This is a genomic window from Microvirga alba (assembly GCF_015694465.1).
Classification (GTDB): domain Bacteria; phylum Pseudomonadota; class Alphaproteobacteria; order Rhizobiales; family Beijerinckiaceae; genus Microvirga; species Microvirga alba.
This window is the reverse complement of sequence record NZ_JADQDO010000013.1, coordinates 1-57,671: the sequence shown is the minus strand read 5'-3', so window position 1 is coordinate 57,671 and position 57,671 is coordinate 1. Positions and strand designations below refer to the sequence as shown.

The 57,671-nt window shown below is 60.0% G+C and carries 44 protein-coding genes, 1 tRNA gene and 1 pseudogene; 35 read left to right on the top strand and 11 right to left on the bottom strand.

Features of this window, described 5'->3' with window-relative positions; genetic code table 11:
- Window positions 1–233: 233 nt before the first annotated feature.
- From I2H38_RS18935 to I2H38_RS18925, 3 genes are read right to left on the bottom strand one after another with little or no spacing between them, the layout of a single operon-like run.
- A complete protein-coding gene (locus tag I2H38_RS18935) occupies window positions 234–1,250 on the bottom strand; it encodes an ABC transporter substrate-binding protein (protein ID WP_196273436.1) in 1,017 nt (338 codons plus the stop codon).
- A gap of 49 nt (window positions 1,251–1,299) precedes the next feature.
- Window positions 1,300–2,166, bottom strand: coding sequence for an ABC transporter permease (locus I2H38_RS18930; RefSeq protein ID WP_196273435.1), 867 nt, complete (start codon window positions 2,164–2,166; stop codon window positions 1,300–1,302).
- Window positions 2,167–2,182: 16 nt separating this feature from the next.
- Window positions 2,183–2,962 (bottom strand): ABC transporter ATP-binding protein, encoded by a 780-nt coding sequence (locus I2H38_RS18925; protein WP_196273434.1) that lies wholly within the window; start codon window positions 2,960–2,962, stop codon window positions 2,183–2,185.
- A 94-nt stretch (window positions 2,963–3,056) separates the two neighbouring features.
- Between I2H38_RS18925 and I2H38_RS18920 the strand changes: the two genes are divergently transcribed.
- The 11 genes from I2H38_RS18920 to I2H38_RS18865 all read left to right on the top strand — a co-directional run bounded on the left by I2H38_RS18920 (window position 3,057) and on the right by I2H38_RS18865 (window position 15,563).
- A complete protein-coding gene (locus I2H38_RS18920) occupies window positions 3,057–3,722 on the top strand; it encodes a response regulator transcription factor (protein WP_196273433.1) in 666 nt (221 codons plus the stop codon).
- On the top strand, window positions 3,709–5,109 hold the full coding sequence (locus tag I2H38_RS18915) for a sensor histidine kinase (protein WP_229426807.1): 1,401 nt from the start codon (window positions 3,709–3,711) through the stop codon (window positions 5,107–5,109). The genes I2H38_RS18920 and I2H38_RS18915 overlap by 14 nt, the downstream gene beginning before the upstream one ends.
- Before the next feature lie 442 nt (window positions 5,110–5,551).
- Entirely contained in the window at window positions 5,552–6,604 is a 1,053-nt protein-coding gene (locus I2H38_RS18910) for a LacI family DNA-binding transcriptional regulator (protein WP_196273431.1), read from the top strand.
- A 55-nt stretch (window positions 6,605–6,659) separates the two neighbouring features.
- Window positions 6,660–7,949 carry an extracellular solute-binding protein gene (locus tag I2H38_RS18905; RefSeq protein ID WP_196273430.1) on the top strand — a complete coding sequence of 430 codons (1,290 nt, stop codon included), beginning with the start codon at window positions 6,660–6,662 and terminating at the stop codon, window positions 7,947–7,949.
- Between the two features lie 64 nt (window positions 7,950–8,013).
- Complete coding sequence (locus tag I2H38_RS18900) at window positions 8,014–8,868, top strand: carbohydrate ABC transporter permease (protein WP_196273429.1); 855 nt, start codon at window positions 8,014–8,016, stop codon at window positions 8,866–8,868.
- Complete coding sequence (locus tag I2H38_RS18895; protein WP_196273428.1) at window positions 8,865–9,698, top strand: carbohydrate ABC transporter permease; 834 nt, start codon at window positions 8,865–8,867, stop codon at window positions 9,696–9,698. Before I2H38_RS18900 ends, I2H38_RS18895 begins: the two co-directional genes overlap by 4 nt.
- A gap of 23 nt (window positions 9,699–9,721) precedes the next feature.
- Window positions 9,722–10,759 carry an ABC transporter ATP-binding protein gene (locus tag I2H38_RS18890; protein ID WP_196273427.1) on the top strand — a complete coding sequence of 346 codons (1,038 nt, stop codon included), beginning with the start codon at window positions 9,722–9,724 and terminating at the stop codon, window positions 10,757–10,759.
- 14 nt (window positions 10,760–10,773) lie between these two features.
- Window positions 10,774–12,063 (top strand): amylo-alpha-1,6-glucosidase, encoded by a 1,290-nt coding sequence (locus tag I2H38_RS18885; RefSeq protein ID WP_196273426.1) that lies wholly within the window; start codon window positions 10,774–10,776, stop codon window positions 12,061–12,063.
- A gap of 290 nt (window positions 12,064–12,353) precedes the next feature.
- Window positions 12,354–13,541 carry a tyrosine-type recombinase/integrase gene (locus I2H38_RS18880; RefSeq protein ID WP_196273425.1) on the top strand — a complete coding sequence of 396 codons (1,188 nt, stop codon included), beginning with the start codon at window positions 12,354–12,356 and terminating at the stop codon, window positions 13,539–13,541.
- A 47-nt stretch (window positions 13,542–13,588) separates the two neighbouring features.
- Entirely contained in the window at window positions 13,589–14,320 is a 732-nt protein-coding gene (locus I2H38_RS18875) for a hypothetical protein (protein WP_196273424.1), read from the top strand.
- Between the two features lie 442 nt (window positions 14,321–14,762).
- Window positions 14,763–15,563 carry a helix-turn-helix domain-containing protein gene (locus I2H38_RS18865; RefSeq protein ID WP_196273422.1) on the top strand — a complete coding sequence of 267 codons (801 nt, stop codon included), beginning with the start codon at window positions 14,763–14,765 and terminating at the stop codon, window positions 15,561–15,563.
- An 815-nt stretch (window positions 15,564–16,378) separates the two neighbouring features.
- On the opposite strand, the gene I2H38_RS18860 is transcribed toward I2H38_RS18865, so the two are convergent.
- On the bottom strand, window positions 16,379–17,122 hold the full coding sequence (locus I2H38_RS18860; RefSeq protein ID WP_196273421.1) for an IclR family transcriptional regulator: 744 nt from the start codon (window positions 17,120–17,122) through the stop codon (window positions 16,379–16,381).
- Window positions 17,123–17,384: 262 nt separating this feature from the next.
- Between I2H38_RS18860 and I2H38_RS18855 the strand changes: the two genes are divergently transcribed.
- The 7 genes from I2H38_RS18855 to I2H38_RS18825 all read left to right on the top strand — a co-directional run bounded on the left by I2H38_RS18855 (window position 17,385) and on the right by I2H38_RS18825 (window position 25,661).
- The gene (locus I2H38_RS18855; protein ID WP_196273420.1) at window positions 17,385–17,702 is read left to right on the top strand and encodes a RidA family protein; all 318 of its coding nucleotides are present in this window, start codon (window positions 17,385–17,387) and stop codon (window positions 17,700–17,702) included.
- A gap of 121 nt (window positions 17,703–17,823) precedes the next feature.
- Complete coding sequence (locus I2H38_RS18850) at window positions 17,824–18,621, top strand: ABC transporter permease (RefSeq protein ID WP_196273419.1); 798 nt, start codon at window positions 17,824–17,826, stop codon at window positions 18,619–18,621.
- 145 nt (window positions 18,622–18,766) lie between these two features.
- On the top strand, window positions 18,767–19,987 hold the full coding sequence (locus tag I2H38_RS18845) for a threonine synthase (RefSeq protein ID WP_196273418.1): 1,221 nt from the start codon (window positions 18,767–18,769) through the stop codon (window positions 19,985–19,987).
- 58 nt (window positions 19,988–20,045) lie between these two features.
- The gene (locus I2H38_RS18840) at window positions 20,046–21,617 is read left to right on the top strand and encodes an ABC transporter substrate-binding protein (protein ID WP_196273417.1); all 1,572 of its coding nucleotides are present in this window, start codon (window positions 20,046–20,048) and stop codon (window positions 21,615–21,617) included.
- Between the two features lie 13 nt (window positions 21,618–21,630).
- A complete protein-coding gene (locus I2H38_RS18835) occupies window positions 21,631–22,575 on the top strand; it encodes an ABC transporter permease (RefSeq protein WP_196273416.1) in 945 nt (314 codons plus the stop codon).
- 18 nt (window positions 22,576–22,593) lie between these two features.
- Entirely contained in the window at window positions 22,594–23,844 is a 1,251-nt protein-coding gene (locus I2H38_RS18830) for an amidohydrolase family protein (RefSeq protein ID WP_196273415.1), read from the top strand.
- A 23-nt stretch (window positions 23,845–23,867) separates the two neighbouring features.
- Window positions 23,868–25,661 (top strand): ABC transporter ATP-binding protein, encoded by a 1,794-nt coding sequence (locus I2H38_RS18825; protein ID WP_196273414.1) that lies wholly within the window; start codon window positions 23,868–23,870, stop codon window positions 25,659–25,661.
- A gap of 1,023 nt (window positions 25,662–26,684) precedes the next feature.
- On the opposite strand, the gene I2H38_RS18820 is transcribed toward I2H38_RS18825, so the two are convergent.
- Complete coding sequence (locus I2H38_RS18820; protein ID WP_196273413.1) at window positions 26,685–27,332, bottom strand: HNH endonuclease; 648 nt, start codon at window positions 27,330–27,332, stop codon at window positions 26,685–26,687.
- On the bottom strand, window positions 27,329–28,840 hold the full coding sequence (locus I2H38_RS18815; RefSeq protein ID WP_196273412.1) for an AAA family ATPase: 1,512 nt from the start codon (window positions 28,838–28,840) through the stop codon (window positions 27,329–27,331). Before I2H38_RS18815 ends, I2H38_RS18820 begins: the two co-directional genes overlap by 4 nt.
- A 403-nt stretch (window positions 28,841–29,243) precedes the next feature.
- Here I2H38_RS18815 and I2H38_RS18810 point away from each other — a divergent pair, with 403 nt between their 5' ends.
- Together I2H38_RS18810 and I2H38_RS18805 are read left to right on the top strand one after the other, a co-directional pair.
- The gene (locus I2H38_RS18810) at window positions 29,244–33,008 is read left to right on the top strand and encodes an ATP-binding protein (protein ID WP_229426805.1); all 3,765 of its coding nucleotides are present in this window, start codon (window positions 29,244–29,246) and stop codon (window positions 33,006–33,008) included.
- Between the two features lie 433 nt (window positions 33,009–33,441).
- The gene (locus I2H38_RS18805) at window positions 33,442–33,972 is read left to right on the top strand and encodes a dihydrofolate reductase family protein (RefSeq protein WP_196273411.1); all 531 of its coding nucleotides are present in this window, start codon (window positions 33,442–33,444) and stop codon (window positions 33,970–33,972) included.
- A gap of 243 nt (window positions 33,973–34,215) precedes the next feature.
- On the opposite strand, the gene I2H38_RS18800 is transcribed toward I2H38_RS18805, so the two are convergent.
- On the bottom strand, window positions 34,216–35,679 hold the full coding sequence (locus I2H38_RS18800; protein ID WP_196273410.1) for a M20 family metallopeptidase: 1,464 nt from the start codon (window positions 35,677–35,679) through the stop codon (window positions 34,216–34,218).
- A gap of 152 nt (window positions 35,680–35,831) precedes the next feature.
- Between I2H38_RS18800 and I2H38_RS18795 the strand changes: the two genes are divergently transcribed.
- Window positions 35,832–36,968 (top strand): succinylglutamate desuccinylase/aspartoacylase family protein, encoded by a 1,137-nt coding sequence (locus tag I2H38_RS18795; protein ID WP_196273409.1) that lies wholly within the window; start codon window positions 35,832–35,834, stop codon window positions 36,966–36,968.
- 39 nt (window positions 36,969–37,007) lie between these two features.
- Here I2H38_RS18795 and I2H38_RS18790 read toward each other — a convergent pair whose 3' ends face one another.
- Window positions 37,008–37,919, bottom strand: coding sequence for a polysaccharide deacetylase family protein (locus I2H38_RS18790; protein WP_196273408.1), 912 nt, complete (start codon window positions 37,917–37,919; stop codon window positions 37,008–37,010).
- Between the two features lie 233 nt (window positions 37,920–38,152).
- On the opposite strand from I2H38_RS18790, the gene I2H38_RS18785 reads away from it, so the two are divergent.
- Window positions 38,153–39,001, top strand: a complete 849-nt coding sequence (locus I2H38_RS18785; RefSeq protein WP_196273407.1) for a transporter substrate-binding domain-containing protein — start codon at window positions 38,153–38,155, stop codon at window positions 38,999–39,001.
- Between the two features lie 164 nt (window positions 39,002–39,165).
- Here the strand turns inward: I2H38_RS18785 and I2H38_RS18780 are convergent.
- Window positions 39,166–39,923 (bottom strand): IS5 family transposase gene (locus tag I2H38_RS18780; protein WP_196273406.1). Its coding sequence is split into 2 segments (ribosomal slippage): window positions 39,166–39,590 and window positions 39,590–39,923, totalling 759 coding nucleotides; the frame shifts between segments, so codons are not numbered across the junction.
- Between the two features lie 112 nt (window positions 39,924–40,035).
- Here I2H38_RS18780 and I2H38_RS18775 point away from each other — a divergent pair.
- From I2H38_RS18775 to cax, 3 genes and pseudogenes are all read left to right on the top strand, one after another.
- Window positions 40,036–40,359: pseudogene (locus tag I2H38_RS18775) on the top strand (efflux RND transporter permease subunit); the annotation flags it as partial.
- Between the two features lie 716 nt (window positions 40,360–41,075).
- Window positions 41,076–42,800, top strand: a complete 1,725-nt coding sequence (locus I2H38_RS18770; protein WP_210324871.1) for a SulP family inorganic anion transporter — start codon at window positions 41,076–41,078, stop codon at window positions 42,798–42,800.
- 46 nt (window positions 42,801–42,846) lie between these two features.
- Window positions 42,847–43,926: a calcium/proton exchanger gene (gene cax / locus I2H38_RS18765; protein WP_196273404.1), complete on the top strand. Its 1,080-nt coding sequence runs from the start codon at window positions 42,847–42,849 to the stop codon at window positions 43,924–43,926.
- A gap of 9 nt (window positions 43,927–43,935) precedes the next feature.
- Here cax and I2H38_RS18760 read toward each other — a convergent pair whose 3' ends face one another.
- Window positions 43,936–44,397, bottom strand: a complete 462-nt coding sequence (locus tag I2H38_RS18760) for a hypothetical protein (RefSeq protein WP_196273403.1) — start codon at window positions 44,395–44,397, stop codon at window positions 43,936–43,938.
- A gap of 186 nt (window positions 44,398–44,583) precedes the next feature.
- Between I2H38_RS18760 and I2H38_RS18755 the strand changes: the two genes are divergently transcribed.
- Together I2H38_RS18755 and I2H38_RS18750 are read left to right on the top strand one after the other, a co-directional pair.
- A complete protein-coding gene (locus I2H38_RS18755) occupies window positions 44,584–45,102 on the top strand; it encodes a transporter suffix domain-containing protein (RefSeq protein ID WP_196273402.1) in 519 nt (172 codons plus the stop codon).
- Between the two features lie 386 nt (window positions 45,103–45,488).
- Entirely contained in the window at window positions 45,489–47,426 is a 1,938-nt protein-coding gene (locus I2H38_RS18750; protein ID WP_196273401.1) for a hypothetical protein, read from the top strand.
- A 456-nt stretch (window positions 47,427–47,882) separates the two neighbouring features.
- Here the strand turns inward: I2H38_RS18750 and I2H38_RS18745 are convergent.
- A tRNA-Ser gene (locus I2H38_RS18745) sits at window positions 47,883–47,972 on the bottom strand.
- Between the two features lie 591 nt (window positions 47,973–48,563).
- Here I2H38_RS18745 and I2H38_RS21440 point away from each other — a divergent pair.
- The 8 genes from I2H38_RS21440 (at window position 48,564) to I2H38_RS18705 (ending at window position 57,424) form a co-directional block, all read left to right on the top strand.
- A complete protein-coding gene (locus tag I2H38_RS21440) occupies window positions 48,564–49,613 on the top strand; it encodes a septal ring lytic transglycosylase RlpA family protein (RefSeq protein WP_324617441.1) in 1,050 nt (349 codons plus the stop codon).
- Window positions 49,614–49,829: 216 nt separating this feature from the next.
- Window positions 49,830–51,038, top strand: a complete 1,209-nt coding sequence (locus I2H38_RS18735) for a D-alanyl-D-alanine carboxypeptidase family protein (RefSeq protein WP_196273400.1) — start codon at window positions 49,830–49,832, stop codon at window positions 51,036–51,038.
- Window positions 51,038–51,712: a dTMP kinase gene (gene tmk / locus I2H38_RS18730; RefSeq protein WP_196273399.1), complete on the top strand. Its 675-nt coding sequence runs from the start codon at window positions 51,038–51,040 to the stop codon at window positions 51,710–51,712. The genes I2H38_RS18735 and tmk overlap by 1 nt, the downstream gene beginning before the upstream one ends.
- Window positions 51,702–52,766 carry a DNA polymerase III subunit delta' gene (locus tag I2H38_RS18725; protein ID WP_196273398.1) on the top strand — a complete coding sequence of 355 codons (1,065 nt, stop codon included), beginning with the start codon at window positions 51,702–51,704 and terminating at the stop codon, window positions 52,764–52,766. Before tmk ends, I2H38_RS18725 begins: the two co-directional genes overlap by 11 nt.
- Before the next feature lie 40 nt (window positions 52,767–52,806).
- Window positions 52,807–54,357, top strand: a complete 1,551-nt coding sequence (gene metG, locus I2H38_RS18720) for a methionine--tRNA ligase (protein WP_196273397.1) — start codon at window positions 52,807–52,809, stop codon at window positions 54,355–54,357.
- 51 nt (window positions 54,358–54,408) lie between these two features.
- A complete protein-coding gene (locus I2H38_RS18715; protein WP_196273396.1) occupies window positions 54,409–55,719 on the top strand; it encodes a family 1 glycosylhydrolase in 1,311 nt (436 codons plus the stop codon).
- A 110-nt stretch (window positions 55,720–55,829) separates the two neighbouring features.
- Window positions 55,830–56,630: a TatD family hydrolase gene (locus I2H38_RS18710; protein ID WP_196273395.1), complete on the top strand. Its 801-nt coding sequence runs from the start codon at window positions 55,830–55,832 to the stop codon at window positions 56,628–56,630.
- Window positions 56,627–57,424 carry an MBL fold metallo-hydrolase gene (locus tag I2H38_RS18705; RefSeq protein WP_196273394.1) on the top strand — a complete coding sequence of 266 codons (798 nt, stop codon included), beginning with the start codon at window positions 56,627–56,629 and terminating at the stop codon, window positions 57,422–57,424. The genes I2H38_RS18710 and I2H38_RS18705 overlap by 4 nt, the downstream gene beginning before the upstream one ends.
- Window positions 57,425–57,671: the final 247 nt, after the last annotated feature.

Sequence of the window (57,671 nt, the reverse complement as noted above, 5' to 3'; positions counted from 1 at the left end):
CGGCGCGGACCAGAGACCGCACAATGAGATAGATTCGATGATGATCATCGCCTTCACTCTAGGTAGCGGACGCTTAGCCTGCGCGATGATCTCTGGCCGCAAAAGCTGGGGGATTAAGCTTTAGGCTCGGCCGCTATCAGCGACGCGCCAGGGTGGGCAGTTGCGCTGACAGAAAAGCCGCAACCCAGCGGGTCGCGGCTACAATGTGTGGAGGAGGTGTAGAGGAAAGGCGCTCAGCTACCTGGACGCCCGGCGAGTTGAGGAACGAACATCTCGCTCCACGTCGCCGGCTTGACCTTGATCGACCCGGCCTTATGCATGAATTCAGCAAACTTCATCACGCCTTCCGGTGTGGTCGTGAAGCGCGCATCTTTGTCCTCGATCATTCCCTGAACGTCCGCCGGATCAACCTTCACCGCGGAGGTCTTGGCGTAGATCTCGGCGGCGAGTTTCTTGTCACTGGCGATCAACGTATTCGCATCGTCCATCGCGTCGATGAAGGCCTGCGTCATCTTCGGATTGGTATCGGTGAATTTCTTCGGCGCAAAAGTGACGTCGAGCATCAGATTGCCGAGATAATCGACCGAGTTGAGCACGCGGTGAACGCCGGGGCTCTTGGCCTCGATATACTGGAAAGGCGGCGAGGTGAAATGCGCCTTGATCTCGGTTTTGCCGCTTGTGAGCGCCGCGAGCGCTTCCGGATGCGGCAGGCTGACCGTCATCGGATCAATCTTGGCATAGTTGGCGTCGCCAAACTCCCTAGCCGCGATCATTTGCAGCACGACCGCCGCGAGCGAGGTCTTGATGCCGGGCAGCGCAATCTTGTCGCTCGATGTGAAATCCTTGAGCGATTTCAGTTCGGGCTTGTTCGCCATAAGCCACAGCGAAGTCGAGCTCATGCCCGAAACGCCGACGACCTCAACCCCGGGGATACCCTTGGCTTTAGCCCAGAGCGTAACGAACCCTGGCGCGCCGGTCCCGGCAAAGTCGAGTGTGCCAGCCATCATCGCATCGTTGATGACGTTTCCGCCGTCGAGCATCAGCCAAGTGACCTTGACGTCGCCGAGCCCGGCCGCCTTGGCGCGCTTCTCGAGAAACTTCTGGTCCTGCATCACGATTAGCGGCAGATAGAGGATGCCGAAGCCCTTGGAGATGCGGACCTCGCTGACCTCGGCGCGAGCCGGGGCGCCGAGCGCGGTGCTGATGGCAGCCGCCGCCATGGCCGCCCGGATGAAGTTCTTGAATGCCATTTTGTTTCCTCTCTTTTTGTTACGGCGCTTCGGCCGCGTTGCATTAATTTCAGTGTTGCATGCCCCAACGGCGGATCGTCTTGCGTTCAATCGTGGCGAAGATCACGTTCTCGACGAACAGGCCAATCAGGATGACGGTGAACAGACCGGCGAAGACATTGGCGGTTTCGAGTTGATTGCGGTTCTCGTAGATGAACCATCCGAGGCCGCCCGACCCTGAGGAAACGCCGAAGACGAGTTCGGCTGCGATCAGCGTGCGCCAGGCGAATGCCCAACCGACCTTAAGCCCGGTCAGGATCGCTGGGAAAGCGGCCGGGATAAGGATCAGCCGCACCAGCTTCAGGCCGCGCAGCCCATAATTCTGGCCGACCATGCGCAAAGTGTTGGAAACTGAGCGGAAGCCGGCATGGGTGTTGAGCGCGATCGCCCAAAGCACCGAGTGGACGAGCACGAAGATCACGCTGCCCGCACCGAGGCCAAACCAGATCAGCGCCAACGGCAGCAATGCGATGGCTGGCAGCGGATTGAACATCGAGGTCAGGGTCTCGAGTAGGTCGGCGCCAAAGCGTGAACCGATTGCCAGCGTCGTCAGCAACGCGGCTAGCCCGATGCCGATGCCGTAGCCGATGACCAGCGTCTGGAGTGAAACGAGCATGCGCTGCGGGATGATGCCGCTCAAGATGTTGCTGACGAAGGCGTCGACCGTTTGGCCGAAGGTCGGAAAGAGCAGCGGATTGCCGAGCCAGCGGCCATAGAGCTCCCAGGCTACGGCGAGAGCGGCGAGGATCACCGTCTTGCGTACGAAGCCAAGGCGGTACGCTCGCTCTGCGAGACTCAGGGTCTTGGCGACGACTGGAGCGTCGCTCGAATGGACTTCCCGGATGATCTCAGGACGGAAGGTGACGAGGTCGGTCATATCGATCGCCTTCGGTTCAGTGGCTCGCGAAGAGCATGTTGTTGATGCGGGTCTCAAGTTCGGCCTGACGAGCCGTGCCCATCGCCTCGGATGGCAGGCTATTGAGCTCGGCCTTGACCTCGCCGGGGTGAGGCGAAAGAAGTAGGATGCGAGTGCCGACGCGTATCGCTTCTTCAATCGAATGCGTGACGAAGAGCACCGTGAACCGCGTATCGTCCCACAGCCGCAGCAATTCGTCCTGCATCTTGCGGCGGGTCAGGGCGTCGAGCGCGGCGAAAGGCTCGTCCATTAGAAGGACGTCTGGCTCCATCGCCATGCCGCGGGCAATGGCGACGCGCTGCTTCATGCCGCCGGACAGCATGTGAGGATGGCTGTCGGTGAACTTGGTAAGCCCTACCTTGTCGATATAGGAGCGCGCACGCTCCTCGGCCTCCACTTGGGTCGCGCGACCGGAGGCGGTCAACGCGAAGACAACATTCTCGCGCACCGTCTTCCAGGGTAAGAGTTGATCGAATTCCTGGAAAACCATCATCCGGTCCGGGCCAGGGCCGTTCACCGTGCGGCCCTTCAGACTGATCCGCCCCTCGACGGGGGTAAGGTAGCCGCCGATCGCTTTGAGCAGGGTCGACTTGCCGCAGCCTGAAGGGCCGAGCAGCACGAAACGATCTGATGGATACACGTCGAATGAGACGCGCCGGGTGGCGGTCACGACGACGTCGGGCGTTTTATATTGCAGTGTAACGCCTTCCACCGAAAGGAGTGGAGACGCCGATGCGGCATTGAACGGGGCTTGCATGCTCCCTCTCTTGTTACGTTTCCCTGCGCACTTTTGGGCGCTTACCCAATGAGGTATCTTGGAAAACTGACACCGACCTGACTCGGGGAGGGAAATGCGCGTTCTTGTCGTCGAAGACACCGCCGACATCGCCGAAGCAATCGTGATGCGGCTCGAAAAGATTGGTCATGCGGTCGATTGGGAGCGGGACGGCCTTATCGCGGCCGAGCTCTTGGCTGTGCAGGCCTATGACCTCGTCATCCTCGACCTGACCTTGCCCGGACGGGACGGCCTGACGATCCTGAAGGAAATGCGCGCCCGCCGCTTGCGGACCCCCGTGCTGGTTCTCACCGCTCGCTCGGCCGTCGGCGAGCGTATCGGTGCGCTCGATCTGGGCGCCGACGACTACCTCATCAAGCCCTTTGACTACGGTGAACTGGAGGCTCGCGCCCGCGCCCTGCTGAGGCGGAGCGCCGGGCAGCCGGACAACCTGCTGCGGTTCGGTCCGCTCTCAATCGACCGGGCTGGGCGCATCGCCACCATCGGCGACCGGCCGCTCAACCTGACGCGGCGGGAGCTGACGGTTCTTGAAATTCTCGCTGCGAGGCCTGACCGGATTGTTCCTAAGGAGGAACTCGTTGAGCAACTGTTCAATTTCGACCAGGAGGCGAGCCCGAACGCCGTAGAGCAGTTTGTCGCGCGCCTGCGGCGCAAACTCGCCGATGCTCCCGTCGAAATCCGTACCCTGCGCGGGTTGGGGTATCAGCTTGCGACGCTCTGATCTTCGCCTCTCCTTGCGGGTTCGCATCATTGCTGTGCTTTCGGTGGTGCTTGCAGCGGGCGCCGTCATCCTCGGCCTCGCGGCCTGGCACTCGGCCTCCGTAGCAGCGCAGCAAGCCTATGACCGGTTGCTGACCGGTGGAACGGTGCAGATCGCGGAGAACGTCTATGTCCAAGGCGGCGTCGTGGCGCTGGAGCCTCCGGCTTCGGCCATCGCGACCCTCTCGGCCTACGATCTCGTCTTCTACAAGGTTGTCGACCCGCGTGGGATTGTCGTGGCCGGCTACGAGGACCTCAGCTCCAAAGTATCGCTCGCTCAGGCCAGGACGGGCGTCGTGATTGAGGATGGGACCTATCAGGGACAATCCGTCCGCATCGCTACCGTCGCCAGGCGCATTGACGATCCAGCAGCGGGGGGCTGGGCGACGATTGTGGTTGCCCAGACCGTCGAGGCCCGGCGTGCCCTCGCGCGCGCCCTCACGCTCAAGGCGCTGGCCGTCATAGCGGTGATGAGCGCTCTCGCCCTTGTCGCCACCGGCCTCGCGGTCAAGGTAGCACTGAATCCTCTCACGCGTATCGAGCGCGAGATTATGAGCCGGCGCCCTGACGATCTCAGGCCGCTGGAGGCGGAACCCCCTGTCGAAATCCGCAATCTGGTCCAGGCCATAGACGATTTTATGCGTCGCCTTTCGGACCGGATGGCGGTGATGCAGCGCTTCATCGCCGATGCGGCCCACCAGATCAGGACGCCGCTTGCGGCGCTGGACGCCCAGGTGGAGATCCTCTCGAATGCGCCTCCCGCGAGGCGCGCGGGCGCTATCGAGCGCATTCGCGAGCGCGCAAGCGAACTTGCGCATCTGACAGGCCAACTTCTAGACCATGCGATGGTGATCCATAGAGCGGACTCCGTTCCCACTGTCCCGATCGACCTGAACGCGCTCGCCAAATCCGTTCTGGCCAAGTCGGTGCCACTTTCTCTGCCGCGCGAGGTCGACATAGCGTTCGCGCCGGCAGCCAACGCCCCAACGATCGAGGGCGATCCCGTCATCCTTCGCGAGGCCCTCGGCAATCTCATCGACAATGCGCTCTGTCATGGCGCGCGCAGTCGGATGATTGTCGCTGTCGGCACCGACACCGAGCACGCGTGGATCGAGGTTCGCGATGATGGCGATGGGTTCGCGGCCGCGCCACAAGAGTTCGTCGCTCCATTTCACAAAGGGGAGCGCTCGACGGGATCGGGGCTAGGTTTGGCGATCGCCGCCGACGTCGCCAGAGTCCATCATGGTTCATTGGTGTTCGGACGCGACGACCGAATGACCTCGGTCCGTCTGGTGCTTAGGCTTCAACGCCGAACATCAGGAATGGGCTTTGACCGCTCTGAAACGTAGAGCAGCCGACTCTAGAAAGAGGGGGAAATCCTCTGGGATCTGTCGCAACGCTGAGGATAGAATGCCGCCTGACCTCTCACGCGGCCTCAGGTGGCCAGCATTCTGAACTGATCGGCGGAGATGACTACGGATTGAAGGCAAGCCTCACCTGTTGTTTGCGCATTATGTGAACTATCTCAGCCGTCGAGAATAATGCGGGCACTGTCCATCGATTGACACATCCCACGGCATCCGAGCCCCGTCGCTGCCGGATTGCCATTATGAAATCGCAACCCCAAAATGTTTCGGATTCCCTTTTCAAGAGGAGAGGCGCGGATCACCTCTGATCCACGAGGTCCACCGATCCAGAAGGCCCCGCGCCCTGAAGGAGGGTTGCTGCCCCGTTGACAGCAGCGGCACACTCATTCTACTCATTATCCGAAACGTTTTGGACGAGGTGCCAGTGCGTGCTCCCGGGGAGAAGCAGACGCGCCTGAAAGAGCTCGCACAGGAGCTCGGCCTTTCTATTACGACCGTTTCACGCGCCCTTGCAGGCTACCCTGACGTCAGCGGCAAGACGCGCGAGCGCGTGATGCAAGCCGCTCAAGCCGCCCAGTATGTTCCCAGCCGCGCGGGTCGCATGCTCGTTTCCGGCCGGAGTGATTTCGTCGGAATGATGCTCCCGATCCGGGGAGACATCGTCGACGCCTTCCTCGGCGTATTCATGACGGGTCTTGCCGATGGACTCGCGGGACATCGCCGTGACCTCATTCTGGCGACCGTTTCTCCCGGACAGGATCAACTCGCCGTCCTGCGGCATCTGATCGACGGGCAGCGCGTCGATGCCCTCGTTATCAACCGCCTGACACGGGACGATGCGCGCATTCCATTCCTTCTTAAACGCGGCTTCCCGTTCGTGGCACACGGGCGAGTCCTGACGCCGACCGCGCCTTATCCGTGGGTTGATACCGATGGTGAGAAAGCGCTGTTTAATCTCGGCAACATGCTCATGGATCTGGGGCATCAACACATCGCCGTCATCGGGCCGACCGAACCCTATACTTATGCCTATTTCCGGAAGCGCGGACTCATGACGGCGGTGGAAGGGCGAGGTCTGACGATACGGCCCGAAGCGCTGCTCGAAGCGCAGCAGGGCGACAAGGCGGCGACCTTGCAGACGGCCGAACGCCTGCTCGATCTCGTTCCTCGACCGACCGCGATCATCGGGCTGACGGACATACTGGCTTGTGCGGTCCTGGAGGCAGCTCGTCGGCGCGGGATCTCCGTACCGGACCAGCTTTCCGTGGTCGGGTTCGACGACGTGCCCATCGCGGCTTATGCGGACCCCCCGCTTTCGACCTTCAACCAGCGCGGCGGCGAGGCGGCGCATATCGTCGCCGACATGATCGTCGCGTGTCTCGAACAAGGCATGGAGGCGGTTTCCCCGCGCCTGATCGAGGCGGAGTTCGTTTCTCGCCGGAGCCACGGACCTGCGCCGAGTCCACGCGCCCGATAGGGCGCGCTAATCGAACCCATCAGGCAAAAGCCTGAGGTAACAAAGGGAGGGAAGTATGTTTCGTATCAATAAGGGCCAACGCTTGGCCGTTCTGACTGCAAGCGTTCTCATGACGACCGCCGCCACCGGCGTTGCCAAAGCCGATCCGTTGCTGTTCTGGTCGACCGCGGCGACGCCGGTCGAAGAGACCAAGATGATGCGCGAGCAAGTGCTCGCCGGCTTCGGCAAACCTGTCCAGTATCTGGCGCAGGATCCGGGGCCCTTCGCGACCCGCATCGGGGCCGAGGCTCAGGCGGGCAAAGGCACGATCGGCATCATCGGCGGCCTGCACGGCGAACTCGCGTCCTTCTCCTCCGGCTTCGTCGACCTCTCCGACGTGGTCGGCAAGTCGGGCGCGAAGGTGAACGGCGCATATGCGGCACTGGGCAAGCTCGGAACTTCCGAGCAGAAATATGTGCCGTGGATGCAGGCCACCTACATAATGGCCGCCAACAAGAAGGCGCTCCAATATCTGCCGAAGGGCGCCGATCTCAACAACCTGACCTATGCCCAGCTGATCGAATGGGGCAAGACCATGCGCCAGGCCACGGGTTCGCCGAAGATCGGCCTTCCGGCTGGTCCGAAAGGCCTGATCCACCGCTTCTTCCAAGGCTATCTTTATCCGTCCTACACCGGCTCGAACGTCGTGAAGTTCCGTTCGCCGGAAGCCGAGAAGATGTGGGGCGATTTCAAGGCCCTGTGGGCGGAAACCGATCCGGGTTCCAACAATTACGGCTTCATGCAAGAGCCTCTGATGGCCGGTCAGGTCTGGGTCGCCTGGGAGCACACGGCGCGCCTGAAAGATGCTTTCGACAAGATGCCGGACGACTTCGTGGCCTTCCCGGTTCCGGCTGGCCCCGCGGGCCGCGGCTTCATGCCGGTCGTGGTCGGTATTTCCGTCCCGAAGACCTCGCCGGATGCCGCAGAGGCGAAAGCACTCGCGGCTTACATGCTCAAGCCCGAGACGCAGATCACGACGCTGCGCGTAACCGGCTTTTTCCCGGTGGTGGATGTGACGCTCCCCGCTGACATGCCGCCTTCCGTGCGGCTCTCCGGCGCTGCTGTCGCGGCGCAGTCTTCGGCGTCGAACGCGAAGCCGAGCCTGCTGCCCGTCGGGCTCGGCGATCTCAACGGCAAGTTCAACAAGGCGTTTTCCGATACCTTCCAGCGCATCGTGCTGCGCGGCGAGGATGTGAAGGCGGTGCTTGCGCAACAGGGCGACGTCGTGAAGTCGATCCTCGATGAAGCGAAAGCACCGTGCTGGGCGCCCGATCCGACGACCCAGAACGTCTGCACCGTCGAGTAATCCGAACCTCCTTGCCGGCGGCTTTGCCGCCGGCATCCATCTCTTTTGAGAGCGAGGACCGCTTATGCGGGAAACGCGCTGGCTTCCTTATGCCCTTCTCCTGCCCGCGACGGCCTTCCTGCTCGCGTTTTTCTTGCTGCCTTTCATTGAAGTGGCGCTGAATGCCTTCACGCCGAAAGGCGGCGGGCCGTTCTCGCTCAATCATTTCCGCACCATGATCGGTGATTGGAAGTTCGGGCCAGCCGTGCGCAACACCTTCGTGCTCACGCTTATCATCGTGCCCTTGCAGACGATCCTGGCTTTGGCCTTAGCGAACCTCGTCATGAAAGTGCAGCGGCGTGCGGATGTGCTGCTCTATATCCTGACCATCCCGCTCGGCATTTCCGATCTCGCCGCCGGCTTGATCTGGCTCGCGATCTTCGAACAGACGGGCTATCTTAATTCCATCCTCTCCGGCCTCGGCGTGATCCCCGGTCCGCAGACCATTCTCAGCTATCAGAACATGTGGGTTCTCTTCGCGGCGGTCATCCTGGCGGAAGTCTGGCGCGCCACGGCGATCATGCTCGTTATCCTCGTTGCAGGAATGGGCCTGATTCCACGCGAATATTACGAGGCCGCAGAGGTATTCGGCGCAAGCGCATGGAAGCGTTTCCTGCGCATTACCCTGCCGCTCCTGAAGCCGAGCCTTCAGACCGCGCTCATCCTGCGGACCATTCTCGCCTTCGAGGTCTTCGCCATCGTCGCGGCGCTTGCGGGCACGAACCTCCAGGTGCTCATGGGCGAAACCTATGCCTGGCAATTCGACTTCCAGGACAACGGTGTCGCCTCGGCTTACGCGCTTCTGATCCTTGCCATTTCGGTCGGCTTCACCGTGCTGTTGCTGTGGGCGCTTCGCGACCGCACGGGAGTGCGCGCATGAAAGCGATGTCCCTTCGCAACCCCGTCATCCGGCGCAATGGCAACTTTCTCATCGGCACGGCTGTGGTTACCGCCTGCCTCTGGGTGCTGGTGCCGCTCTATTTCCTAGCCGTGAACGCCCTGAGCTCGCCGAAAGCCGTCATCGGCTTTCCCAAGCCGGCCGTTCCGCAATTCAATCTCGAGAGCGTGCATTTCTTCGCAACCTATGAAGGCGTCGCCACGGCGCTTCTCAACTCGGTCCTCGTCGCCGGGTTGACGATGGTTCTCGCCATCGGCCTTGGTGCTCCGGCCGGCTATGCGCTGGCGCGGTTCGACTTTCCCGGCAAGTCGGCTTTCCGCCTGGTAGTGTTGATGACCCGGGCCTTTCCGTTGCCGCTTCTGGCACTCCCGCTCACCGTTCTTTATATTCGCACCGGCCTCGACGATACGGCTCTGGGGCTCGCATTCGTCCACACGACGCTTGCGCTCCCATTCTCGATCCTCATTACGGCATCGCTCTTCCTGTCGATCCCGGTGGAGTTGGAAGAGGCGGCCTGGACGCTCGGCTGTACGCGGATAGGCGCGTTCCGTCATATCGTGCTGCCGCTCGCGGTGCCGGGCATCGCCGCATCCGCCGTCTTCGCCTTTGTGACCTCGTGGAACGAGGTTTTCGCGGCGGCGGTGCTGACGGTGCAGCATCGAACGCTGACCGCCTTCCTTTTGCAAAGCCTCGATGTCTCGCCGTTGCCGCTGAAATTCGCGGGCGCTGCGGCACTCGTCCTGCCGACCCTCATCTTCCTCTTCGCCGTTCGCAAATATCTGTTCTCCCTCTGGGGAATCGCCAACCGCTGAGCCGGTTGGGAAGGGTTTTCATCATGGCCGATATCGACATCATTGGAGTTGCCAAGACCTTCGGGAGCTATCAGGCCCTCAAGACGGTCGACATGCATATTGCCGACCAGGAATTCATGGTGCTCCTCGGCGCTTCAGGCTCCGGCAAGACGACGCTGCTGCGCATCATCGCAGGTCTTGAATACGCCAATGCGGGCGAGGTTCGCATCGGCGGACATCGCGTGGATCATCTGCCTCCGCGCTCCCGCGGCATCGCCATGGTGTTCCAGAACTACGCGGTGTTCCCGCACATGACGGTATTCGAGAACATCGCGTTCGGCCTGCGCATGCAGAAGATACTGAATACGGAAGTCGAGCGCCGGGTGAAGCGCGCCGCGGGTCTGTTGCGGATCGATCAGCTTCTGTCCCGCTATTCCAACCAGATCTCCGGTGGTCAACGTCAACGCGTCGCCGTCGCGCGGGCGCTTGCGGTCGAGCCTGCGGTTCTGCTCATGGACGAGCCGCTGTCGAATCTGGATGCGTTGCTCCGCTTGGAAATGCGCGCTGAGTTGAAGGGCGTTCTGCAGGAAAGCCGCACGACGACGGTCTATGTGACGCACGATCAGGTTGAGGCGATGAGCCTCGCCGACCGAATCGCGGTGATGCACGAGGGCGGCATCGTTCAGGCCGCTTCCGCAACGGAGGTCTATCGCGATCCGGCGACGCGCTTCGTCGGCAGCTTCATCGGGTCGCCACCTATGAATTTCCTTCCCGCCGAGCGGCAGGCTGGAGGTGTAGCCGTCGTCGGCCGGACCTTCCCAGCGGTCGCAGGGCAGGGGGCGCTCGAATTCGGCATTCGCCCCGAGGACGTCGTGCGCGCCGCTGAGGGCTTGCGGGGCAAGGTTCGCGTCGTCGAGCCACTCGGGCCCCACCAACTCGTCACCCTCGATATCGACGGACATTTGTTCCGCGCGGTGATCGAAAACGACCACAAGATCGCCCCAGGCGAGACCCTCGTGCTCGCGCCGAGAGCCGACCGCATCCGCTGGTTCGACCGCGCCTCGGGCGCCGCTATTCATTGATACAGGAGCCGTCTATGTCGACATACGATTACAACGCCGCCTTTGAGCGCGCCGCCCGCATTCTGGCCGACAACGACCAGGGCAGCTACACGGTGCCCACGAAAGGTCTCTATCCCTTCCAATGGAACTGGGATTCTTGCCTGACCGCTCTCGGGCAGCGCCATTTCGACGAAAAGCGCGCCTTCACCGAGATCGAGACGCTTCTCGCCCATCAATGGCCGGATGGCATGGTGCCCCACATCGTCTTCCACAAGAACGACGACGGCTATTTTCCAGGCCCCGGCGTGTGGAATACAGGCCGACCGACGCCGACCTCCGGCATTACGCAACCTCCCGTTCTGGGCCTCGTGCTGCGCCGCCTTTATGAAGAAGCGCGCGACAAGAATCTCGCGGCCGAGCGTATTCGGCCTCTGCTCGCGAAGGCCGCGAAATGGCATCGCTGGTTCTACGACATGCGCGACCCGAAGGGCACGGGCCTGATCGCGATCCTGCATCCGTGGGAATCGGGCCGTGACAATAGCGTGGATTGGGACGAAGCCCTGGCACGGGTTCCGACGGACGGCGTCGAACCCTATCAGCGTCGCGATACGCAGCATGTGAACGCCGGACAGCGCCCGCATAAGTCAGAATACGACCGCTATCTCTGGCTCGTGCAGTGCTTCCGTGGGTTGGGCTGGGACAATTCGAAACTGCACGACGCGTCACCCTTCCAGGTCGTCGATCCCGGCTTCAACGCGATCCTTATGCGCTCCGACGAAGACGTGGCGCATCTGGCCGAGGTGCTCGGCGTCGATGGTATCGCGGAAGATGCACGCTGGCGTGTCGCCAAGGCCCGCGCGGCCTTCGAGATGCTGTGGAGCGAGAAACACGGGCAATATGTGTGCTTCGACCGGGTGGCGAACAAACTCGTCGACAGCCCCTCCATCGGCGGCTTCCTGCCGCTCGTCGCGAGCGTCGGAACGCCGGAGCGGCAGCGCCAGCTTCGCGATCGCATCCGCGCTCAGCGCAGGCAGCTCGCCTATGGCATCGCAAGCCACGATCCGGCGGATACGCGCTTCGAGGCGAAGCGCTATTGGCGTGGTCCGATCTGGATCATCGTCAACTATCTCATTGCCGATGGCCTGAAGCGCTGCGGGCTGGACGATGCGGCGGCCGAGGTGATCTCCGACAGTCTGGCGCTGATCGAGAAGAGCGGCTTCGCCGAGTACTATGATCCACAGACGGGCGAGGGGCTTGGCGGCGGCAGCTTTACCTGGACAGCAGCCATGGTGGCGGAACTTGTGGCGAGCCGACGCGCCGCCTGAGCCCGAGCCTCGTCAGACGGTCACCGCAATTCGGCGGTCCGGGAGAGGAAGATGTCGCGCCTTTCGATTAGGCACGTGCGAGAAGCACTTCGTCCCGTCAACAAATTTTGCGATGTTCTATCAAGGGTTTGTGGCGGAGGGGGTGTCCGCCTAGTTGCGGTTCGTTTCTGTTCGCTACTGTTCTGAATCCCCAAGAAATTCAGCTGCTTTGGCGATCAAGGCTGTCCGAAGTTGTTCGTTTTGTCCTATACAATCCGGCATGATTTGTGGGCTGGATTGTGGGGCAAGAGTTGAAGCGGGCAGGGCGGCACCCAGACAAAGCTCTTTCTGCGCTTCGTGTTCGGCAGCTTAGTAAACCGGGCCGGTACGCAGATGGCAACGGACTTTATCTTGTCGTTGAGCCATCTGGGGCCAAGCGCTGGATCCTCCGCACGGTCGTTCGGGGTAAAAGGCGGGATATCGGCCTTGGAGGGCTTGCACTGGTCTCCCTCGCCGAAGCGCGCGAAAAGGCCTTGGCCTACCGCAAAATGGCCCGCGAGGGCGGCGATCCCCTAGCCGAGCGCAGAGCGCAGGCACGCATCCCGACGTTCGTCGAGGCGGCCGAGCTTGTCTATGCCGAGCACAAGGCCAGCTGGAAGAACGCCAAGCACGCGGCGCAGTGGATCACCACTCTGAAGCAATATGCCTTCCCCGAGCTCGGCTCGCGCCGCGTTGACCAGATCGATACGCCCGATGTCCTTCGCGCCCTGGGGCCGATCTGGCTGACGAAGCCCGAGACTGCGCGCCGGGTCCGGCAACGGATTGGGACTGTCCTTGATTGGGCCAAGGCTGCAGGGTACCGCAACGGCGAGAACCCGATCGATGGCGTCACCAAAGGGCTCCCAAAGCAAAACGGGCGGGATGATCACCATGCGGCGCTGCCCTACAACGAGGCGCCGAACTTCGTGGCCGAGCTGCGCGCCAGCGCGGTGAGCGAGACGGTTCGCCTAGCTTTTGAGTTCCTGATCCTGACGGCCTGCCGGACCGCGGAGGTGCTTGGTGCGACCTGGTCAGAGGTGGACATCGCCCAGCGGATCTGGACGGTTCCGGCAGACCGGATGAAGGCCGGCCGGGCACATCGGGTGCCCCTGTCGGACCGCAGCATCGAGATCCTGAAGCGCGCGCGGCAACTGTCACAAGAAAGCGAGTACGTTTTCCCCGGTAGGTCTGGTGCGAAGCCGCTATCGAACATGGTGTTCCTGATGACCTTGCGGCGCATGCAACTGCCAATCACAGCCCACGGTTTCCGATCTTCGTTCCGAGACTGGGCGGCCGAGCAGACGAATGTTCCGCGTGAGGTCTGCGAGATGGCTCTCGCGCACGTGGTTTCGAACAAGGTGGAGGCTGCATATCGCCGCGGTGATTTGTTCGAGCTCCGTCGTGAACTCATGCGGCTCTGGGCCACCTTCATTGAGCAAGACGCGGGAGCAAGCGAATGAAACCACCGCCACCAGCCCGGTTCGGCCGGCCGCGCTCCCACATCGAAATGGAAGCCCTTGATGGTGATCGGCTCTTCACAGACGCCGATACCGAACTGGAGCGAGATTTCTGGCTCAAGAAGCCACGATGGACGCTTGAGCAGGCTATTGCGATCTCCTTCGGACGCGATCCGCGCTACGTAAACTGGACCACGGTCGAGCCCTATGCGAGTTCGTCCAATCATGCATACGAATACTACAAGCGGCGTTTGATCGTTCTCGATACCCATGCCGAAGGGTATTTGCCCGACCCGATCCCCTCGGCCGAATTCATCCGTTGGACGTTACGGATTAACCTGCATTGCGATGTAGGCGAATACGAGCTTTATGGCCATGCGCCTCCCAGCTGGCCGCCTTCGGTGCCGATGCAGTCAACCCCCACGGCCCGTCCTGATGCGTTGCAGACAGATCCCAAGCTCACGGACCTCTTGAGGCAGACCCAGGCTGAATGTGCGCGGCTTGAGGCACGCGTTCAGCAGCTCGAGCAGGAACTTGAACTTGCCGAAGAGCAACGGGTGATGAAGGCACCTGAAAGGTCCGCCCTGACGATGTTGGTCTACGCGATGGCTCGGGGCCTTTATGGCTACGACCCTTCCAGACTCAAGGGCGACGCGACAAGCAAGATCCTGAGAGCTCTCGATCGCTTCGACCTATCTCTGGATGAAAAGACCATCCGCAAATATCTGAGGCAGGCTCACAACGAGGTTCAGAAACTTAAGCCACGGGAAAATCAGGACTAAATCGGTCCGATTTCCCGTTTGGCCCCAGCATTTCCCGTTTTCCTGATCCGGTTCCCGCACAGCCGGATTGGGCCAGAATAGAACAGCTCCGACCTCGAACGGACGGAGCAAACATGATCGAGAACGATGGCCTGCCAAAAACTGGGTTTGTGCGCATTCGCCAAATCATCAAGCCTTTAGGCCCGATCCCCGTCGGCAAGACCACGTGGTGGGCTGGCGTAAGGTCCGGCCGCTTTCCTCAACCCATCAAAATCGGCCCCCTCACAACCGCATGGCGGGTCGCGGACATACGCGAACTAATCAAGAGGCTCGGAAAAACGGGTTCTTGACGCGCGACGGGATGGCGTCCGCCGAACTTGCCCTGCCGTTGGGGCCAAGGAGATCGGGCGCGTGAATGTGGCCGCAAACGGCACCAAACCTGCTGTCTGTTTGGATCAATACCGTGGTTAATTATCCAAGTGACCTCGAGCCGCTAGAGCTCGGACCGAACTACACCAACGAGCGAATGGCCTGGCACGAGTTGGTCTTGCGCGACCCTCTTTTGAAGCCCTCGGAGAAGGTGATTGCCGGATTGATTATGCACATGATCCGCCGCGAACTGGGATATGCGTACCCCGCGATTGAGACAATGGCGGAGGAGGGCCAACTCTCTCGGAGCACCGTGAAGAGAGCTCTCGATCAGCTTCGCGGCCTTGGTTGGATCTGTACCGAGGAGGTTGGGAGAAACAAGTCGTTACGCTACTACTTATCCCACTCCGGCAATCGCCGTGCCCTGATCGAGGAGGCACGACGAGTGCGCCGGATCGAACGCAAAGTTCGGCGTGAGGAGCGAGGACCGCGACTAGCATCCGCAAACCTCGTAGGTCCACCTGTGACCCTGTTGAAGGCTCACGGGCGAACCTTCGCTAGGGTCATCCGAGACCCTGCCGGAGGGGCCATCAGCGAGCCCCAAACCCAGCTACAGATCCCAGCTAACGTATCCCGGTTGAGATCTAACCCATTGGAAAGGGCTGCCGGGAATCCAGCTGTTGATGTGTCCGGACATGCTATCGCCGTCGAGGCAGGCCTGCCGGAAGAGGAGATCTTCTTTCAACTCAACCGCCATCTTGAAGGATGGTGGCAGGTGCCAACGGAAAAGAAGCACGCTGCTGCCTGCCAAGTGGCCGCTCGAGGCCTCACGCGTGAGGAGGCGAGCGAACTGGCTGAAGCTCTCGGCTGTCAACTGCGCGGCCGGTCCTTCTAAAAGGTGCGTCGGATCCCCTACAAACATCCTGCAGGCGCTCCAAGTAGGGCGTGATGGGAGCGGGCCTTCCCAGGCCGCGGACGTCACGACCGGTCCCTCCGGCCGTACAGCATCAACATGTCAGATTATGTCAGTGCTGGGCTTCGTAGGTTTGCGGCACACTGAACTTGTGCCTGTCCTCATCTATCGAGTTGGCGGAGTTCATGGTTCCTGCTTTCAGAAGCCACGCCGAATCGACTGCAAGTGCCTTTGGAGCTCCCTGCAGCACAATTTCAGCGCGATAAGGGGACAGTTAGGGGACAACTGCACAGCACCCGCTACCGGTACGCTCCGGACGTTTACTGAAGGTCCGGCCTTGTACGGTGAGCAGACCTTTGCATGGCAGCGCCTAGGGCCGAGTTTGACCCAAAGGAGACATTCAGAGCACCGGCGTAAACCCATTATGCCGTTGCTGATGCATGCAGCTCGGTTAGAAGCGATCACGGTCCACAGGCGAAGCTTCGGCATGGGGATTGCAGGATGTAGCCGGTGTCGCCGGACCACACTGAGAGGCACCGCACAATTGGAGCCTAGCAATCGGGCCGGCTGATAGCTATACCCGCGGTGTCAGGTTCGCCTGACTATGATCTAGAGGCAGAGTGGAATAGGCGTTTATCGCTCCGTCTGGAGTTGCCAGTGTCACAGAGGTTCGACGGGCACGAATGGGGCTCATGAAAAGAACTGACTGAGGGGTTCAACATGGCCTGCCCCGAATGGGTGATCCGACTGTGATCTTCATTCAGGGTTGACCTGGCACGCAAGCTGGGCCTGAACACTTAGTTCGCGAGGTGACTCAGGCGCTGTGAGAGTGCATCTGCCGAAGCGCTGAGTAAATTGAGAAGCTCGTCGCGTCGGTGCGCATCGGTGTTGGCCGGTACCATGAAACAGATGGTCGCCGCCGGATTTGCATGTTGGTCGCGAATAGCCGCAGCAAGGCACATGGTGTAGGGATCGGAAAGGCCCGAGGTCACCGTGCGATACTGCTTGCACGCATCCCGCACGTCCTTGATGAAGTCCTTGAACTTGATTTCGCGTCCGTCGGGCAACCAGAAGTCCTCTGGCGGGATCAACTCCTTGATCTCGTCATCAGTCATGCCGCCAAGAAGAAGTCGCCCTGATGCAGTCCAGGGAATCGGAACGAGTACACCCGTCTCGGAGCTAATGCGAAACAGGCTTGAACCTGGGTGCATGAAGGCAACAGTGTACTTGTTGGCGACCAGCATGCAGAGCTGAGTTGTCTCGCCCGTTGCTCGGGATAAGCGAATAGCCTCATCACGACCGAGGCGTACCAGAGGTTGGGACTCCAGATAGGCGTCCGCATAAAAATAGACCGAGCGACCGAAATAGACGCTGTTATCTTGATCGGTCTCGAGAATACCGGCTTCGACGAAGCGTCCGACGATCTCGTAGACGGATGAGCGCGGCGCTCCGAGCGCACGGGCCATGTCACCGATGCTAACCGGCCTGCGGCGCGCTTTCAGAAATTCGAGAATGGCGACGGCACGATCAATTCCGCGCATGCGTGCGTTCGGCTCGTTACTCATTCGTCTCACCTTTCGGACATCGCATCCGCTGAACTGCACCTGAAGCCTATTGCCTAAGGGCAAGAGGTGTGTCTACATTGTTTTATATACCGACAGCGTGTCCAGTATATCGGACAAAACTTCAAGCGGATTTCACAGCTTCTTGCTTCCTGCCCGGAGGTTTTGCGCCGTGTCCCATTTGCCGTCCAATCGCACCGCCGAGAGGCGAGGACTACAGCGCTTCGGGATCGGTGCGCGGATGAGCCAGGCCGTCCTGGTGAACGGATGCGTCCACGTGGCCGGCCAGATCGCGGATACCCGCAAGGGATCGATCGCGGTTCAGACCGCGGAAGTGCTCGCGAAGATCGAGGCGTTGATCGGACAGGCGGGCGCCACCAAAGCGGATCTCGTGGCGATCAACGTCTTTCTACCGCACATCACTGATTTCGATGCGATGAACGCTGTCTACGACTGTTGGATCGACCCGGCTCATCCGCCTGCGCGCGCCTGCGTGGAGGCCAGGTTGGCCGATCCAGACCTGAGGGTCGAGATGACCGCAATCGCTGTTGTGACATGATCGCGTAGACACAGCATCAGGCGGGAACCGACAACCCGAGAGGAGATGGACGAGGATGGCGTCGACGGTGCGGACGGTATTCAAAACGTCTGGACGCAGCTTCAGGAGGCGCCATCTCAACGTGCTCCTGCTCGGTGGCGGATCGCTTTTCATTGTGATCCTCGCCACGCTCATCCTCCTGCCATCGTTCCTGCCGCTCAATCCGAATGCTTTAGACTACGCGGAGATCCTAACCGGACCCTCTGAAGCCCACCGCCTGGGCACCGATGCATTGGGGCGCGACCTCCTGGCACGAGTCGTCTATGGCGGGCACAATAGCCTCCTCATTGGCGTTTCGGTGATGGCCGTCACCGCCGTCGCGGGAACGGTGATCGGCCTATGCGCTGGAACCACGCCATGGCTCGACGGGCCGCTCATGCGGATCATGGACGTCATGATGGCATTCCCCGCGCTTCTTCTCGCGCTCGCGATTCTGGCGGCCCTCGGAAATACGGCGTTCAATGTCGTCCTTGCCTTGTCTCTCGTCTACATTCCGCGTACGGCGCGCATTGTCCGGGGCGAGGCATTGGTGCTGAGCAAGATGCCTTATGTGGAAGCTGCCGAGGCACTCGGAGCGTCGCGTTTGCGCATTTTGCTCCTGCATATTCTGCCTGGCGCCATTCCGGCTCTTGTCGTGCAAGAAACCTTCCTCTTTGCCTACGCCATTCTGGGCGAGGCGGGATTGAGTTTTGTCGGGTTGGGACTGCAACCGCCCAATCCGAGTTGGGGTAATATTCTGGGAGAAGCGCGAGCGAGCTTTCAGCAAGCGTCCTGGCTCGTGATCTATCCCGGCATGGCACTTGCCCTGACCGTGCTGTCCCTGAATCTCCTCGGAGACGGTCTCGGTCAATTTATCGATCCGAAGAGAAGGGCGCGATAGGCATGGGCTGCACCGTTCCCGTTCTTCTGACACGCATCATCGCCCGCCGAACGAAGGCGCGGAGCGGTGCGCCAATTGGATCAACGTCGGCGGTGCCCGTCTGGGCTCGCACCGTAATGAACGGCAAGCAGAGGGAGGCCGCGTCATGACATATAACGGAACGGTTTGGCTCCAGGGTGTGACGTCGGGCGAGAAACACGAGATCGGTCCACTGTTCTTTGATCCTGTTGACGGTGGGCAGCTCAGCGTGACGTTCGATTTGCAGGCCGTAGCGGAGCGGTTCGCAGACGAATGGAAGTCTGTCGGATCCATGTGGGACCGCTTTGGAGCTGTCCTTGCGCCGTTGGACCGGTCTCATGTCATTAGTCTGGGGGAGGGAAGTACACCCCTGGTGCGCAGCGAGCGGATCGCGAAGCGGTTGGGTCTGAAAAACCTCTTTTTCAAGCTGGAATCCTGTAATCCGACCGGGTCGTTCAAGGATCGGCAGATTTCGGTGGCGCTGAGCATGGGCCGTTCCTGGGGACGCACACGTTATGCGACAGTGTCGTCAGGCAATGTGGGCAATGCTCTTTCCGCCTATTGCGCAAAGGCGGGGTATGAAGCGTTCGTCTGGGTGTCGGACGACACTGCAGAATCGAAGCGCCAGCAGATCAGCGTCTATGGCGGACAGCTCTTTCTCGTACCTGCACCGGGTGAGGGTCGAGTCCGCGATCATTGGAACTTGTTCAGAGATCTCCAGGGGTTCTGCCTTGCCCGCAATATCGTGCCGATGATTTCGGCGCGACCGGTCAATCCGTTCATGGTTGAGGGGACCAAGACAATTGCGTTCGAAATCGCTGCGGAACTTAATCGTGTACCGGATGAGGTGTTCTGCTGCGTCGGCGGCGGCGGTTTGCTCGGCGGCATGCACAAGGGGTTCTCCGAGCTAGTCGGCCTTGGCCAATCGACGCATATGCCGCGAATTCACGGCGGACAACGCACTGACCGGAACTATGCGCCCATCGATAAAGTGACCCACCGACTTTATGTCGAAGGTGACTATTATCTACCGCTCGACGGGGAATGGGCCTGGAGCGCGATCCAGGACACGGGGGGCACCCTGCTGCCGGTCAGCAGCGACGAAATAGCCGAGGCGCAAGCCTGGCTCGCCAATCTGGAAGGCATTTTCGCCGAACCGCAGGGCGCCTATGCCACCGCCGCGCTCATACGCGCTGCGCGCAACGGCGAGGTCGATTCCGACGCGACGGTCACCTGCATCGTAACCGGCATCGGGCTCAAGGATATGACCGCTACAAAGCGCTTCGCCGAGTTCGAACCGCAGCGTGCGGCCATCACGGTGACGGGACTGGCTGATTCCTCACTCTGATCGGTTGCCTGTCCAAAACGAAGAACGGTCTTCTCCCTAATCCCAGAGGTGTACGACAATGACCATTCTAAAATCGACAACGCTCAGTTCCGTTATGATTTTGGCTTGTGCCGGGGCAGCATTTTCCGCCACCTGTGAAACGAAGGGCGGGAAGATCCAGGCCGCGATGACGGCGAATGCCTCTACGATGGACCCCATTCTCTCGACCACGAATGCGAGCCGTCAGATTGCGATCCATCTGTTCGAGTCCCTCGTCTCTCTCGATCAGAACTACAAGGTCATCCCTCAACTCGCGCAAGACTGGAAGCGTAGCGACGATGGCCTGACTTACATCTTTACTCTTCGAGATGGCGTGCAATTCCACAATGGAAAGGCACTCACGTCGGCCGACGTGGTGGCTTCTCTTAAGCGCTTCCTCAAGATATCCCCTGGCGCGAACCGTTTCCGCGCGGTCACCGACGTTGTGGCGGTTGACCCCAAGACGGTCAAAATCACGCTTTCCCAAGATTTTCCGCTCGTCACCAATCTGGCGATGCCGTCACCTGTGGTCGCCATTATTCCCGCTGAGATCGCAGAGAAGTATGGCGACAAGGAAGTCCGTGGCACTGACGTGATCGGCACGGGTCCGTTCCGGCTTGTCGATTGGCGACCGGACGTGGGCATCAAGATGGCGAAGTTTGAGAACTATGTCACTGATCAGCGCTTCGATGGCCCGACCGGTTTCGGAGGCGCCCGGACTGTGTGCGTAGACGAAGTAAACTTTCTGCCGATTTCGGAGGATGCCAGCCGCGTCGCCGGGTTACAGACGGGTGAACTCGATTTCGCGGAAGCAGTGCCTATCACTGCGGTGCCGCAGCTCGAAACCATCAAGACCATCAAGGTAGAGATCGTCAAACCACGCTGGGCCATAGTGCTGGAACTTGGGCACAAGAATCCGTTGATGGCGAGCTTGCCGTTCCGCAAGGCGCTGCTTTCAGCAATCAATGCCGAACAGGTCATGCGGGCCGCTGCGTTCGGGCGCCCCGACTATTTCCGGGTTCAACCGAGCATCTTCTTCCCTGAGCAGACGCAATGGCACTCCGAGGCTGGTTCGGAAGTCTACAACAAGCCGGACCTGAACAAGGTCAAGGCCTATCTCGCGGAGGCCGGCTATAAGAACGAGCCTGTCGTTTTCCTTACGAACCAGAACTACGCATGGATGTACAAGGCATCACAGGCAATAGCCGCGCAGTGGCAGCAGGCGGGGATCAACGTAAAGCTCGAACTGATGGACTGGCCGTCTCAGATAAAACGGGCGCAGACGAACAACGATTGGGCAATCAATCAAACCGGTTGGTCGCCGCGCTTTGATCCCTTCCAGCTCACCGATGGATTGCATTGCAAGGCAGTCTCGTCCTTCGGCTACTGCAACGAGAAAATGGAGCAGCTCCTCAAGACGATCAACTCGGGAGCGTCCGATGCAGAACGGCAGGCCGCTTGGACCGCAGCACAGAAGCTGACCTGGGATGATGTCGCGGTTTTGCGTATCGGAGATTACTTCGAGCCTGAGGCGACGCGCACGGCGCTAGGCGGTTACCAGCCATTCTATGTGACACCGCGTTTCTGGAACGTCACCAAGAAGGGCAACTGACGAGGTCTGTGCCATGATGAATCTGGTCTTGCGCAGGCTTGTTCTGTTCATCCCCATGTGGATCGCCGTCAGCGTGCTGTCCTTCGTGATCGTGCACGCGACGCCAGGGGATCCGGCTGCAAGCTTTGTGGGCCAGGACGCGGGTGCCGCGAGTCTTGACGTTGCTCATCGGCGTCTCGGTCTCGACCGCCCATACATGGAACAACTTTATCATTGGGTCGCCGGCTCCCTCACCGGCGACCTCGGTCAGTCCTATTTCCTCGGACGGAGCGTCGCAACGGCCATTCTTGAGCGCCTGCCGGTGACCTTTAGTTTGGGTATGCTCGCGCTTCTCGTGGGAGCCGTCGTCGGCATTCCTCTCGGCACTGTCGCGGCGCTGTCGCCGAACTCATGGAAGGACGCATCGACTATCGGCGTCTCTCTGACCTTTCTCAGCGTTCCGGAATTCGTCGTCGGAATGCTGCTCATCTACGTCCTCGGTGTCGAGTTGCGTTGGTTTCCGATCGGGCGCTACGCGCCTTTGAGTGACGGTGTCGGCTTGTGGCTTCATCATCTGGCGCTTCCAGCTCTCGCGCTAGGCCTCTCGCAATCGGCCTTGATCGCGCGCATGACGCGAGCGAGTTTGTTGCAAGTGCTCGGTGCGGACTATATCCGCACCGCCCGGGCCAAGGGCTTGCCGGAAAAGATCGTGATCGGTCGTCATGCTTTCCGCAATGCCATCATAACCATTGTCACAGTCATCGGCCTGTCGTTGGCGCTCCTTCTCAGCGGCGCCTTCATTACGGAAGCGTTATTCCAGTTGCCCGGCATCGGAAGCCTCGGGGTCTCGGCCGTTCTGCGCCGCGACTATCCGGTGATCCAGGGGCTCCTTCTCGTCTCGTCATCCTTCATTCTCATCGTCAACATCCTCGTGGACATTGTCTACGGACTCCTGAATCCGACCATCAGCGACCGCTGAACGGGCGGCAGGAGGCACATGAAAGAGGATCCGGCCGTGTCACAACCCGCGAGATACTGGATTCGTTCACCAACGATCTGGTGCGAAGAGCGAGGCCGCTTCGAGCCCGGCCTCATCCTCATCGGAGACGGCCAGATCCGGGCTATCGAACCAATCGCGACTGCCGTGCCGGCGGTAGATGCGGTGATTGATCTGTCAGGATCGTGGGTCCTGCCGGGCCTCATCAACACCCACGTCCATCTGGAATTCAGCGCGTCCAGTCAGCCACTGGCGGATTTCGAGGCCGAGACAGCGGAAGAACGGCTCTTGCGGGCAGCCGGAAATGCCCATCGCCTCCTGACCAGCGGCGTCACGACAGCCCGTGACTGCGGCTCGAGCTGGATCATGCTGGCGCTGGCCCGGCGACCGGATCTCAGCCCGGTGATGCTACCACGCTTGCTGTGCTCCGGGCCGCCGATCACGGTGCCGAAGGGGCATCTGCACTTCATGCATGGAGTGGTGCACGATCACGACGAAATCCGCGCGCATATCGACCGGCTGGAGGCAGAGGGCGGACGGAGCGTGAAGGTCATGGCGAGCGGCGGGCAAATGACGCCTGGCTCACTCCCGGAGGAAACAGTCTTCACGCAAGAGTCATTAAACCTGATCGCAGACGAGGCTCGTCGCAGGGGGCTTCCTAGCGTTTCTCACGTCCTGGCGACAGAGAGCATTCGCCGCTCCGCAATCGCCCGTTTTGACAGTCTTGAGCATTGCGCATTCTTTGAACGCGACGGGCAGGGTGTGATTGTCCGGATCTTCGATCCGGAGGTTGCTTCCGTGGTCCGGGATAGTGGCTCGGCGATGATGGCTAACCTGTCGACCGCGACGCGCTATCTCGATGGTCTGCGCGAGAGTGCGAACCGGACATCTGCGGAGTCCCATTCGCTTCGTCAGTTCGATATCATGGTCGAGAATTTCGGCAAGATGGTCGAACTCGGCATTCCGATGGTTTGCGGCAACGATGCCGGCGTGCGCGACACGCCATTCGAGGATACCTGGCTAGAGTTCGCCTGGCTCGTCAAAGGAGGCTTGCCGGCCGCCGACGCGATCCGAGCTGCGACCTCAGGAGCTGCGAAAGCCCTACTCATCGATGATAGCGTCGGCCGCATCGCGCGAGGCTACAGCGCGGATATCATTGCGGTCGCATCGGATCCTCTCGTCGACCCGATGGCGTTTCGGCATACGACCTTCGTGATGCGAGCCGGTGAAGTCATTCGACCATCCCCGTAACGATCCTTTCCGATGAGGCACCGATGAGCACACCTGTCATCGCGGTCAGCAATCTGAACACATCGTTTTGGATTGAGGGCAAATGGAGCCCCATCGTCCACGACATGACGTTCTCGATTGCGCCGAAGGAGACGCTGGCGATCGTCGGCGAGTCCGGATCGGGTAAGAGTGTGACTGCGCTGTCGATAATGCGGCTTCTTGGAGGGGAATTGGCTCGCGTCCAGGGGCAGGTCCTGTTGGGTGGACGCGACCTTCTCGGCCTGAGCCAGACGGAGATGCAGCAAGTTCGCGGCAACCAGATCGGGATGATTTTCCAGGAGCCGATGACCAGTCTCAACCCGGTTCTGACCATCGGATTTCAGATCGCCGAGGTGCTCATGCAGCATCGCGGCCTGTCCGCGGGCGCAGCAGAGGCGGAAGTAGTAAGGCTGCTGGACAAGGTACGCATTCCCATGGCCAGAGCACGCTTTCATGATTGCCCGCACCGATTTTCCGGCGGGATGCGTCAGCGCGTCATGATCGCGATGGCGCTTGCATGCAGGCCCAAGCTGCTGATCGCCGACGAGCCGACCACCGCACTTGATGTGACCATTCAGGCGCAGATTCTCGATCTCATTAAACAGCTGCAGGAGGAGGAAGGCATGTCCGTCCTCTTCATCACGCATGACATGGGCGTCGTTGCAGAAATCGCTGACAGGACCATTGTGATGTCCCAGGGGAGGGCTGTCGAAACCGGAGCGACGTCTGACGTGTTCGCCGGCCCGCAACATCCCTACACGCGCACGCTCCTGGCGGCAGTTCCGAAACTCGGCGCCCTGGGCGCAGGCCGCGGACCAAGGCGGTTTGCCGCTGTCAACCCCGAAACAGGGGAGACGAACGATGCCCAAGAAATGCCCAATACGGTCGCGCCGACGACGGTGCTCGAAGTAAAGAACCTCGTCGCGCGCTTCGATATCAGAAGCGGGTTTTTTAGAAGGATTACCAGTCGCGTTCACGCGGTTGAGGACGTCTCTTTCGCGCTCAAGGCAGGCGAGACCCTCGCACTTGTCGGAGAGTCCGGATGCGGCAAATCCACGACCGGGCGCTCAATCCTGCGTTTGATCGAGCCTGAGAGCGGATCGATCAAGATCGCCGGGCGAGAAATCCTGTCTGAGCCTAGGGGCCGGCTGCAAAGCATGCGCCGTCACGCGCAGATGATCTTCCAGGACCCCTTCGCGAGTCTCAACCCCCGCATGACCGTGGGAACCGCCATCGCCGAACCCTTGCATATTCACAACCAAGCGGCGCGGGCAAAGGAAAAGGTTGCTGATCTGTTGAGCCGGGTCGGGCTCAGCCCCGATATGTCACGCCGATTCCCCCACGAATTTTCGGGTGGGCAACGCCAGCGCATTTGCATCGCGCGGGCGCTTGCCCTTGAGCCGCAGTTGATTATCGCCGACGAGTCTGTCTCCGCACTCGATGTCTCGATCAAGGCGCAAGTGATCAATCTCATGTTGGATCTGCAAGCCAGCATGAAGTTAGCCTACCTGTTCATTTCCCACGATATGGCCGTTGTCGAGCGGGTGAGCCACCGTGTGGCGGTCATGTATCTGGGAGAGATCGTCGAGATCGGCCCGCGCGCTGCCGTATTTCAGAATCCACAACATGCCTACACGAAGAGATTACTTGCTGCCGTCCCCGTGCCAGATCCCTCGCGGCGAGGCGAACGACGCATGGGCGCCGTGGAAGAGATCAAGAGCCCGATACGGGCGATGGACTATGTGGCACCGAAGCGACAGTATCGCGTGGTATCGCCAGGCCACTTCGTACAGATCTGAGATGCGTCGCCCCTGCCATACCCGGTCATCGCCAGTATTGCGCCCCTGTTTTAAGGGTGAGACTCCCGCGCATCCGAGCCGAGCAGCCATTTCATCAGTTTTCCGTGTCTCCCAATCAACGCCAGTGAAGTAGTCGATCCCCGTCGATCCTGATTGCTCCACCGCGACAGTCATTCGTCCTCCGTCACGAAACAGTCGCCGCCATTAGGGGCCATGCCTAAGGTCCCGGGAAATCTCTCGGTGTCGGGTGACGCCTCCCGGACCGGAACAGGCCTGCCTGCATCTTGAGGTCAAACCTTTGGCTGGTCTCACTACGCAAAGATAAGTCTCCCGCGGTCGGTGCGGCGGACTTCGGCTCGATTTGAGGCGCCGTTAGGTAGCATATGACCAGCCTTTGTGAGCGTCTTCACGACAGATGTGGGCGAGGCAAAGCTTCCCTCAGAGGCATCCTCTAAGCCATTGATATGGCGTATCTGCTTGCGCATCCGTCCAAAACGTTATCGCCGCAACAAGGGGCGAAATCCTGCCGCAAATCAGAGCTGGTGAGTGAGCGTTCGATCTGGAGCACCGTCCGAATAGCAACAAAGAGCGGACATTCAGACGCTCACGCTCTTCGTCTCAGTTTGACCCAAAGGCGACCTTCCTGAGGCGGTGACCGAATAGCGGCTTTGCGCCTTCATTCCAGTCGTTTAGACTTCGAGTCGAAATACCCAAAAGCTGCCGTTCGCATCCAGCGGTGGACCTTCGTAACTTGGGTGGGTAGCGGGATCGACAACTACTTGCCTGCCGAGTGAAGGCTCGATCCGACGCGCGAATTTCGTTACGGCTGGCACTTGCGCATGGGTAAAGGCACAGACTTCCTCCGTCTAATCGCTACGATTGCTGATGGCGTCGTCTACTCCGATCAGGCCAAAAAGCTGGACGCGGCCTCAACGGAAAGGCCACTCCTCAAACGACGAAGCCAGCTCCGGATCAAGTAAGGCGCACTTCCCGCGCCGGGATGATCGAAATCGACGTTCGCGCCTAGTCTGCCGGCTTCTGGGCCCGCGCCCTCACGTATTCTTTATACCCTTCGATAGCGACTGCCTTGGTCAAAGGGTCTGCCTGGGGGTCCATCATGACGCCGATCAGCCCGTCCACCAGAGGGTTGGGCGGAGCCACTTCGACGCCAGCCTTGGCGACCCCAAAGCGCCACAGCTTGCACATGCCAACGAGCTCGCCACCCTTGGGTGACAGAGGCTTTACGGCATCGCCATACCACCGGATATGATCATCGTAGTCGTCAAAGTGCGGATGGACGATGATGTAGTGCTGTGACTGATCAGGAAATGACTTCCGGTTGGGATCGACGCGGATTTCATCTTCGCCCTTCGCGATGTTGCAGTCCTTGCATGACGCCGCCAGATTGCGCGGCTCAAACATGAAGCGCGGCGCGAGACTCTTGGCGATGATGTGCTCGCCATCCCAGACCGCCTTGTTGTTAGTCGGATACTCGCGGTTGCAATAGCAGCACCGACGGTTCTGTTCCGCGATGTAGTGGTCCTTGATCTCCGCACGAACCGGGTCGATGACGGGATCGTTCCAGTAGTTGTGGTCCTTCTGCGCAGGCTCGCGTGCGTTGAAAGTATCGACCACAGCCTGGCACGCGGCGCCATATTGAACGGGAGTCATGACTGCGCCTCAGTCCCTGCGTCCCGCGCAGCGTCTTCAACGTTTTTGATCAGCTCGGCTGCCGGATCACTCGGCTCCAGCTCGGTCGCGAATTTGCGCAGGTCTGCAAGCGCTTCCCCAAACGCCTTCGAATTCACATCCCCATTTGCGATCATGCGCAGCGCAGTGACGATCCGGTCCCGGACGTGGAGATTGTTTGGCGTCGGCGCACCGAACACTTCGGCGAGGAGATAGTCTGCCGACTGTCCCTGCAGTTCCTTGGTGGATGGCAGCTTTTCCTGGTCGAGCGAGATGACTTCGGCGTGCACAGGCAGCTCGGAGATCACCATGGGCGAGTGCGTGGCCACCACGAAATGACAGCCATGGTACCGGGCGAAAGTGCGCAGCAGCAGATCGATGTACTTCACCTGCCACTCAGGATGCAGGCTGAGTTCTGGCTCGTCGATGAGCACCAGACTGCCGTTCTCGATGACCGAGGTGAGCGCGATCAGCGCAGAGACCATGCTCAGCTGACCGGAGCTTGCCTGAAGCAGGTCTGTCGGGCCGCCATCCTTGAGCTCAACACCAACGCCAGACACACTCAGGAAACCTGCGCGGCGCAGCGGCTGCAGGTCAAGAAACAGCGGGTCCTGAAATCCGGATTCTAGGTCTGCGCGCGTTTCGATCCGGTTACGGACAACCTTGTCGAGGGCAAGGTTTGCCAGCCCTCGAAGGGTGGATGACGGAATTTCGCTTCGAACGATGTCTTCGAGCAGACGCCTCTGCGTATAGGATGCCGTGTCGGCGGTGTAAGGATCGAGCCCGCCCGCGATCTCGCGGAGTAACGACCTTTCCCTGAAGCGGTAGATGACGTTGATCATCGGTCGCATGCCGAGGAATTCGAACACAGCGCCGATGTTGCTCAGCCGGAGGGCACTGTTGTCTGTTGTATCGAACAGGCTGCTTAAGGAGCGGAACAGGAGCGTCCGGATCGATGCCTTCCCGAAATTGTCCCGCAGTCCGAGGTAGTGATACATCGATGATGCGGCATCGACCTGCACCACCGATCGGGGGATGGTTCGGGGCAGCGGGAACTTGTCGAACGGGCTGATGGTCAGCGCGACGATGCGTTTGGGCAGAGGAAGGTCTTCAGGAGCAACTTCGCGATCGTTGACCTGGATGCTGATCGAACGATGCCCCCTCTGCATGATCGTGCAGTGATAGCCATCCACGCGATAGACCAGCAGGTCCAGTGGCAGGCCGCCCTTGATCTCTTTTCGCGTGCCCTGCTGCAGTTCCTCAAGGCGCAGGAACGTCTGAACGATGGCGCTCAGGAGATGGGATTTGCCGGTACCGTTTTTGCCGATGACGGCCGTCAGATGTTCGTGCTGTTCGCCATCGGCGTGGGGTATGCGGCTGAACACGGCGTGGGGATTGATATAGGGGCGGTCCTTGCGTCGCCATGGAATCTCAACGCGCACATCGGCAGTGCGCGCTTCCAGTAACTGAAAGTCATTTTCGGCGTACATAAACCCTTCCCCCATTATGCCTTTTGGCAATTCTTGAGCGTTTTGTGCGCCGTGTCGAGAGTGATTACGGACAGGCGATTTTTATCTGCTTAGCGCCCTCATTTCAGTCGCTCAGACGCGATCGGTGATCTCCCAAAACTGCCATCGCAAAGGCAACCTGAATGCGTGGTTAGATGGCGGACTAATTTCCGTGCATGGCGATTGCGCCTTCTGGACATGATGCCGAGGCTACGCAAAGCTATCATTTCTGACGGGGGGCGACGTGATAACTGAGAAACAAAGTGCAGTAAGGGAAATCCATCTTCTCACAACCGATGTCCTGCTCTCGGAGCTGGTGAATGGATGTGAGGTCTCACTGGGCGGAGAGAAGCGACTTGGAATCGTTTCATCAGATGCCAGGGCCATGCTCGATTGGTACCGTCGAAACCCAAACAAATGGGCCGCGAACCTGAATGGCGACGATGTGGAGGCCCTTATAGATCTTGTAGGGTCAGAGCCGGCGAGCGTTGTTACGACTGGTGGGACCAACAATGCTCCGTCGGGAAGTCGATTGCGCCTTCTCAAACTCAGGGCCCATCGGTTCGCCGGCCTGCATCTCTACGGGAAAACCAGCGAACCGCCCGATATCTTCGAGTTCGCGCCCGGCAAGCCGATCACACTGTTCGAGGGCGCAAACGGTTCGGGGAAAACCTCCATAGCCAATGCGATCGTCTGGTGCCTGACCGGTCAGTTGATCCGATCCCAGCGTGCCCCGGAGCAAGGACCGGTAGAATTTCCCTGCGAGGTCTCGCATTCGGATGGAAGATCGACCAAGCATCCTATGTCGGCGATCACGCCACTTCCTCACGCGCACAGCGATCTGCCCGTCGATGGGGCACCGATACCCGCAGACGGCTGGGTCGAACTGACCTTCTGCGACGCCCAGGGCAATACGCTCCCGCCTATTCTGCGGCGGCAGGAGCGAACGCCCAGGGGAAGGATCGTTGAAGTCGCACCAGACTTCTCAGGTATCGACCTCGATCCCATAGCCTGGCGGATCGCCACGACGATGCCTGCACTGCTGCCATTCCTCTCAGTGGGCTCAGCGTCGCAACTGGGGGAGGCGGTTGCTAGACTGACGGGGCTTGCCGATCTGGTCGATCTGGCCAAGCACGCGGACAAGGTCTCCGATCGCATCACCACAAGGACCGTGAAGGAACTGAACTCGAAACTGGACCAAGCCGTCCGGCAGTACCAGGAACAGTCCAGCGACCTGCTAGCCATTGTCGATGCGCATTCCGACATGGCGATCGAAGGTGGTCTACCAACCGCCGAAGCGGCAGAAGCGAAGGATAGGCTGGACGCGATATCCAACGGTTTCGCCGCTCTCAAGACGACCCGCCTTGCCGCTGCGCGCGAGGTGCTCGGCGAGACGTTCGATTCTGAGAGCAAGCAAGCGCGCGACGGTCTCGAACGAAGCGTGCGGCCTGCGATCGAGCAGATCAAACAACTGGCCGGCTTGCCTGCGATAGCTCGCTTGCTCGCCCTAAAGGTCGATCAGGGCCAGACAGCAAAGGTGGTCGAGCTCATCGGCGCGGTTGAAGCTGAAGCAGCAACCTTGAACGAACTCGCGAGCAGCCCGGATCTGGCGCGCCGTGCCCAGTTGTATGCGCGTGTGTCTGCATGGATGCACGATCACGACGAGGCCCACGGAAACAACTGCCCGATCTGCATCCGATCGCTTGAGGGCGCCGTCGACCCCGTCACCGGTCGTGGGGTTACCGATCATTTGACGGAAGCAGCCAAGGACCGAGAAACCGTTGCGAGGACCATCGCGGAGTGGTCGAGCCTTTGGCTCGGCAGACTGGTGCGCGAATTGCCGGAGAGCATCGGCACCGAAGCTCGGCGAGATTTGCCATCGTCCCCGGTCAGTTTATTGCGTGAGGGCTTCCTGAAAGAACTGTTCGAAACCGAGTCGATGTCAGGGACGCTTGCTCCACTGTCCTCCGATGCAGCCGACCTGTTCGACAAGCACGCAGCGACGCTCCCCGCATTCGACGAGCCTACCGCCTTCAAACTTCCAGAACAGCTATCCGCTGCCAAGGCGCTGGAACAAATGGTCGCTCGGATCAACCGTGCACTCGCATTCGCCGAGTGGCGGGAGACGAACTCCGCTAGGCTTCGGAAGCTCTCGCATATATTCCAGAAAGGTGAAGACGGATCCGAGGATGCTGATCGCGCTATTTCCAGGCGGCTCGCAGCGCTGTTGGCGATTGTGGAGGGCGCAACCCCGCTGAACAGTGCGATCGACCTCGTCGGCCGCATGCTGCGCAGCAAGGGCGAGCATGTCCAAACGAAAACTCGCATCGAAGCGTGCGGCAAGGCCAGGGAGGCCCTCGCGGTCATCGTGCCGCTCGGCGGGCTCGCGCAGACCCAAGTGGATGCACTTCGAACCAAGCTTCACCGGCGTTCGGAGCATTGGCGGAAGGAAATGTTCCGCAACGCCACCGAGTTCGCTCCGGAGCTGACAAACACCGGAATGGACGCCAAGGGCATTCTGGAACTGAGGGTCGGTCGGCAGGGAGTGGAAGCGCCGGCCCAACACATCTCGAACGCCTCAGCTCTCCGAGGCGCCTTGCTTGGCTTCTTCCTCGCCTTTCGCGAGCACGTCCTGGCGACGCGCGGAGGTCTGGAGCTGCTGGTCCTGGATGATCCGCAGGAATTGCTCGACAACGATAATCGAGAGCGGCTGGCCCGAGGACTGAGCAAGGTCGCCCGGACCGGAGCACAGCTACTGGTGACAACCCATGATCGCAAGTTCGCTCGATCGGTCGTTGGGGAGAACAGGGCCGATGATGTCGTCGCGCATGTTTCCGTTCACCCTGTCAACGCCGTGCGCCCAACGCTGAGCCTATCGCCGGCGATAGAGGAGGTCGACCGCAAGCGTGAGGAGTTTTTCAAGAATCCCGATGACGCCATCCGCGCCCAGGACTATGCCTCGGCATTGCGAGTGTTCCTCGAAGGGCGGCTGGGGGATCTCTTCGATGAGCTCACTCATCCAGCATACTCTGCCGGCACCAAGGCCCTGACGCTGTTCCCTCTGGTGGATAAGCTCAAAGGGCTTGTCGCCACGGGCGAGGGAGAACTTTTCACGAATGCCACCGTAAGACGTTTCGCCGACAATCCGGCGCTCGGCGCTGGCGCAGAAGCGCGCCAGGTGCTCAATACATCCCACCACGACAAGTCCTCGATCACCTACATGGACGTGAAGAACGTCGCGCCGCAGTTCGCCCAATTGCGCAGCAGCATCGAAGATGTCCATCAGCAGTTCCGATACCATCGGTGGCGCGAACCACTCGCTCCCGATGCGCGCCCTGACAATGTTGTCGCATTGAAGCCGATGGCACGACCAAGCTTTGCCGTTCCTCTTTGCCCTGACATCGCTGCTTTCGTGGGAAAGTTGTCCGACGATGGTTCTCAGGATGTGGCGGAGGAACAGTTGATTGGAGAGTGGTTCGATTCCAAGTCGCTGTACTTCATTCGGGGAGAAACTCTCGGCTTCGCGATTCCTTCAGGTTCTGTCGCGATCGTGGAGTCGGAGCCCTATCCTGGGCGGGATCAGAATTTGGTCATCGCTCGTCCGAAAGGGCAGGTGCTGGCACGACGCCTTATCCGCGCGACGGGATCGACTGGAATATCGCTCGCCGCCCAGATGCCGGATCCCAGGCAATCGCGAAAGAGCCTGATATTCGACGAAAGCAAAATAAAGCTGCACCGGATCGTCGGAGTTATTTTTAGTACCATGCCGCCTCCTAAAGGAGGTGATGAGGCAACCGAGATCGGGGACGTGCCAGAACTGGCGAGGATCGCGATCGCCTATCGGGTGAAGGAAGACAGCGCAGTACCGCTGGCCCTTCCAGGGCAGATCGTACTGGGTGGCGATGAGCTACAACCGTCGGACCTCGACGCGTGTGAAGGACACTTGATTGCTGTGTCGCTTAGCATAGGTGCCAGTGTTTTCAAACGCGTGGGTGCAAGACTATCGGGGCGGCTCCGCCATCTTCGGCAGTTCGAGACGATCGGGGGACTAGGATCGTCGGTGCTCATCGCCACCGAACAGCTCGATCAAACTCCGGACGTCCCGATAATGACTTCAGCCAGGAAGATCATCGGCGTCCTCTACGACTGAAGCTTGGCAATGCCACTGAGCATCATCCTGATCGAGCGGCACCTCGTCGCTCGGTCTTAAGCAATGCAAGCAAATCCCTAGCGCCGACTTTAATACGCACGGCAAGTGACCATCTAGCCAGTTAGAAATGCGACGGTGGTGTTTTAGGCCGGCACAGTGCAGCTCACAGCCATTCATCTGAGACGAAATTCTGCGTTTTGCACGATGCTCCGAGCGTCTAGTATCCATCATAAGCCTTCCAGAAGCCGCCAGTCCGCTCCCGGCCCCAAAGCTGCCATTCGACGTGGGCGCTGCGAATGTCCGCGACGGGTGGTTAGCGGTCCTTCGGTTATTCGTCACTCCGACAAAGCGGCGCGCAGTTTATGCCCAACCTCACTTTTGCGTAATGTCGCCTCAAGCTATTCTGAATACCCTGCGGTGGAGATTTTGCAGCATGGCGAAGCTCGTCTTTGGAATGAACCAGTCCCTGGACGGCTACGTCGACCACCTAGAAATGCCGACAGGTCCCGCGCTCTTTCGTCACTGGATAGAGCAAGTGCGCGACCTGACGGGCAGTGTGTACGGTCGCCGCATGTACGAGATCATGCGTTATTGGGACGAAGACCGTCCTGAGTGGAGTGCGGAGCAACGCGAGTTCGCGGCGGCGTGGCGGCGCCAACCGAAGTGGGTCGTGTCGCGCTCGTCGAAGTCAGTCGGCCCCAACGCCACACTTGTCGAGGATGACATCGAGGCGGTGATACGTGGCCTGAGGGCTCGGCTCGTTGGGGAGATTGCAGTTTCCGGACCAGACTTGGCACGAAGCCTAACCGACCTTGGTCTTATTGATGAGTATCGCCTCTACCTCCACCCCGTCGTGCTCGGTCGCGGCAAGCCATTCTTCGCCGGCCACCGGCCACCGCTCCGCCTTGTGGCCAGCGATCTAATTGGCGAGGACGTGATCAGGTTGACGTACGTTCCTGCTTGATCGCGCGACGGACTGCGCCGATGCGTCAGGTTCGCTTTGGGTCGACAGCAGAAGAGCCATGGAGCAAGCTTAAATGGCGGCTCCTGGCGCTTTTCTGAAGTAATGCTTGGGTCCGCTCATAACGCAACGAGCGGACATTCCGAGTAAATCTCAAAGGTCGAGATCTGACCCAAAGCAGTCCTCGCGTCCTCGACAGTACGCTGGAAGATGGTTTTCAGCGTTAGCATGAGGGCCATCGAGAGGTTAGTAGTTGGGACTGTGGCTACACGAGACTGTCGGCTTCTCTGCTCTCAAGAATACGGGCGGTTCCTCGAAAACATCACCTCGTATTGCATCGCGCATTTCACCGAGATCCCAGTATATGCCTGTCATCAGGCGCAGCCCATCGCGAAGGATGTCCAACGGCAGGTGCTCGTCGGGACCGTGCTGCGAGCAGCCTGGATACGAGTGCGGTACCCAGATCGTCCGCAATCCGAGAACCTCGGCGAAAATGTCGTTCGGAAGCGTTCCGCCGAGGTTCGGCAAAATGACCGGCTTTCGCTGCGACGTACGCTCGATCGACCTGGCGGTAAACTGGACCCATTCATCTTCTGGATCGAGCCGTGTGGCGTGCGAAATCCCGTCCACGTCCGTCACAGCCACCATGTTAAAACCGTGGCGGTCGAGGTGACGGCGTAAAGCCGGCATGATGTCATCGGGGTTGATGCCGACAACGAAGCGCAGCTGACAGCGCGCCCAGGCGCGCGGCGGCACGGCGTTCACCGGAGTTGCAGGATCGCCGGCCTCCATGGCAAGCACGTCAAACGAGCACCAGCCAAATACCTGCTCTGCCCGGGAAAGCCCGGGCTCGCCCCAGTCTGGATCGATACTTGGCCCGTCAGACCCTCCATCCACCACGCATTCTGACAACGCACGGCGCACACTTGCGGGAATATCTCTCGGCACCCACGCATCGATCAGGATGCGCCCGGTCGGCGACACGATCGTGCTGATCGCATGCGCGAGCTGAATGGCCGGGTCCGAGAGCAAGCCGCCCCAATTGCCCGAATGATGGCCGCCACTGCGCGCATCGATCGTCAGGTCGAAAGTTGCAGCACCGCGTGTGCCTAGAAAAAGCGTCGGCAGCTCACGTGCGAGACGCGGTCCATCGGACGCGATGAGAGCGTCCGCCATAAACAGGCTTCTGTGCTGCGCACATAACTCACGCAATCCAGGCGAGCCGACCTCCTCACCCATCTCAATGAGAAACTTCGCGTTGAAGCCGAGCTTGCCGCGTGTTTCCAGAACGGATTTGAGGGCCGCTATATTGATTGCATGCTGCCCCTTGTTGTCGACGACGCCGCGACCGTAGCACTTCTCGTCGACTTCCGTCAGGACCCAGGGAGACAAGCCGGGTGTCCAGCTGGCATCCAGCCCCCGAACGACATCGCCATGACCATATCCGAGGATAGTCGGCAATTGGTCCCCTTCGATCCGCTCGGCAAACAGAAATGGCGCCTCTGCGGAAGGATGCGTCAACCGCGTGCAAGTGAAGCCAAGTTCCTCGAGCATGGGCCTGATCCCATTTGCGAGATACTCCTCCAAAACCTCACTCCGCCCCGGATTTTGGCTCTCTGTCGGCATCGCGATCAGGCGCGCAAGCCCGGTCTTGAATGTGCCGGAGTCAACCAAGTCCTCAGCATAGTGGATTGCGGATTCACGGGTCATGTCGAGAACGATTCCTTCTGCCGATCCCATGCATTTTGTATGTGCTTAACAATCAGTCTTTCGGCGATAGCGAATCACCGGCCCGATGATATCAATCAGCGGAACGCGTGTCCGCATTGAGCATGTCACCGAAAAACAGGGAGTTGTCACTGATGCATAAGGTGGAAGAGATTGAGATCCTCCAAGGCAGCTTTGGCACCAGCCGCCGCTTGCAGGTCCATCGCTTCGGTGATGAAACGGCAGGGCCTAAAGTCTACATCCAGGCGGCGCTACATGCGGACGAAACGCCCGCCATGCTGGCGGCGCATCATTTGCTGCAGCGCCTGATTGCTGCCGACAAAGCGGGAGAAGTGCTCGGACAGATCGTTGTCGTCCCGTTCGCCAATCCGATCGGATTGGGGCAACGGATGCTGAACATGCATATCGGACGCGGCGATCTCGGAGGTGGAGGGAATTTCAATCGGAACTTCCCGGACATCGCACCCGCGGTGATCGAGCGGCTCCAGGACCGGTTCGGATCCGATGCCGCCGAGAACGACCGGATCGTTCGCGGAGCCTTGCGGGACACAGTGGCCGACCTGAAGTCACATTCGGAACTCGCTGCACTTCGCATCAAGCTCCTGCAACTCGCCGTGGATGCGAATATCGTGCTGGATCTGCACTGCCATTTCGAGGGCATTACGTATCTGTATTGCAATGGCGCCGGCTGGCCGTCGGCGGAGGATCTTTCGGCGCAAGTTCAAAGTCACGCCTCGCTCATCGCTACCGGAGGAGGGGGCGGGAGCTTCGATGAGTCTTGCGAGCTGCCTTGGGTGCGCATCAAGGAGGCCTTCCCCGATGTTCCCCTCGATCACGGCTGTCTCTCGGTAACGTTGGAATATCGCGGTCAGGCCGATGTCACCGACGAATTCGCGGCCTTCGATGCGGATGCCTTGATAAAATTCATGCAGCGGCGTGGCGTTCTCGCGGGAGATCCAGGCCCTCTGCCGGACGCTTTGTGTCAAGGAACTCCTGTCGATGCCGTCGATCACGTACGGTCGCCCGTACCTGGCATCATCGTGCACAAGGTAGCCCTGGGCGATAAGGTCAAGGAAGGGCAGGTGGTGGCGGAAATCGTCTCACCGGATGCGCCGCTCGACGCTCCCCGCACAGTCCTGCGCGCACGCACCGATGGGATCGTTTTCGGCAGGCTGTTCTCGCGGATTGCCCGTCCTGGCACGGCCTTCCTGTCCATTGCCGGGACAGATCCCGCGAAGGTACCCGACAATCTGGGAGACCCCTATCCCTAGCATGGAATGGAGCCCCGCTTTCCGCGGGGCTCGCTTTTTTCAGATGCCCGCTTGCTCCTTGCACCAGCGGGCGATTTGTTCGTGGGTCGCGAACCAGCAGCTTCCCTTCGCTTTCATGTGAGCAATCAGGCGCCGTAAAATCCCGATCCGGCTGCGATGCCCGATGACATCGGGATGCATGGTGAGGACGTATAGGCCCTTCTCCTCCCATGCGCCGTCGAACTCCGCTTTGAAGATTTCCTCTACAGCCGAGGGAGCCGTGTAGGGGCGAAGCCCGGAGAAGCGCTCCATGACCATATAGACTGCATCGTCCCTGATCCATTCGGGCGGCAATTCGACAATCCCCGTCGGCTCGCCGTTGGAGAGAAGCTCGTAGGGATCATCGTCCGCCATAAGGCTCGAGTCGTACAGAAGCCCCATCTCTCGGATGATCTCCAAGGTGTTGGGCGAGAAATCCCAGCTGGCGGTGCGCATCCCGACGGGATCACGACCACTGATCTCGGACAACTTCTCCGCGGAACGGAAGCTGAGCTCGCGCTCCTTTTCATAAGGTAGAAGATTGTTGCGTTCGTGGATCCAGGAGTGGATGGCGATCTCATGACCTTCGCCCGCGACACCACGCACCTCGTCTGGATAAAGCATCGCCGAGACTGCTGGATAGAAGAAGGTTGCAGGGATCTCCTCTTTCTCGAGGATGGCGCGAATGCGGGGCACTCCGCGCCGTGAGCCGTATTGCCCCTGACTGATCATCATCGGGCTTTCGAGCCCATCGCGCAGCGGGATGGTATCGTGGTCCGCGTCGAAGGAAAGTGCGATGGCGCAACGGGCACCGTTTGGCCATTGCACGGGCGTCAAATCGCGGCCGGCACGGGCACGATTGACGATCCTGCGCCATGTAGGCTCCGGCCAATCATAGGGCTCTCCATTGGGATGCGGCTTACTGTCTGTCATCGAATCCTCTTGCTTCAGATCAACGCTCACAACGGCACTTCTAAGCCACCGTTTGCGAGGCCAGCGCATGCATGGCATCATTATTGTGTGAAAAAATTATACCCACTTTTTGGTACAATCATCTAACGTAAGGTCGCGGAGTCCAAGGGCAGAATCCAAGGTCTGCTGCATCTCCTGTAAACCGGAGTTGAATATACTACTCCTCCAACAATCTTTATTCTGGGTAGGATGTCATGAAGGATTCGAAGTTCATCAGGGCCGCAGCGCCCGTCCTTGCTCTCGTAGCGCTGCTCGGGCAGCCGGCTGCGGCCAAGGAGTGGACGCAGATTACCATTGGTGTCGAGGGAGCGTTTCCGCCCTACAACTCGACCACAGCGGACGGCAAGGTGGTAGGCTACGACATCGACGTCGCCAATGAGGTCTGCAAGCGCGCCAATCTCAAGTGCCAGATCGTGGCGCAGGATTGGGACAGTCAGGTGCCGGGCCTGGTCGCCGGTAAATTCGATGCCGTGCTGACGATGGGGCCGAACCCGAAGCGGCGCGAAGTTATGGATTTCACTCTCCCTTACGCGCGCACTTCAAATACCTTTGGCGTTCTCAAGTCCTCGCCTCTCGCCAAGCTCCCCAAGACAGGCGAGGCCATGTCGACGAACGAGAAGGCTAGCTGGGAACCGGTGTACAAGGACATCCAGACCGCTCTCAAGGGCAAGACGATCGGTGTGCCGCTGTCCACGAGCCAGCAGCAATTCATCGAGGAGACCTTCAAGGACACGGTCACTGTAAAGACCTACAAGTCTTCTGAGCAGCATACGCTGGATCTCCTCGCCGGCCGTGTCGATGCCGTGTTCGATAACATCGTCTATCTGCGGGATGCGGTTTCGCGCCCGGGCAATGAGGATGTCTCTATGGCCGGACCTCTCCTGACGGGCGGCATCATGGCAACCGACACCTGCATCGGTCTGCGCAAGGGCGAGGCCGACCTGAAGGCGAAGCTCGACCCTGCCATTCAGTCGATGATCGCCGACGGCACGATGAAGACCCTGTCTGAGAAGTGGTTCAAGTTCGACGTGAGCCCGAAATAATATCGCTTTGGACGAGAGGTTGCGGTGCAGCCTCTCGTCTTTTCATTTTGGGGAACGAACTTTGTTGGATACTAAATCGATCCGATGGAGACCGACGATCTAGCGGAATAGTCCTGAAGGTCTGCTACTGGCACGAAGCTGAAGTAGCGCCTTAGGGTTCGGACTCATAACCAGTAGCTGACGGTTGCTGCGATGCAGACGGCGGCGAGGAAGTTGACGGCGAGGCGGTCGTATCGCGTGGCGACGCGGCGGAAGTCTTTTAGGCGACAGAACATGCGCTCGATGGCGTTGCGGTCGCGGTAGAGGGTGGGCGAGAAGCAGTTCTTCCAGCGCCTATTCGCCTTGGGCGGGATGTTGGGCATCGTGCCGTTCTCCTCAATCTGCCGGCGAATGGCGTTACTGTCGTAGCCCTTGTCGCCATGGAGGACGCGCGCCGGCGGCATCTGCTTCAGCAGGGCCGATCCGGCCGTGCAATCAGCGACTTGTCCGCCGGTGAGCAGGAAGGCGATGGGCCGGCAGTCGCGATCGGCTAACGCGTGGATTTTGGTCGTGCGGCCGCCGCGCGAGCGGCCGATGGCTTGGCAGCGCTCCCCCCTTTTCCACCCGAGGCCGAGCGATGCGCCTTCACGGCGGAGGAATCGATGAGCACCTGGGCCGGAGGACCGCCGGCGCTTGCCAAGGCATGGAAGAGATCGACCCAGACACCTCTGGCGGCCCACCGGACATAGCGGTTGTAGAGCGTCTTGCGCGGCCCGTAGTCGGGCGGCGCATCGATCCAACGCCCGCCTGACTTCAGGACATGGACGATGCCGCTGATCACCCGGCGGTCGTCAACACGAGGCTTCCCGCGCGTATCCGTGGGCAAATGCGGCTCGATCCGCGCGAATTGCGCTTCTGTAAGCCAAAAACGGTCCCGATTCATCTTCGCTTCCTCCCGGAAGCCGTGAATCGTACCGACCCGGCGGCGCCAATCAGTTTATGGGTCCGGACCCTAGTCTGCTCGTCGGGCATAAGCGGACTGTGGCGGGGGCAGGGCGCGACTGCGGTTCCGCCCGGTCATAATGACGTCGCTTGCCTTCATCCTGGGCCTTTATCCGCTGGTGGTGGCGACTGGTGCGTCGGAGTTGGCTCGGCGCAATGTCGGAACGCCCGTGTTTGGCGGGATGATCCTCGCTTCTTTCGTCGGGATCTTCGCAATCCCACCGCTTTACGTGATGTTCCAGGCGCTTCGCGAGAAGGTGAAGGGAATTGGCGGCCTCAAGGTGGGGAAACCTACGGAGACGCCGCCGTCCGCGCACGGGATGGCCGAGCAGGATTTAGAGGAAAAGGTGGTCGCAAGAGCGCCGGATCGGGAATAGCTATCGACAGCGCCGGTAGATAGTCCCGGTCCTGTCCTGTTCATTGAAGTAGCGCGCAAGACCACCGTCAGGCGATGGTGACATGATCACCTTTACCTCGTTTGCGGCGATAGAATTCGCGCAGTGCATGTTGAGGGTCTGACGGTTTCCGCTCTCGGGTTGGACAGAGAGGATGCGGCAGGAGGCCTGGGGCGTCATCAGTCGGTTTCCGGACCCGACGAAGGCTGGCGCGAAAATATTCAGAGGTTTTTTGAACGAGGCGCTTCTCCCGCCGGGGGAATAGACGGCCTCGCAGGCGAGGCTCGGTTCCAGCCAGGCGCCTTGAAATGCGGAAAGGCTAAGTCTTGCGGCATGTCCGTCCGAAGCCAAGGACCACAGCGCGAGGCTGAATGCGACGAAACCGATCGTGACGCGAACGCTCATCGCGACCTCCTTTGACGCCGAGCGCCATCAGACATGTAGAGAGCGATGTTCGACGCTTGGAAGTGCGAGAGGCCATGCTCCCAAGCGCTCAGCGGTTAACTTATCAGAATTCCCAGGGTCCAGCATTAGAAACTCGGGGGATCAAAATGCCGTGCATTCCATCAGAGTGGTGGAGTGACTTTCCTTCCTCGGCTTCCGCGCCACATGCATGGAGATGAGAAGCGGCGCAGGACAATGGTGCCGGGCATGAGATGGATTTCGCTCTCGGTTGGCTCCCTCTCGCGAGATGCCGTATGATACCGGCCACGTGGATCCGCTGGGTGCCGGGGCTTGCCACGGTGCGTGAGTATAAGCTCGGCTGGCTCCCGCATGACATCTTTGCAGGTCTCGTCCTGACGACGATGCTGGTGCCCGTCGGGATTGCGTATGCGGTGGCTTCCGGCGTGCCCGGCATCTATGGCCTTTATGCAACAATTGTGCCGTTGCTCGTCTACGCGCTCTTCGGCCCCAGCCGTATTCTCGTTTTGGGCCCCGATTCATCGCTCGCTGCCATCATACTGGGCGTTGTTATGCCCCTGTCAGGCGGAGACCCGAACAGAGGGCTAGCCATCGCCAGCCTGATGGCGGTGGTCTCGGGGAGCGTGTGCGTTCTCGCGGGCGTCGCGCGCCTCGGCTTCATCACGGAACTGCTGTCGAAGCCCATTCGCTATGGCTACATGAACGGCATCGCGCTGACAGTTCTCATCAGCCAACTCCCGAAGCTCTTCGGGTTCTCGATCGAGAGTGACGGGCCTCTCAGGAATCTGTGGGCCATCGGCACCGCCATCGTCGCCGGCAAGACGAACTGGACCGCGCTCGCTATCGGAGCGGCGGCCCTCGCGGCGATCCTGCTTCTCAAGAAAGCGCCACGCGTGCCGGGCATCCTGATCGCGGTGGTAGCCGCAACGCTGGTCGTCAGCGTGCTCGATCTGTCTGCGCGCGCTGGGGTTGCAGTGCTCGGCCCACTCCCTCAGGGCCTGCCAGCCTTCTCAATCCCTTGGGTCACTTACACGGATCTCGCGCCCATCCTCATCGGTGGCGCTGCCGTCGCGCTCGTGTCCTTCGCCGACACGAGCGTTCTTTCGCGCGTCTATGCTGCCAGAACCGGTGTTGCTGTCGATCCGAACCAGGAGATGATTGGGCTCGGCGCTGCCAATTTGGCGGCTGGTTTCTTCCAGGGTTTCCCGATTAGCAGCAGTTCTTCCCGCACTCCAGTGGCGGAGGCAGCCGGCGCGCGCACACAACTGACCGGAGTTGTCGGTGCGATGGCAGTGGCAATCCTGCTGATCGCAGCCCCCAACCTTCTCCAGCATTTGCCTTCAACCGCGCTCGCAGCCGTGGTCATTGCGTCCGCTATTGGCCTCATCGAGATCGAAGGCCTCCTCCGCATCTATCGTATGCAGCCGTGGGAGTTCTGGCTGTCAATTGTGTGCTTCGTCGGTGTCGCCGTTCTAGGCGCCATCCCCGGCATCGGCCTTGCGGTCGGAATTGCCGTGATCGAATTCCTGTGGGACGGCTGGCGGCCGCATTCCGCGGTGTTGGGCCATGCGGAGGGCGTCATGGGTTTCCACGACCTCAAACGCTACCCTCACGCCCGGCAGATTCCTGGTCTCGTCCTGTTCCGGTGGGATGCGCCCCTGTTCTTTGCCAATGCCGAGTTCTTTCGCGAACGTGTCATGGAAGCGGCTGCGCAATCACCGACGCCGGTCCTTTGGCTCGTCGTTGCCGCGGAACCGGTCACCAGCGTGGATGTCACCGCCGCCGACACCCTCGCTGAGCTGAACGACGCCTTACACGCGGCCGGAATCGATTTGCTGTTCGCGGAACTCAAGGATCCCGTGAAGGATAAATTGCGGCGGTTCGGTCTGCTCTCCGAGCTTGGCGAGAACTCCTTCTTCCCAACCATTGATGCCGCCGTGAGCAGCTATCTCGAAACTCATTTGGTCGAGTGGCCCACGCCGGAGGAGAGGCACTCGTGACGAAACCGAGATCCAATCGAGCGCAAAGTGCGGGTGGAGTTTTTTCATGAACTGGCTCCTCATATTCATCCCGGTGACGATTGCGCTCGAATGGCTTGCTCCCGCCAAACATCTGCTCCTGTTCATTGCGTCCTCCCTCGCGATCCTTCCGCTTGCCGCATGGATGGGGCAGGCGACCGAGCATCTCGCGGAGCGGATGGGCGAGGGGATTGGCGGCCTGCTCAACGCGACCTTCGGCAATGCGGCAGAACTCATCATCGCGATCGCGGCTTTGCGCGCCGGACTCCATGACGTCGTCAAGGCCTCCATCGCAGGATCGATTGTCGGCAACATCCTGCTGGTCCTGGGAGCGTCCATGCTCGCCGGAGGCCTGCGGCACCCCGAGCAGCATTTCAATGCGGTGGCAGCACGCTCCCAGGCCACGATGCTGACGCTGGCAGCGATCGGCCTGATCCTTCCGGCCGTCTATAACGTGGCCGTTGGACAGCGAAGCTCCGGAAGCCTTGGGGGGCTCAGTATCACTATCTCGGTGGTGCTTCTGGCGGTGTATTGCCTGTTTCTGGTGTTTTCCCTCGTGACGCATTCCGCCCTTTTCACCGGAACACACGATGCTGAAGAAAGAGAGGTGTCCACCCCGCCGTGGAGCGCCGGCCGGGCGGCACTCGTGCTCGCGGCGGCGACGGTGATGATCGCATGGATGAGCGAGATCTTGGTCGGCGCCATCGATCCGGTCGCCAAAGAGTCCGGCCTCAGCAAAGCGTTCGTCGGCGTGTTCATCGTGGCAATACTCGGAAATGCCGCCGAACACGCGACGTCGGTCACCGCCGCGATCAAAAACCGGATGGACCTCTCCCTCTCGATTGCCATTGGCTCGAGCGTGCAGGTCGCGTTGTTCGTCGCCCCCGTCCTCGTGCTCGTCAGCCTTGTCATCGGACCAGCTCCGATGAACCTCACCTTTCCGGCAGGAATGGTCCTTATCGTTCTGCTGTCGGTGTTGATTACGGGGCAGGTGGCAGGGGACGGACGGTCGGACTGGCTGAAGGGCGTTCAACTCCTTGCCGTCTATCTGATCCTCGCTGTAACGTATTTCTTTCTGCCAGATCCGGGCGTGCCATCGAGTCCGTAGAGGTCGCGTTTAGCTTCGCTCATGATCGCGCCCTCGCGCGGGCGTCATTATCCGGCGCGCGGTTCTGAGGCCGCCTTCCTTCTGCACCACGGCGCTCATCAACTCGTCGGTGTGGAGGCTCCCTTTCATGAGGGCTTCGGCCTTGCCCGCCCGGACGAGGCCGACAGCTTGGTGCGCCGAGGCGTGGCTGTGCGGCGCGTCGATGATCGTCAGAGCGGAGATGTCCCCGCCTAAGTCCTTAGCCGCAGCCGCGATCTTGTCGCGCGGGCCGACGAGAATGGGTTCGATCAGGCCCATCTCGACGGCTTCCATCACGGCATCGAGCGAGGCCACGTCGCATGGGTGCGCGACGGCAACCTTGAGTCTGGGCAGCGCGAGCGTCACGCTGACCAAACGCTCATACTTCTCATGACGTCGCTCTTGGCGCCGCAATGACTCGGCTGCCTCTGTCGCCGAGGCGTGGAGGGACATGATCCATTCTCCAGGATACCAGCACGATTAACAGCCGACGTGGTCCTTTGTTTCAGGTACCAGGCTCCGCGACGCCGTCCCGATTTCGAGTTCGCGCGTTATTTCGAAAGTGAGGATCGGGCTAGTTGGGCACCCTGTTTGCGCGTGTAACGATCTCGTCTCCGAAAGCGCTGCTGGAGAACAAACATGAAAACTTTCCGTCATGAGTTGGAGCCGTCCACGCTCACCGGGCGACGATGTAAACTCGGAATCACGATTTTCGTCCTTGCATTCGCGCTGTGGCTGCTTGTTCCGCTAGCTGCCGCGCTCCAGGCGCCGCCCGCTCGCATTGCAGCGATGTCTGGGGCCATTTTCGTTGCTAACAAGGTTATGCTGGTCGTCTGTGTGGCCGTGATGGGAAAGGAGGGCTTCCTACAACTCAAGGATATCCTCTTGAGGGGGCTGTTCCCGGCGGAGGTGGGGCGCACGCGATATACAATCGGGCTGGTGATGTTCTGCCTGCCGCTCGTGTCGGCGATGTTGGAGCCTTATGCCGAGCAATATTGGCCCGATTCAGGATCCGATATCTGGCTTAAGGTGCTAGGCGACCTTATGCTGATCGCGAGCTTCTTCGTGCTCGGCGGTGATTTTTGGGCCAAGGTTCACGCGCTTTTCGTCCGGACAGCCAAGGTCATCGATACCGGAAGCGCGAGCCAGACATCTTAGGTGCGACAGCCGCGCTCTATAAGATAAGTGCAGCGCTTCATGTGAGAAGGGCACACATCGTCCAAAATTCTCAAGGCTGGCGAAGCGCGGGCCCCCGACCGATGGGTAGCAACGGGCCTTTCCTTGCGCCTGTTCTTGAAGATCTCTTGCGTTCTCCTGAAATTCTCCAACTATGCTCACTATCCCTAGATAGGGTGCACGGAGTTAGGTGCGATGGTGGAATAGCAATTGGCGCGCTACGGCTTGCTCCGTCGAATTAACAAAATGCGGCGAGGCCGGGAATAAACCCCTGCCGAAACCAGTCTCCTCATGGCGATCCATCTGAAATCGCGGGAGACGGCGTGCTCGCATACGTTTTCCTCTTTTGATCGCAGGGGAGCGAACCGATGGAATCCCAGCTGACAAAACGCGGAAGCCGACGTGAACTGGCCATTGTGTTGCATGGCCCTCATGGCAACCCTGAAGAAATGCAGGGAGTTTTTACGGCGGTCGAGGAGCGATCCGAGGATATCGACATCCTTGCACCTGTTTTGCCTTACGGCGGCTTTTTCGGTCTGTTCAGGACAACTCCAGTCGAGCAAATCGTTCGCGATGTCGTCGAAGAAATCGACAAGGCGCTTGCCGATCGCGAGAAGCGGGGCGACGGCGGCGTTTACGAGCGTCTCATTTTGGTAGGCTATAGTTGTGGGGCTGTGATCGCCCGCAAAGTCGCCGTAGTCGTGCACGGCGAGACCGCCTCGGCCCCTTTCGCAAAGGACTTGAAAGGGCTCGAAAGGACATGGGCCGGAAGCATTGAGCGGATCATTCTGCTGGCAGGAATGAGTCGTGGATGGGCACCTGAAATCGCGCGCGATTGGTGGCAGTCGACATTCTGGACGCTCGGTTCCTGGTATTGCGCGATCGTCGCGATGCTCCGGCTGCCTGTCCCGACCTTGTATGCCATGCGGCAAGGCCAGCCGTTCATTGTCCAAACACGACTTGAATGGCTGGCTCTGATGAGATCTAGCCGGCTGGTGGAAAAGCGTGCGGCGCGCGCTCGCGAATTGCGCCGTCGAGGGGGCCGGTTCTCCACTTGCGAGACTGTGCCTCCGATTTTCGTGGTTCAGCTGCTCGGCGCGATTGATGATCTGGTTTCGCCGGATGATGCGGTCGATATCGTTGTCCACAAGGGTGACAACGCGTCCTTTGTGCTGATCGAGACGCCGGACACCACGCATCATGGCGCGATAAATATGCGCAAGCCGGACAAGGACCAGCGCAAAATGCTTGAGGGCGCGCTCGGCAGTGTTTTGGCGCCGGGCGCCAAATCTCTCGCGGATATTTGTCGAGAATTCACTCTGGCGGATCAGGCGCGGTTCCTGTTGCTGGCGAAAGCCGCCGGCGACAGTCATGACGATCTCAGAAAAATCGCCGTCGCTCGCGCCCACATGGCCGATACGCTATCCGCCACGCCTGACGACATGGTCACCGACGTTATTTTCGTGATTCATGGTATCCGCGACAAGGGATTTTGGACCCACAAGATCGCGCGCGCCGTCAAACTAGAAGCCGAGCGCGAGCAGCGCGTGTTTCGCTCCTTCACGGGAACCTATGGCTATTTCGCGATATTTCCTTTCGTGGCGCCGTGGGTCCGCCATTGGAAGACGGGTTGGCTCATGGATCATTACGTGTTGATGCGCGCCCTCTATCCTGAAGCAAAATTCTCTTATGTCGGACATTCGAACGGCACATATCTCCTGGGGCACGCCCTGCTGCACTATCCGGCGGCGAAATTCCATCATGTCGTTTTTGCGGGCAGCGTCGTGCGTTGCGACTTTCCCTGGAGCGCACTCTTGCCCGACAAATCAGCAAGCACGCCTGGGCAGGTCGACAAGATTCTCAATTATGTCGCCACCAAGGATTGGGTCGTCGCCATTTTTGCGAAGGCGTTTCAGACGTTCCCGGCAATGTTCGACATCGGAAGCGCCGGATACGATGGTTTCGACGAACATCGGCGAGAGACGCGCCATCCGGACCTGCACGAAGCCAAATTCGTCGTCGGGACACATGGAGCCGGCATTCGCGAAGCCCATTGGAACGATATTGCGCGATTTATTGTGAAGGGCGAACCGCCGACCAGCGATGCGCCCCGCGAGGCACCGCCCGAATGGAAAGCCGTTCAGCCCAGGCTGCTGCGTTTAGCAAGTTTTGGGGCGCCGGCGCTTTTTGTCGTTTGGGTGTTGCTGGGCGCTCTTTTCATATGGTCGCTCGTCACGATCGCATGGGCGGCTTGGCTCCCAGTGCTTTATTGCGTGGCCGTTTATCTCTTCGTCACACGATTCTGAAGAGCTGAAAACAACTAGGCGGGCCCCAAAAAAGCGGAGTTCGTTATGATAAAGCTTCTCGCAGTTAGGACCTCTTTCGGCGCCAGTGTTCCGTCGTCCTCTCCTGTGAGGACGAGACCGAGACCTGGATGACGGCCTGGCCGGGGAGGCCGGGGACGCCGCGCGGTTCAAGGTCGCGTAACCGGGGAGGGAGCGACGCAGGAGGGGAGTACGTCGCCTCTCGCTGAAGCGAAATATGATGGAATGAAGCCGATCACATTGCGTTCGGGTGACCTGACCTTCACGGCCCGCTTTGCCCCTAGGCCAACGGCTGCCGCAAGTTCCGATCCGCGGGACTACAGGAATCTGAGAAGGGACGACTAGGATGGCAATGAATGAAAAATGTGGGGCGAAGTGTGGGCTTCGCCAATCATCGAAGAAATTTCGTCTTATTTTATAAGGCGTTGCGATATTATATGGCGGAGGGGGTGGGATTCGAACCCACGGTACGGTTGCCCGCACGGCGGTTTTCAAGACCGCTGCCTTAAACCACTCGGCCACCCCTCCGGATACGAGGAAGCGAGCCTGTGCCGCCCTCGTTTCGCGATAAAGGCTGTCTAAGGCCGCGAGCCCATCGCCGTCAACTGGTGCGCACGTTTGACCAGGCAGTGAGGCTGCTGGACGCATTTGCCAATCGACCGAAACGTCCAGGAACATGGGGGCGGTCGATTCGTGTCTCTCCTTGCAAGTCTGGTTAACGAAATCTGGTTCGGCGACGCGGAGAAGAGGTGCGGGTCTATATGATTCACCCTCGTGCGGACGGAGCGATACGAGGCTAAAAATTTGATCTAATTGATATTTTTCCGCATGGATGCACACCTTTCTCGCGATCCCCGGGGCTCGCAGTGTGTCGCGTGATCGCAGTCCGGGGCAGGGGTTCGGCCGAAACGTTATGCACCGTGAATTGCCTGCGCGGCTCGCGTGAAAATTTTGTAAGTCTTTGTTATATATGAATTATAAACGCTTATATACAATGTATCGTTGACGCGAGCTTTGCCATTGACAAGCGCGGCTATTTCACCTTCCCTTAAGCGCCGAAATAGCACCTTGGTGGCTGCCCTGCTGAATTGGGTGCCGCGAGATGTGCGAACTAAGGGAATGCGCAACGATATGCATTGTGATCGCGCCGAGTCGAAGACCGGATTGAAGGGGCGCATTGCCTCGGTCAATCATCAGGCCATCCTCCGCATTGCAGGCGTTACCGCCATCGCACTGACGGCCGCGAACTGCTCCAATGTTCGGGGCGGCATCGACCCGAAATACGGCGTTGCTCCGAGCCCCAAGGTCATCGCCGATGGCCAGCCGGTTCCCAAGGGCGGTGGACGCGAACTCGTTGGAAGGCCCTACACGGTCGCCGGCCGCACTTATCAGCCGAACGAGAATAGCCGCTATGCGGGCGTGGGCCTTGCCTCTTGGTATGGGTCGAATTTCCACGGCCGCATGACCGCGAACGGCGAGATTTTCGATCGCGCCTCGATCGCCGCAGCCCATACGACAATGCCGTTGCCAAGCTATGCTCGCGTCACGAATGTGCAGAACGGCCATTCCATGATCGTTCGGGTGAACGATCGCGGGCCGTTTCACGGAAACCGCATCATCGACGTGTCAGAGCGCGCCGCCTCCGCGCTCGGCTTCAAGGGCCAGGGCACGGCGCGCGTGAAGGTGGAATATGTCGGACGGGCCTCGACCAATGGCAGCGACGACCGCATTCTGCTCGCCAGCCTTCGTACCGATGGCCAGCCGGCCTCGCTGACCGGCGCCGCGCCGACGATGATCGCCCAAGCTTCACCACGGCCTAACGCGCCGCGCGATGCAATCGCCTTGCGCGCCTACGAGCCGAGCGACGAGGCCGATGAGGCCCCTGTCGCCGCGGGAAGCGCAGCGCAGACCGTTGCTTCGGCTGCGCCCGTTTCGATGTCTTTCGCGAGCAAGATTCCGCTCCCGCCTGAGCGGCCGTTCGATCTCGGAACGATCCCGAGTGCGGCGACGCCCGTGGCGACGCTCAGCTCGGTCGGTCCCACCGTTCTTCCGCCGTCACGTCCGGTCCTGGCCGGCTTGTATTATTCCGCGCCGGAGGAATCCAAGGCAGGGTTCCACAAGAGCAGCAGCTTCAACACGCTCGATCAGTCGAAGTTCGTGCTCCGGTAGCGCGGTATCCGCCGAAGCACGACGGTTCGGCGGAAAATGATAAGCTAGTTCAATAAATTGGACCGTGATCGGCCGCAAAGATCGGGTTATCCTGCTTTTGCTGATCACGCTCTAAGGATCGAGCGCCCCCGCCAGGGAGGCTGGCCCGTCGTTGAATTGTCCTTGGCGCGCCACAGATTCCCTGTGTCCTAAGGGAAGCGTGTGGGTGTCGTTGCGATGCGCCAAGATGCGAGCTCCCGAAAGCTGGCGATTATCGGCTTTCTTTCCTGTGCCATTTCAGTGCTGGTATTTTCACGAGAAGCGTTGGCGCAGAGCTTCCAGACCACGGCGCCGACCGCCATTCTCATCGACGCCGATACGCAGACCATTCTGTTCGAAAAAAATGCGGATGAGCTGATGGCGCCGGCCAGCATGGCCAAGACCATGACGGCGGAAGTTGTCTTCAGCGAATTGAAGAACGGGCGCTTGTCGATGAACTCGGAGTTCACGATCTCCACGAACGCCTGGCGCAGAGGGGGGGCGGGTTCAGGCGGGTCCTCAATGTTCGCCAAGGTGAACACCAGCATTCGGCTGGAGGATCTTCTGCGTGGCTTGGTGGTCCAATCAGGGAACGACGCGGCAATCGCGATCGCAGAAGGCATTTCGGGCACGGAGGACAACTTCGCCCGGTTGATGAACGAACGAGCCCAGCAGATCGGCCTCACAAAATCGACCTTCCGCAATGCGACGGGCTATAGCGACCCACACCAGAAGGTAACGGTTCGTGACCTCGCCAAGCTCAGCCTTTTCATCATCGACACCTATCCCGATCTCTATAAGATGTTCGGAGAGCGCGAATTCACCTGGAACAAGATCCGCCAGCAAAACCGCAACCCGTTACTCACCATGGACATTGGCGCGGATGGGCTGAAGACCGGCAATATCGAAGAATCCGGCTACGGCCTGATCGGTTCAGCCGTCCAGAACGGCCAAAGACTCATTGTCGTCGTGAACGGCATGAAAACGGCGAAGGATCGTGCCACGGAAGCGCGCAAGCTGCTCGATTGGGGGTTCCGCGCCTTTGAACCTCAGCAGCTTTTCGCCGAAGGGCAGGTCATTGGGGACGCTCAAGTGTTCGGCGGTGACCAGCGTTCCTTACCGCTTGTCTCCAAGAAGCCCGTTCGTGTACTTGTTCGTCGTGGGGAGGGAGAGCGGATCTCCGCCCGCATCGTTTATACCGGCCCGCTCAAGGCTCCTATTCAGAAGGGAGCCGAGGTCGCCCGGATTCAGGTCAACCGTGGTGATATGCAGGCCCTAGAAATGCCCCTTTATGCCAACGAGGACATCAGGGAAGGAAACCTGAGGCAGCGTGCTTTGGACGGTCTTCTTGAATTCGGCACGGGCTGGGTTCGTCGCGCCATGTCGAGCGTGACCAATAAGCTTTGATGGCTGGCATATTCATCACCTTCGAGGGCGGAGAGGGCGCGGGAAAGTCGACACAGATCGGTCGACTTCGCCAGCGGTTCGAACAGCTCGGCCAGCCCGTTCTCGTCACCAGAGAACCAGGCGGCTCGCCCTATGCCGAACAACTCCGGTCCTTCATTCTCGAGGGGCGCGCGAAGCATCTCGGGCCATTCGCCGAGGCGGTCCTGTTCGCCGCCGCCCGTATTGACCATATCGACAAGACGATCGAGCCTGCTCTCAAAAAGGGCGTTCACGTGTTGTGCGATCGCTTTGCGGACTCATTGCGGGCTTATCAAGGATCTTCAGGAAATCTCGATAAACTATTGATAGATGGGCTAGAAAGGGTCACATTGCGGGGTGTCAAACCCGACCTGACCTTGATCCTCGATCTTCCAGCCGAAATTGGTCTGTCCCGTGCCGGTTCGCGCCGCGCCAGCAAGGGGGAGGGGGTTGACCGGTTCGAAGATGAGGCTCTGACCTTCCATCAGACGCTGCGCGGGGCTTTTCTCGCCATCGCCGAAGCCGACCCGAAGCGCTGTGCGGTGATAGATGCCAATCATCCGCCGGATGAAGTCGAGGCCGCCATCTGGGCGACCGTACGCGAGCGGCTTCCGGCTCTGGCGACAAACGTGACGAGGCCGCTCGATGTCGCGTGACGAAGCCGATATGAACGAGCCAGATCAGCTTGAAGGCGTTCGTCATCCGCGACACCAATTCGCTTTCTTCGGGCACGCGGAAGGTGAGGCCGCTTTCATCGAAGGGCTGCGCAGCGGCCGCCTCCATCACGCTTGGCTGATCGGTGGGCCTCAGGGAATCGGCAAGGCCACCCTTGCGTATCGCGTGGCCCGCACCGTTCTCGACCCCCAGAAAAACCGGGATAGCGACATCCAGGATTTGGATGTTGCGCCGACATCCTCTGTCGCTCGTCAGGTGGCGGCGCTGTCGCATCCCAATCTCGCCATTCTCCGGCGCGCGCCGGCCACGGACAAGAAGGGTGCCTCGACCACGATCCCAGTGGATGCGGTGCGGAAGGCTCTCGGCATGTTCGGCTCAACCGCGGCTGATGGCGGTTACAGGGTCTGCATCGTCGACAGCGCCGAGGATCTGACGATCTCCAGCGCCAACGCGCTCCTCAAAGTGATCGAGGAACCACCGCCGCGCTCGCTTTTTCTCATCGTCAGCCATGCGCCCCAGCGCGTTTTGCCGACGATCCGCTCGCGCTGCCGGCGGTTGCTGCTGCGACCTCTCGCAGACCAGGATATTCGATCCGTCATCACCTCTCTGGGATCGCCGTGGACGGAGATTTCGGACGACGTTGTCGATCAGGCGTTGCGGTACAGCGAAGGGTCCGTGCGACGGAGCCTCGAATTGCTGGACGAGGAAAAAGTCGCCTTCATCGAGCACATCAACAGGCTTCTCGAAGGCCTGCCTCGGGCGGATTCCAAGCAGGTTCTGGCGCTTGCCGAGTCCCTTGCTAAACGCGACGCCGGCGAGAATTTCGATCTGACCCTCGAAACAGTGCAGCGCTGGGTCACAGGGCGGCTTCATCAGCATGCAAGCCTTGGCGCATCACGCCTTGCGCCTTTGGTGGAGGTGTGTGACAAGATCGCCCGCTCGGCGCGCGAGATCGACGTGTTCAACCTCGATCGCCGGCCTTTCATCCTGACGCTGTTCGACGATCTTGCCGATGCGGTTCGGCGAACGGCATAGGCCGCTGCCGCCCGGAAGGTTTGACCAGTAAGGTTTTCGTATGGCCGACAAGCAGAAATTCTATATCACCACGGCCATCTCGTACCCGAATGGGGCTCCCCATATCGGCCACGCCTACGAGATCGTCGCGTCCGATGCGATCGCGCGCTTCAAGCGCATTGATGGCTATGACGTGTTCTTCATGACGGGCACGGACGAGCATGGCCTCAAGATCCAGCAAACGGCCGACCGCAACAACACCACACCCAAGGCATTCGTCGACGAGATGGCGGCGAAGTTCCGCGCCATGGCTGACCGGCTGAACTGCTCCTATGATCGGTTCATCCGCACGACCGATTCCGACCACCTACCCTCGACCCAGGAACTCTGGCGCCGCATGGAGGAGAGGGGGGATATCTATCTGTCCAAGTATTCGGGCTGGTACTCGGTCCGGGACGAGGCGTATTACGATGAGAGCGAGCTGACGAAGCAGCCCGATGGAAGCTGGCGCGCCCCGACGGGCACTCCCGTCGAGTGGATCGAGGAGGAGAGTTATTTCTTCCGCCTCTCCGCCTATCAGGACCGCCTGCTGGAACACTACAAGGCAAATCCGGATTTCGTCAGCCCCGAGACCCGGCGCAACGAGATCGTCAGTTTCGTTCGTTCCGGCCTGCAGGATCTTTCGATCAGCCGCACGACCTTCAACTGGGGCCTGCCCGTTCCGGGTGATCCGAAGCACGTGATGTATGTGTGGATCGATGCTCTCAACAACTACCTGACCGGCTGCGGCTTCCCTGAAGAGAACAACCCGCGCTGGCATTACTGGCCCGCCGATGTTCACATCATCGGCAAGGACATCGTTCGCTTCCACACGGTTTACTGGCCGGCTTTCCTGATGTCCGCCGAGTTGCCGTTGCCGAAGCAGGTCTTCGGGCATGGCTTCCTGTTCAATCGCGGGGAGAAGATGTCGAAGTCGGTCGGCAACGTGATCGACCCCTTCGATCTGGCCGAGACCTATGGCGTCGACCAGCTTCGCTATTTCTTCATGCGTGAAGTGCCCTTTGGACAGGACGGCAACTATTCGCACGAGGCCATCGTCAACCGGATCAATGCGGATCTTGCGAACGATCTCGGGAATCTGGCGCAGCGCTCGTTGTCGATGATCGCGAAGAATTGTGATGCGGCTGTGCCCCAACCGGGGGAATTCACGCAGGCCGATCAAGATATGCTGTGGCTTGCTGATGCGCTGCCGGGAAAGGCGAGGGCGGCGCTTGGCGATTACGCCCTGCACACCGCGCTTAGCGAAATCTGGGCCGTTGTCGCGGAGGCCAACCGTTATTTCGCCTCGCAGGAGCCCTGGGTGCTGCGCAAGCAAGACCCCGCCCGCATGGCCACGGTACTTTACGTGACGGCGGAGGTACTGCGCGCGGTCGGAATTCTGGCCCAGCCATTCGTGCCTGAGGCGGCAGCCAAGCTTCTCGATCTGTTGTCGGTTGCCCCCGACCAGCGCGTGCTTGCGGCCGTCGGACCGATCCATCGCCTTAGCGCCGGCACGGCTCTGCCGCAACCTGCGCCGATCTTCCCGCGTTATATGGAAGCGGAGGCGTCTTAAAGCACAGCGCTTCCGCTTTGATCGGCCCTTCGGCCCGGAGCGGAAGCAGCGATGTTCACCACCTTCATGTTCGCCACCGGGATCGAGAATAGCATCCCGACGATCAACAATGGCCGCACCCGCATCGATGAGATGGAAAAGTGCGGCCATTACAAATACTGGCAGACCGATTTCGACCTCGTGAAGGAGCTCGGTCTACAGGTTCTGCGCTACGGGCCGCCGCTCTACACGACCTTTATCGGCCCTGGCCGCTACGATTGGTCTTTCGCGGATACGACCTTCCGCGAACTCGAAAAGCGGGAAATCATTCCGATCGTGGATCTCTGCCATTTCGGCGTTCCCGACTGGATCGAGAACTTCCAGAACCCCGATTTCCCGGAGCTTTTCGCGTCCTATGCGGAGGCATTCGCCGCGCGCTATCCATGGGTGCAGCTCTACACACCCATCAACGAGATGTTCGTCTGCGCCCTGTTTTCAGCCGCCTATGGCTGGTGGAACGAGCAGTTGAAGAGCGACCGCGCGTTCGTCACCGCGCTCAAGCACATGGTCAAAGCCAATGTGCTCGCCATGGAGCGCATTCTCCGGATCAGGCCAGACGCTATTTTCATTCAAAGCGAGTCGTCGGAGTATTTCCACGCGGAGAACCCCGCTGCGATCAAGCCGGCGGAAATCATGAACGCCAAGCGTTTTCTCTCCCTCGACCTCAATTACGGACGGCGCATCGACTCGGAAATGTATGAGTATGTGATGGATAACGGTATGACCCGGGAGGAGTATCATTTCTTCCTCGACCGATCGTCGCTCCGACATCACTGCATCATGGGAAACGACTATTACCTCAGCAACGAGCATCGGGTGAAGGCGAACGGAATCACGACCGCCGCGGGCGATGTCTTCGGCTATGACGAGATCACCCGGCAATATTATGACCGCTTCCGATTGCCCGTGATGCACACCGAAACAAACCTCATGGAGGGGCCGAAGGGCGACGAGGCGGCCAATTGGCTCTGGAAGCAGTGGGCCAACGTGCTGCGCGTCAGGAATAACGGCGTTCCGATCGTCGGCTTCACCTGGTATTCCCTGACTGACCAAGTAGATTGGAACTCCGCCCTTCGGCAGGAAGACAATTGCATCTGCCCCGTGGGGCTTTACGACCTCGATCGCCAGATCCGGCCTGTCGGCAGAGGCTACAAGCAGCTTATTGAGGATTGGTGCGATGTACTGCCGGCTCAGAGCGTCTGCCTGACCCTGCCGATCGTCTATCCCTACGAATACAACGAAGCGCCCGTTCTCCGGCATCGGGAGCGCGCGCGCCGCCTGTTTTCCAATCGCCAGGACGATGTCCAGCAGGCATCCCGGTGAGCCCGGTCGGGAGAATGGTGGACGAAAGGGACGCTATCCGCTTTATGGAGGCAGTGCCATTTCGCCGAAATATTCTCTAGAGGCGTCGAAAGAGGAGGGCGCCTTCCGCTATGTTGATCGACAGTCATTGCCACCTGGATTTCCCCGATTTCCAAACCCGCCTTCCTGGCGTCCTGGCCGCAGCCACAGCGGCGGGAGTGGGCCGAATGGTGACCATTTCGACTCACATCGCCCGCTTTGAGACCTATCGCGCGCTGGCCGAGGCTTACGAGACGGTCTTTTTCACGATCGGCACGCATCCGCATAATGCGGCGGCAGAGCCCGACATCCCGACCGATCGGATTGTTACTCTATCGGCCCATCCGCGCTGCATTGCCATCGGCGAGGCCGGCCTCGACTATCATTATGACAAGAGCCCTCATGACGTACAGCAACGGGTTTTCCGCACGCATATCGACGCTGCGCGGGAGACGGGACTCCCGCTCGTCATCCATGCCCGCAACGCGGATGAGGACATGATCCGCATTCTCTCCGAAGAGATGAGGCGAGGGCGGTTCGGCGCGGTTCTTCATTGCTTCTCCTCGGGGCCAAAGCTCGCTGAGGTCGGCGTCGAGCTCGGCCTTTACGTTTCTTTCTCGGGCATCCTGACCTTCAAGAACTCGGACGATATTCGCCGCATTGCGTCTGCGGTCCCGCGTGAGCGTCTGCTGGTCGAAACGGACGCGCCCTATCTCGCCCCCGTGCCGCATCGCGGAAAAACCAACGAACCGGCCTATGTGGCCAATACGGCCAGAGCCCTTGCGGAAGTCATCGGGGTAAGCGACGCTGAGATCGCGGACATCACGACCGCCAATTTCTATCGCCTGTTCTCCAAGGCGGCACAGGCAGACAGGCTAGCGACCGCGTCATGACGTTGAGACTGACGATCCTCGGTTGCGGGTCCTCCGGCGGCGTACCGCGTGTCGGTGTGGGCTGGGGGGCGTGCGATCCGTCAAACCCGAAAAACCGCCGCCGCCGCTGCTCGGTTCTGGTGGAACGGATGAGCGGAAATGCGACGACGGGCGTCCTGATTGATACATCGCCCGATCTGCGTGAACAGCTTCTCGACGCAGCCGTGACACGGCTCGACGCAGTGTTGTTCACGCACGAGCACGCGGACCATACGCACGGAATTGACGATCTTCGTCCGCTGGCGATCGCCATGCGCCGCAAGATACCGATCTATGCAGACAGGCTAACAAGCGAATTGCTGATGATGCGGTTCGGCTATTGTTTCGAGACCCCGGCGGGGAGCGGCTATCCGCCGATCCTGGAAGCCCATCGGTTGGATCACGACGTTCCGACCGTTATTTCGGGGCCAGGCGGTTCGGTTCAGGCAGTTCCGTTCCGGATGCTGCATGGGGACATCGAAGCGTTCGGATTCCGGTTTGGAAACCTCGCGTATGCGCCGGACGTGAGCGAGGTGCTGGCAGCCAGCATGAGCAATCTAGAGGGACTCGATGTGCTCATTCTGGACGCCTTGCGCTATACGCCGCACCCGACGCATTTTTCAGTCGCTGAGGCGCTGGCATTGATCGAGCGGGTCAAGCCCAAGCGCGCGGTTCTGACGAACCTGCACACCGACCTCGACTATGAAAAGCTCCGAGCCGAACTTCCGCCTCATATCGAGCCGGCTTTTGACGGCATGCGGATCGAGTTCAATTAAGCCCCTGATCATCGTCGTTAAACCCGGATCATGCTCCCGTGACATCCATTCCCGCCCACAGAGACGCCGGCGAGAACGTATAGTCCTGTGCGGGCGTAGAGGTGCAAAGATCTAACATTTTCCAATTCCTCGTATATTTAAGTTCCATAATATATCTTATGCGAATTTTATATTGTCGGCGCAAAGTTAAAATGTCCCACGGTGGCAAACTAGGAATGTCACACTCCCCTGGACGGACGTGCGTTGG

Coding starts and splice junctions, on each gene's coding strand:
- I2H38_RS18935 (WP_196273436.1), bottom strand. CDS start 1,250: ATGGCATTCAAGAACTTCATCCGGGCGGCCATGGCGGCGGCTGCCATC.
- I2H38_RS18930 (WP_196273435.1), bottom strand. CDS start 2,166: ATGACCGACCTCGTCACCTTCCGTCCTGAGATCATCCGGGAAGTCCAT.
- I2H38_RS18925 (WP_196273434.1), bottom strand. CDS start 2,962: ATGCAAGCCCCGTTCAATGCCGCATCGGCGTCTCCACTCCTTTCGGTG.
- I2H38_RS18920 (WP_196273433.1), top strand. CDS start 3,057: ATGCGCGTTCTTGTCGTCGAAGACACCGCCGACATCGCCGAAGCAATC.
- I2H38_RS18905 (WP_196273430.1), top strand. CDS start 6,660: ATGTTTCGTATCAATAAGGGCCAACGCTTGGCCGTTCTGACTGCAAGC.
- I2H38_RS18900 (WP_196273429.1), top strand. CDS start 8,014: ATGCGGGAAACGCGCTGGCTTCCTTATGCCCTTCTCCTGCCCGCGACG.
- I2H38_RS18895 (WP_196273428.1), top strand. CDS start 8,865: ATGAAAGCGATGTCCCTTCGCAACCCCGTCATCCGGCGCAATGGCAAC.
- I2H38_RS18890 (WP_196273427.1), top strand. CDS start 9,722: ATGGCCGATATCGACATCATTGGAGTTGCCAAGACCTTCGGGAGCTAT.
- I2H38_RS18885 (WP_196273426.1), top strand. CDS start 10,774: ATGTCGACATACGATTACAACGCCGCCTTTGAGCGCGCCGCCCGCATT.
- I2H38_RS18875 (WP_196273424.1), top strand. CDS start 13,589: ATGGAAGCCCTTGATGGTGATCGGCTCTTCACAGACGCCGATACCGAA.
- I2H38_RS18860 (WP_196273421.1), bottom strand. CDS start 17,122: ATGCGCGGAATTGATCGTGCCGTCGCCATTCTCGAATTTCTGAAAGCG.
- I2H38_RS18855 (WP_196273420.1), top strand. CDS start 17,385: ATGAGCCAGGCCGTCCTGGTGAACGGATGCGTCCACGTGGCCGGCCAG.
- I2H38_RS18845 (WP_196273418.1), top strand. CDS start 18,767: ATGACATATAACGGAACGGTTTGGCTCCAGGGTGTGACGTCGGGCGAG.
- I2H38_RS18840 (WP_196273417.1), top strand. CDS start 20,046: ATGACCATTCTAAAATCGACAACGCTCAGTTCCGTTATGATTTTGGCT.
- I2H38_RS18835 (WP_196273416.1), top strand. CDS start 21,631: ATGATGAATCTGGTCTTGCGCAGGCTTGTTCTGTTCATCCCCATGTGG.
- I2H38_RS18830 (WP_196273415.1), top strand. CDS start 22,594: ATGAAAGAGGATCCGGCCGTGTCACAACCCGCGAGATACTGGATTCGT.
- I2H38_RS18825 (WP_196273414.1), top strand. CDS start 23,868: ATGAGCACACCTGTCATCGCGGTCAGCAATCTGAACACATCGTTTTGG.
- I2H38_RS18820 (WP_196273413.1), bottom strand. CDS start 27,332: ATGACTCCCGTTCAATATGGCGCCGCGTGCCAGGCTGTGGTCGATACT.
- I2H38_RS18815 (WP_196273412.1), bottom strand. CDS start 28,840: ATGTACGCCGAAAATGACTTTCAGTTACTGGAAGCGCGCACTGCCGAT.
- I2H38_RS18810 (WP_229426805.1), top strand. CDS start 29,244: ATGCTCGATTGGTACCGTCGAAACCCAAACAAATGGGCCGCGAACCTG.
- I2H38_RS18805 (WP_196273411.1), top strand. CDS start 33,442: ATGGCGAAGCTCGTCTTTGGAATGAACCAGTCCCTGGACGGCTACGTC.
- I2H38_RS18800 (WP_196273410.1), bottom strand. CDS start 35,679: ATGACCCGTGAATCCGCAATCCACTATGCTGAGGACTTGGTTGACTCC.
- I2H38_RS18795 (WP_196273409.1), top strand. CDS start 35,832: ATGCATAAGGTGGAAGAGATTGAGATCCTCCAAGGCAGCTTTGGCACC.
- I2H38_RS18790 (WP_196273408.1), bottom strand. CDS start 37,919: ATGACAGACAGTAAGCCGCATCCCAATGGAGAGCCCTATGATTGGCCG.
- I2H38_RS18785 (WP_196273407.1), top strand. CDS start 38,153: ATGAAGGATTCGAAGTTCATCAGGGCCGCAGCGCCCGTCCTTGCTCTC.
- I2H38_RS18770 (WP_210324871.1), top strand. CDS start 41,076: ATGATACCGGCCACGTGGATCCGCTGGGTGCCGGGGCTTGCCACGGTG.
- cax (WP_196273404.1), top strand. CDS start 42,847: ATGAACTGGCTCCTCATATTCATCCCGGTGACGATTGCGCTCGAATGG.
- I2H38_RS18760 (WP_196273403.1), bottom strand. CDS start 44,397: ATGTCCCTCCACGCCTCGGCGACAGAGGCAGCCGAGTCATTGCGGCGC.
- I2H38_RS18755 (WP_196273402.1), top strand. CDS start 44,584: ATGAAAACTTTCCGTCATGAGTTGGAGCCGTCCACGCTCACCGGGCGA.
- I2H38_RS18750 (WP_196273401.1), top strand. CDS start 45,489: ATGGAATCCCAGCTGACAAAACGCGGAAGCCGACGTGAACTGGCCATT.
- I2H38_RS21440 (WP_324617441.1), top strand. CDS start 48,564: ATGCGCAACGATATGCATTGTGATCGCGCCGAGTCGAAGACCGGATTG.
- I2H38_RS18735 (WP_196273400.1), top strand. CDS start 49,830: ATGCGCCAAGATGCGAGCTCCCGAAAGCTGGCGATTATCGGCTTTCTT.
- tmk (WP_196273399.1), top strand. CDS start 51,038: ATGGCTGGCATATTCATCACCTTCGAGGGCGGAGAGGGCGCGGGAAAG.
- I2H38_RS18725 (WP_196273398.1), top strand. CDS start 51,702: ATGTCGCGTGACGAAGCCGATATGAACGAGCCAGATCAGCTTGAAGGC.
- metG (WP_196273397.1), top strand. CDS start 52,807: ATGGCCGACAAGCAGAAATTCTATATCACCACGGCCATCTCGTACCCG.
- I2H38_RS18715 (WP_196273396.1), top strand. CDS start 54,409: ATGTTCACCACCTTCATGTTCGCCACCGGGATCGAGAATAGCATCCCG.
- I2H38_RS18710 (WP_196273395.1), top strand. CDS start 55,830: ATGTTGATCGACAGTCATTGCCACCTGGATTTCCCCGATTTCCAAACC.
- I2H38_RS18705 (WP_196273394.1), top strand. CDS start 56,627: ATGACGTTGAGACTGACGATCCTCGGTTGCGGGTCCTCCGGCGGCGTA.